At 64.8% G+C, this 54201-nt stretch carries 59 protein-coding genes and 1 tRNA gene (2 of these 60 only partly in view); 10 read left to right on the top strand and 50 right to left on the bottom strand.

All coding sequences use genetic code 11. From position 1 onward, the window contains the following. A protein-coding gene (locus tag AC4BAR_RS07965; RefSeq protein ID WP_490627318.1) for an ABC transporter substrate-binding protein crosses the window boundary here: on the bottom strand, positions 1-362 show its beginning. 844 nt of this gene lie to the left of the window's left edge; the window shows 362 of its 1206 coding nt (coding positions 1-362); the start codon lies at positions 360-362; its stop codon lies beyond the left edge, outside the window. 502 nt (positions 363-864) lie between these two features. On the opposite strand from AC4BAR_RS07965, the gene pilB reads away from it, so the two are divergent. Genes pilB through AC4BAR_RS07935 form a run of 6 tightly spaced genes read left to right on the top strand, consistent with a single transcriptional unit; the run spans position 865 to position 6348 of the window. Next, positions 865-2595, top strand: a complete 1731-nt coding sequence (pilB, locus tag AC4BAR_RS07960) for a type IV-A pilus assembly ATPase PilB (protein ID WP_490627317.1) — start codon at positions 865-867, stop codon at positions 2593-2595. A gap of 45 nt (positions 2596-2640) precedes the next feature. Beyond that, complete coding sequence (locus AC4BAR_RS07955) at positions 2641-3858, top strand: type II secretion system F family protein (RefSeq protein WP_490627316.1); 1218 nt, start codon at positions 2641-2643, stop codon at positions 3856-3858. Next, positions 3858-4703: a prepilin peptidase gene (locus AC4BAR_RS07950; protein ID WP_490627315.1), complete on the top strand. Its 846-nt coding sequence runs from the start codon at positions 3858-3860 to the stop codon at positions 4701-4703. The genes AC4BAR_RS07955 and AC4BAR_RS07950 overlap by 1 nt, the downstream gene beginning before the upstream one ends. Positions 4704-4731: 28 nt before the next feature. Continuing rightward, positions 4732-5319 (top strand): dephospho-CoA kinase, encoded by a 588-nt coding sequence (coaE, locus tag AC4BAR_RS07945; RefSeq protein ID WP_490627314.1) that lies wholly within the window; start codon positions 4732-4734, stop codon positions 5317-5319. A gap of 20 nt (positions 5320-5339) precedes the next feature. After that, positions 5340-6095 (top strand): cell division protein ZapD, encoded by a 756-nt coding sequence (gene zapD / locus AC4BAR_RS07940; RefSeq protein WP_490627915.1) that lies wholly within the window; start codon positions 5340-5342, stop codon positions 6093-6095. A gap of 34 nt (positions 6096-6129) precedes the next feature. Next, the gene (locus tag AC4BAR_RS07935; RefSeq protein ID WP_490627313.1) at positions 6130-6348 is read left to right on the top strand and encodes a DNA gyrase inhibitor YacG; all 219 of its coding nucleotides are present in this window, start codon (positions 6130-6132) and stop codon (positions 6346-6348) included. A gap of 13 nt (positions 6349-6361) precedes the next feature. Here the strand turns inward: AC4BAR_RS07935 and AC4BAR_RS07930 are convergent, their stop codons facing one another. The 5 genes from AC4BAR_RS07930 to AC4BAR_RS07910 form a co-directional block, all read right to left on the bottom strand. Next, the gene (locus AC4BAR_RS07930) at positions 6362-6853 is read right to left on the bottom strand and encodes an NUDIX domain-containing protein (protein ID WP_490627312.1); all 492 of its coding nucleotides are present in this window, start codon (positions 6851-6853) and stop codon (positions 6362-6364) included. Between the two features lie 180 nt (positions 6854-7033). Continuing rightward, positions 7034-7900 (bottom strand): ATP-binding protein, encoded by an 867-nt coding sequence (locus AC4BAR_RS07925; RefSeq protein ID WP_490627311.1) that lies wholly within the window; start codon positions 7898-7900, stop codon positions 7034-7036. 13 nt (positions 7901-7913) lie between these two features. Next, complete coding sequence (gene argJ, locus AC4BAR_RS07920) at positions 7914-9143, bottom strand: bifunctional glutamate N-acetyltransferase/amino-acid acetyltransferase ArgJ (protein ID WP_490627310.1); 1230 nt, start codon at positions 9141-9143, stop codon at positions 7914-7916. Between the two features lie 103 nt (positions 9144-9246). Then, positions 9247-11991 (bottom strand): preprotein translocase subunit SecA, encoded by a 2745-nt coding sequence (secA, locus tag AC4BAR_RS07915; protein WP_490627309.1) that lies wholly within the window; start codon positions 11989-11991, stop codon positions 9247-9249. A 132-nt stretch (positions 11992-12123) separates the two neighbouring features. Then, a complete protein-coding gene (locus AC4BAR_RS07910) occupies positions 12124-13107 on the bottom strand; it encodes a M23 family metallopeptidase (protein ID WP_490627308.1) in 984 nt (327 codons plus the stop codon). 27 nt (positions 13108-13134) lie between these two features. On the opposite strand from AC4BAR_RS07910, the gene AC4BAR_RS07905 reads away from it, so the two are divergent. Continuing rightward, positions 13135-13443, top strand: a complete 309-nt coding sequence (locus AC4BAR_RS07905) for a hypothetical protein (RefSeq protein WP_490627307.1) — start codon at positions 13135-13137, stop codon at positions 13441-13443. Positions 13444-13446: 3 nt separating this feature from the next. On the opposite strand, the gene AC4BAR_RS07900 is transcribed toward AC4BAR_RS07905, so the two are convergent. The 6 genes from AC4BAR_RS07900 to petA form a co-directional block, all read right to left on the bottom strand. Next, positions 13447-13522, bottom strand: a tRNA-Thr gene (locus tag AC4BAR_RS07900). Positions 13523-13578: 56 nt separating this feature from the next. Continuing rightward, the gene (locus AC4BAR_RS07895; protein WP_490627306.1) at positions 13579-14091 is read right to left on the bottom strand and encodes a ClpXP protease specificity-enhancing factor; all 513 of its coding nucleotides are present in this window, start codon (positions 14089-14091) and stop codon (positions 13579-13581) included. Between the two features lie 19 nt (positions 14092-14110). Further along, entirely contained in the window at positions 14111-14722 is a 612-nt protein-coding gene (locus AC4BAR_RS07890; protein WP_490627305.1) for a glutathione S-transferase N-terminal domain-containing protein, read from the bottom strand. A gap of 96 nt (positions 14723-14818) precedes the next feature. Next, positions 14819-15580, bottom strand: a complete 762-nt coding sequence (locus AC4BAR_RS07885) for a cytochrome c1 (RefSeq protein WP_490627304.1) — start codon at positions 15578-15580, stop codon at positions 14819-14821. A gap of 20 nt (positions 15581-15600) precedes the next feature. After that, positions 15601-17010 carry a cytochrome b gene (locus tag AC4BAR_RS07880; RefSeq protein ID WP_490627303.1) on the bottom strand — a complete coding sequence of 470 codons (1410 nt, stop codon included), beginning with the start codon at positions 17008-17010 and terminating at the stop codon, positions 15601-15603. A gap of 23 nt (positions 17011-17033) precedes the next feature. Beyond that, positions 17034-17633, bottom strand: a complete 600-nt coding sequence (petA, locus tag AC4BAR_RS07875) for a ubiquinol-cytochrome c reductase iron-sulfur subunit (protein ID WP_490627302.1) — start codon at positions 17631-17633, stop codon at positions 17034-17036. Between the two features lie 144 nt (positions 17634-17777). Here petA and mscL point away from each other — a divergent pair, with 144 nt between their 5' ends. Next, positions 17778-18206, top strand: a complete 429-nt coding sequence (mscL, locus tag AC4BAR_RS07870; protein ID WP_490627301.1) for a large conductance mechanosensitive channel protein MscL — start codon at positions 17778-17780, stop codon at positions 18204-18206. Positions 18207-18356: 150 nt separating this feature from the next. On the opposite strand, the gene pdxA is transcribed toward mscL, so the two are convergent. Further along, complete coding sequence (gene pdxA, locus AC4BAR_RS07865) at positions 18357-19385, bottom strand: 4-hydroxythreonine-4-phosphate dehydrogenase PdxA (RefSeq protein WP_490627300.1); 1029 nt, start codon at positions 19383-19385, stop codon at positions 18357-18359. A gap of 5 nt (positions 19386-19390) precedes the next feature. Beyond that, on the bottom strand, positions 19391-20146 hold the full coding sequence (locus tag AC4BAR_RS07860) for a Nif3-like dinuclear metal center hexameric protein (RefSeq protein ID WP_490627299.1): 756 nt from the start codon (positions 20144-20146) through the stop codon (positions 19391-19393). A gap of 122 nt (positions 20147-20268) precedes the next feature. Here AC4BAR_RS07860 and AC4BAR_RS07855 point away from each other — a divergent pair, with 122 nt between their 5' ends. Then, complete coding sequence (locus AC4BAR_RS07855) at positions 20269-21408, top strand: trypsin-like peptidase domain-containing protein (protein WP_490627298.1); 1140 nt, start codon at positions 20269-20271, stop codon at positions 21406-21408. Between the two features lie 56 nt (positions 21409-21464). On the opposite strand, the gene tatC is transcribed toward AC4BAR_RS07855, so the two are convergent. The 27 genes from tatC to AC4BAR_RS07720 all read right to left on the bottom strand — a co-directional run bounded on the left by tatC (position 21465) and on the right by AC4BAR_RS07720 (position 45225). Next, a complete protein-coding gene (gene tatC, locus AC4BAR_RS07850) occupies positions 21465-22247 on the bottom strand; it encodes a twin-arginine translocase subunit TatC (protein ID WP_490627297.1) in 783 nt (260 codons plus the stop codon). A 61-nt stretch (positions 22248-22308) separates the two neighbouring features. Further along, on the bottom strand, positions 22309-22794 hold the full coding sequence (tatB, locus tag AC4BAR_RS07845; RefSeq protein ID WP_490627296.1) for a Sec-independent protein translocase protein TatB: 486 nt from the start codon (positions 22792-22794) through the stop codon (positions 22309-22311). 16 nt (positions 22795-22810) lie between these two features. Further along, a complete protein-coding gene (gene tatA, locus AC4BAR_RS07840; RefSeq protein ID WP_490627295.1) occupies positions 22811-23053 on the bottom strand; it encodes a Sec-independent protein translocase subunit TatA in 243 nt (80 codons plus the stop codon). A gap of 100 nt (positions 23054-23153) precedes the next feature. Continuing rightward, positions 23154-23513, bottom strand: coding sequence for a histidine triad nucleotide-binding protein (locus tag AC4BAR_RS07835; RefSeq protein WP_490627294.1), 360 nt, complete (start codon positions 23511-23513; stop codon positions 23154-23156). Between the two features lie 12 nt (positions 23514-23525). After that, positions 23526-23876, bottom strand: coding sequence for a DUF4870 family protein (locus tag AC4BAR_RS07830; protein ID WP_490627293.1), 351 nt, complete (start codon positions 23874-23876; stop codon positions 23526-23528). Further along, positions 23873-24256 (bottom strand): phosphoribosyl-ATP diphosphatase, encoded by a 384-nt coding sequence (locus tag AC4BAR_RS07825; protein WP_490627292.1) that lies wholly within the window; start codon positions 24254-24256, stop codon positions 23873-23875. The genes AC4BAR_RS07830 and AC4BAR_RS07825 overlap by 4 nt, the downstream gene beginning before the upstream one ends. Next, positions 24253-24642: a phosphoribosyl-AMP cyclohydrolase gene (gene hisI / locus AC4BAR_RS07820; protein ID WP_490627291.1), complete on the bottom strand. Its 390-nt coding sequence runs from the start codon at positions 24640-24642 to the stop codon at positions 24253-24255. Before hisI ends, AC4BAR_RS07825 begins: the two co-directional genes overlap by 4 nt. A gap of 28 nt (positions 24643-24670) precedes the next feature. Continuing rightward, positions 24671-25450 (bottom strand): imidazole glycerol phosphate synthase subunit HisF, encoded by a 780-nt coding sequence (hisF, locus tag AC4BAR_RS07815; protein WP_490627290.1) that lies wholly within the window; start codon positions 25448-25450, stop codon positions 24671-24673. A gap of 33 nt (positions 25451-25483) precedes the next feature. Beyond that, positions 25484-26227, bottom strand: a complete 744-nt coding sequence (hisA, locus tag AC4BAR_RS07810; protein WP_490627289.1) for a 1-(5-phosphoribosyl)-5-[(5-phosphoribosylamino)methylideneamino]imidazole-4-carboxamide isomerase — start codon at positions 26225-26227, stop codon at positions 25484-25486. A gap of 139 nt (positions 26228-26366) precedes the next feature. Further along, the gene (gene hisH, locus AC4BAR_RS07805; protein WP_490627288.1) at positions 26367-27035 is read right to left on the bottom strand and encodes an imidazole glycerol phosphate synthase subunit HisH; all 669 of its coding nucleotides are present in this window, start codon (positions 27033-27035) and stop codon (positions 26367-26369) included. A gap of 51 nt (positions 27036-27086) precedes the next feature. Then, complete coding sequence (gene hisB, locus AC4BAR_RS07800; protein ID WP_490627287.1) at positions 27087-27704, bottom strand: imidazoleglycerol-phosphate dehydratase HisB; 618 nt, start codon at positions 27702-27704, stop codon at positions 27087-27089. Beyond that, the gene (hisC, locus tag AC4BAR_RS07795; protein WP_490627286.1) at positions 27701-28792 is read right to left on the bottom strand and encodes a histidinol-phosphate transaminase; all 1092 of its coding nucleotides are present in this window, start codon (positions 28790-28792) and stop codon (positions 27701-27703) included. Before hisC ends, hisB begins: the two co-directional genes overlap by 4 nt. Further along, positions 28789-30132, bottom strand: a complete 1344-nt coding sequence (gene hisD / locus AC4BAR_RS07790) for a histidinol dehydrogenase (protein WP_490627285.1) — start codon at positions 30130-30132, stop codon at positions 28789-28791. Before hisD ends, hisC begins: the two co-directional genes overlap by 4 nt. Positions 30133-30138: 6 nt before the next feature. After that, on the bottom strand, positions 30139-30810 hold the full coding sequence (hisG, locus tag AC4BAR_RS07785; protein WP_490627284.1) for an ATP phosphoribosyltransferase: 672 nt from the start codon (positions 30808-30810) through the stop codon (positions 30139-30141). Beyond that, a complete protein-coding gene (gene murA, locus AC4BAR_RS07780; protein ID WP_490627283.1) occupies positions 30807-32072 on the bottom strand; it encodes a UDP-N-acetylglucosamine 1-carboxyvinyltransferase in 1266 nt (421 codons plus the stop codon). Before murA ends, hisG begins: the two co-directional genes overlap by 4 nt. Positions 32073-32147: 75 nt before the next feature. Next, on the bottom strand, positions 32148-32390 hold the full coding sequence (locus tag AC4BAR_RS07775) for a BolA family protein (protein ID WP_490627282.1): 243 nt from the start codon (positions 32388-32390) through the stop codon (positions 32148-32150). 6 nt (positions 32391-32396) lie between these two features. Further along, the gene (locus AC4BAR_RS07770; protein WP_490627281.1) at positions 32397-33152 is read right to left on the bottom strand and encodes an ABC transporter permease; all 756 of its coding nucleotides are present in this window, start codon (positions 33150-33152) and stop codon (positions 32397-32399) included. Then, complete coding sequence (locus AC4BAR_RS07765; RefSeq protein WP_490627280.1) at positions 33149-34093, bottom strand: ABC transporter ATP-binding protein; 945 nt, start codon at positions 34091-34093, stop codon at positions 33149-33151. Before AC4BAR_RS07765 ends, AC4BAR_RS07770 begins: the two co-directional genes overlap by 4 nt. 110 nt (positions 34094-34203) lie before the next feature. Further along, positions 34204-34476, bottom strand: a complete 273-nt coding sequence (locus AC4BAR_RS07760) for an STAS domain-containing protein (protein ID WP_490627279.1) — start codon at positions 34474-34476, stop codon at positions 34204-34206. 2 nt (positions 34477-34478) lie between these two features. Beyond that, on the bottom strand, positions 34479-35108 hold the full coding sequence (locus AC4BAR_RS07755) for an MlaC/ttg2D family ABC transporter substrate-binding protein (protein WP_490627278.1): 630 nt from the start codon (positions 35106-35108) through the stop codon (positions 34479-34481). A 97-nt stretch (positions 35109-35205) separates the two neighbouring features. After that, complete coding sequence (locus tag AC4BAR_RS07750; RefSeq protein ID WP_490627277.1) at positions 35206-35967, bottom strand: MlaA family lipoprotein; 762 nt, start codon at positions 35965-35967, stop codon at positions 35206-35208. Then, a complete protein-coding gene (gene mlaD / locus AC4BAR_RS07745; RefSeq protein WP_490627276.1) occupies positions 35964-36464 on the bottom strand; it encodes an outer membrane lipid asymmetry maintenance protein MlaD in 501 nt (166 codons plus the stop codon). Before mlaD ends, AC4BAR_RS07750 begins: the two co-directional genes overlap by 4 nt. Positions 36465-36474: 10 nt before the next feature. Beyond that, positions 36475-37257 carry a lipid asymmetry maintenance ABC transporter permease subunit MlaE gene (mlaE, locus tag AC4BAR_RS07740; protein WP_490627275.1) on the bottom strand — a complete coding sequence of 261 codons (783 nt, stop codon included), beginning with the start codon at positions 37255-37257 and terminating at the stop codon, positions 36475-36477. Then, positions 37257-38075 (bottom strand): ABC transporter ATP-binding protein, encoded by an 819-nt coding sequence (locus AC4BAR_RS07735; protein ID WP_490627274.1) that lies wholly within the window; start codon positions 38073-38075, stop codon positions 37257-37259. Before AC4BAR_RS07735 ends, mlaE begins: the two co-directional genes overlap by 1 nt. Before the next feature lie 58 nt (positions 38076-38133). After that, positions 38134-39600: a glutamate synthase subunit beta gene (locus AC4BAR_RS07730; RefSeq protein WP_490627273.1), complete on the bottom strand. Its 1467-nt coding sequence runs from the start codon at positions 39598-39600 to the stop codon at positions 38134-38136. Between the two features lie 23 nt (positions 39601-39623). Then, entirely contained in the window at positions 39624-44354 is a 4731-nt protein-coding gene (locus tag AC4BAR_RS07725) for a glutamate synthase-related protein (RefSeq protein WP_490627272.1), read from the bottom strand. Positions 44355-44517: 163 nt separating this feature from the next. Further along, positions 44518-45225: a transposase gene (locus AC4BAR_RS07720; RefSeq protein ID WP_490627271.1), complete on the bottom strand. Its 708-nt coding sequence runs from the start codon at positions 45223-45225 to the stop codon at positions 44518-44520. Positions 45226-45377: 152 nt separating this feature from the next. Here AC4BAR_RS07720 and AC4BAR_RS07715 point away from each other — a divergent pair, with 152 nt between their 5' ends. After that, positions 45378-45974 (top strand): OmpW/AlkL family protein, encoded by a 597-nt coding sequence (locus tag AC4BAR_RS07715; protein WP_490627270.1) that lies wholly within the window; start codon positions 45378-45380, stop codon positions 45972-45974. Between the two features lie 34 nt (positions 45975-46008). On the opposite strand, the gene AC4BAR_RS07710 is transcribed toward AC4BAR_RS07715, so the two are convergent. The 9 genes from AC4BAR_RS07710 to AC4BAR_RS07670 form a co-directional block, all read right to left on the bottom strand. Beyond that, a complete protein-coding gene (locus tag AC4BAR_RS07710; RefSeq protein WP_490627269.1) occupies positions 46009-46599 on the bottom strand; it encodes a DUF1415 domain-containing protein in 591 nt (196 codons plus the stop codon). Next, positions 46596-47738 carry a deoxyguanosinetriphosphate triphosphohydrolase gene (locus tag AC4BAR_RS07705; RefSeq protein ID WP_490627268.1) on the bottom strand — a complete coding sequence of 381 codons (1143 nt, stop codon included), beginning with the start codon at positions 47736-47738 and terminating at the stop codon, positions 46596-46598. Before AC4BAR_RS07705 ends, AC4BAR_RS07710 begins: the two co-directional genes overlap by 4 nt. Positions 47739-47777: 39 nt before the next feature. Further along, positions 47778-48911 carry a 3-dehydroquinate synthase gene (gene aroB / locus AC4BAR_RS07700; RefSeq protein ID WP_490627267.1) on the bottom strand — a complete coding sequence of 378 codons (1134 nt, stop codon included), beginning with the start codon at positions 48909-48911 and terminating at the stop codon, positions 47778-47780. Positions 48912-48976: 65 nt separating this feature from the next. After that, complete coding sequence (locus AC4BAR_RS07695) at positions 48977-49513, bottom strand: shikimate kinase (RefSeq protein ID WP_490627266.1); 537 nt, start codon at positions 49511-49513, stop codon at positions 48977-48979. 114 nt (positions 49514-49627) lie between these two features. After that, entirely contained in the window at positions 49628-51766 is a 2139-nt protein-coding gene (locus AC4BAR_RS07690; RefSeq protein WP_490627265.1) for a type IV pilus secretin PilQ, read from the bottom strand. Then, entirely contained in the window at positions 51763-52311 is a 549-nt protein-coding gene (locus AC4BAR_RS07685; protein ID WP_490627264.1) for a pilus assembly protein PilP, read from the bottom strand. Before AC4BAR_RS07685 ends, AC4BAR_RS07690 begins: the two co-directional genes overlap by 4 nt. Then, complete coding sequence (locus tag AC4BAR_RS07680; RefSeq protein WP_490627263.1) at positions 52308-52985, bottom strand: type IV pilus inner membrane component PilO; 678 nt, start codon at positions 52983-52985, stop codon at positions 52308-52310. The genes AC4BAR_RS07685 and AC4BAR_RS07680 overlap by 4 nt, the downstream gene beginning before the upstream one ends. Positions 52986-52988: 3 nt before the next feature. Continuing rightward, on the bottom strand, positions 52989-53636 hold the full coding sequence (locus AC4BAR_RS07675) for a PilN domain-containing protein (RefSeq protein WP_490627262.1): 648 nt from the start codon (positions 53634-53636) through the stop codon (positions 52989-52991). Next, on the bottom strand, positions 53633-54201 hold the 3' portion of the coding sequence (locus AC4BAR_RS07670; RefSeq protein WP_490627261.1) for a pilus assembly protein PilM. It continues 493 nt past the right edge of the window; the window shows 569 of its 1062 coding nt (coding positions 494-1062); its start codon lies off the right edge, out of view — the gene reads right to left on this strand; it ends in the stop codon at positions 53633-53635. Before AC4BAR_RS07670 ends, AC4BAR_RS07675 begins: the two co-directional genes overlap by 4 nt.

Genomic DNA, 54201 nt, shown 5'->3' with positions numbered 1-54201 from the left:
ATGAGCTTGACGGTGTTGGCCTGGCACAGCGCCGGCTCGTAGGTGTCATTCAGGGACACCAACTCGATCGGCCGACCGTTGATACCGCCATTCTTGTTGGCCGCAGCAAAAGCCACGCGCATGCCGAGCGCCATCTCCTGCCCGAGCCGAGCAGCGCAGACGGCCCACTCTGCACAGCCGACTGGCCGATCAGGATGGTCGATCCGCCATAGGCCTGCTTGCCCCTGGCCCCCGAAAGTACCGATGCTTTTGCAAGCGGCAGCCCGCTCACTCCAAGTGCCCCCGCAGCCAAGAAATTTCGCCGCTGCATCACATCCCCTTGCCGTTGAAGTCGGCCGAGCCCACAGGGTGGGCCAGCACATGCCAAAGGGCTGGGACTATATATGAAAGGATGCAGCGTTAATGCAAAAGTTCAATCATGTGCCGATGGGCTTGTGCCTTCTAGTTCAGCGCCCCACATGGTGTCTTGCAGGACTGCGGACCCCTGAGCGGGTCGAGGGCGGGGGCATACCAGGAGGTTGGTGGCCACCATCTTCGCCCTCTGGCCCAACGTTCATTTGCCCGAAAGTTCGGTGACCCTGCCAACGGAATGGCACTGGCAAACCGGTTCGGCTAAGCACACCGAAAAAGTGGGAATCCAGGCCCGGGCGCGGAAAAATCGCGGTTCCAAGTGACACGGTGTGCCGTGGCTGAAATTGCACCACGGCGATCGCTGGACGCTCGCCCATCGGCAACGAACGCTTCAGGCCGGCCGTCCCAAGGCCTGGCAGTACCGCTTGGGGCCACTGACCTTTCTGCTTTCGACGGACCGCAGACCTGTTAACCTCAATGGAGGAATCCATTCTCAGGTGGTAAATTACAGGCATGGCCGTCATCGACCCCACGAACAGCTCCCCGCAGACCTTGGCCTTGCCAGGCCTGGGCCGTGCACTGATCGAGGCTGGCAAGCTGGTGGCGGCCGACGCGGAAGCCGTTTACAAGAAGTCGCTCGCTGACCGCACCAATTTCGTGGCGGACCTGATCGCCTCGGGGGCGGTCTCGGCGTCCGACCTGGCCCACACCATGTCGACCGCGTTCGCAGCGCCGCTGATCGACCTCGACGCGCTGGACCCGGCACGCCTGCCCAAAGACCTGCTGGACAGCAAGCTCTGCCATGCCTACCGCATCGTGGTGCTGAGCAAGCGCAACAACCGCCTGATCGTCGCCACCGCCGACCCCGCCGACGCGGAAGCCGCCGAAAAAATCAAGTTCTCGACCCAGTTGGGCGTGGACTGGGTGATCGCCGAACACGACAAGCTGGTCAAGCTGGTGGAAACCAACAAGGTGGCCGCCGAAGAGGCCATGCAGGAACTGATCGGCGACTTCGAGTTCACCGACATCACCGCCGAGGCCGACGGCGCGGTGGACGTGGCCGACACCTCGGAGGTGGACGACGCGCCCATCGTGCGCTTTCTGCACAAGGTGTTGACCGACGCGGTCAACATGGGCGCTTCCGACCTGCATTTCGAACCCTACGAGCACCAGTACCGCATCCGCTTCCGGGTCGACGGCGAGTTGCGCGAAATCACCTCGCCCCCGCTGGCCATCAAGGACAAGCTGGCCTCGCGCATCAAGGTCATCTCGCGGCTGGACATCTCCGAAAAGCGGATTCCCCAAGACGGCCGGATGAAGCTCAAGTTCGGTGCCACCCGCGTCATCGATTTCCGCGTCAGCACCCTGCCCACGCTGTTTGGCGAAAAAATCGTCATCCGTATCCTTGACCCGAGCAGTGCCAAGGTGGGCATTGATGCGCTGGGTTACGAGCCCGAGGAAAAAAAGCGCCTGCTGGACGCCATCGGCCGGCCTTACGGCATGGTGCTGGTGACCGGCCCCACCGGCTCTGGCAAGACGGTGTCGCTGTACACCTGCCTGAATCTGCTGAACAAGCCCGGCGTCAACATCTCCACCGCCGAAGACCCGTCGGAAATCAACATGCCTGGCGTCAACCAGGTCAATGTGAACGAAAAGGCCGGCCTGACCTTTGCCGCCGCGCTGCGCTCTTTCCTGCGGCAGGACCCGGACATCATCATGGTCGGTGAAATCCGCGACCTGGAAACCGCCGACATCGCCATCAAGGCCGCCCAGACCGGCCACCTGGTGCTGTCCACGCTGCACACCAACGACGCCCCAACCACCCTCAGCCGGCTGCGCAACATGGGCATCGCGCCCTTCAACATCGCCTCCAGCGTGATCCTGATCGCGGCCCAGCGGCTGGCCCGCCGGCTGTGCCTGACCTGCCGACAACCCACAGAGATTCCGGACAACGCCTTGCTGGAGGCCGGCTTCACCGAAGACCAGCTGGATGGCCACTGGCGCCCCTACCGGCCGGTGGGTTGCAATCTCTGCAACAACGGCTACAAAGGCCGGGTGGGCATCTACCAGGTGATGCCGATCAGCGACACTATCCAGCAAATCATCCTGCGCGATGGCAACGTGACCGAAATCGAACAACAATCCCTGCGGGAAGGGGTGCGCACCCTGCGCCAGGCCGGCCTGCACAAGGTGAGGCTGGGCGTCACCTCGCTGGAAGAGGTGCTGAGTTGCACCAACGAATGATTTCGCCCACTGGCTTGACCCGTTAAAAAACACACCGAGGACCCGATGGCCACTGCAGTACCCAAAGGCATCAAGGACCATGTCTTCGAATGGGAAGGCAAGGACCGCAATGGCAAGGTTGTCCGCGGCGAGTTGCGGGCCTCCGGTGAAAACCAGGTGCAGGCCACGCTGCGGCGCCAGGGCGTGCTGGCCAACAAGATCAAAAAGCGCCGAACCCAGAGCGGCAAGCGCATCAAGGCCAAGGAACTGGCCATCTTCACCCGCCAGCTGGCGACCATGATGAAAGCCGGCGTGCCGCTGTTACAGGCTTTTGACATCGTTGGCCGCGGCAACCCCAATCCCAGCGTGGCCCGGTTGCTGAACGACATCCGCACCGATGTGGAAACCGGCACCTCGCTGAGTGCGGCCTTCCGCAAGTACCCACTGTATTTCGACAGCCTGTACTGCAATCTGGTGGAGGCCGGTGAAGCCGCCGGTATCCTGGACGCGTTGCTGGACCGCCTGGCCGTCTACATGGAAAAGACCGAGGCGCTGAAGTCCAAGATCAAATCGGCGCTGATGTACCCGATCTCGGTGCTGGTGGTGGCTTTTGTGGTGGTTGCGGTGATCATGATTTTTGTGATCCCGGCCTTCAAGGAGGTCTTCACCTCCTTTGGCGCCGATCTGCCGGCCCCCACGCTGGTGGTGATCGCCATCAGCGAGGTCTTCGTCAAGTGGTGGTGGTTGATCTTCGGCCTGCTGGGCGGCGGCACTTATTTCTTCTTTCAGGCCTGGAAGCGCAACGCCAAGATGCAGAACTTCATGGACCGGCTGATGCTGAAGGTGCCCATCTTCGGCGTTCTGGTGGAGAAATCCTGCATCGCCCGCTGGACCCGCACGCTGGCCACCATGTTCGCCGCCGGTGTGCCCTTGGTGGAAGCGCTGGACTCGGTGGGCGGTGCGTCCGGCAACGCGGTTTATGCCAACGCCACTGAGAAGATCCAGCAGGAAGTGTCCACCGGCAGCAGCCTCACCGCGGCCATGACCAACGTCAACCTGTTCCCGTCCATGGTGTTGCAGATGTCGGCCATCGGTGAAGAATCGGGTTCGCTGGACCACATGCTGGGCAAGGCGGCCGACTTCTACGAGGCCGAGGTGGACGACATGGTGGCGGGTCTGTCCAGCCTGATGGAGCCCATCATCATCGTGATCCTGGGCACCATCATCGGTGGCATCGTGATCTCCATGTACCTGCCCATCTTCAAACTGGGCCAGGTTGTTTGATGGAATGGCTGGTGTGGACTGAGCCCTTGTTTGGCGGGGTTCTGGGGCTGTTGATCGGCAGTTTTCTCAACGTGGTGATTCACCGCCTGCCGCAGATGCTGGAGCGGCAATGGGCGGTTGAGTGCGCGGAAATGTCGGGCCAGGCGCCCACGGAGACAGCGCCGCCACTGAGCCTGACCACGCCGCGTTCGCGTTGCCCGCACTGCGGCCACCAGTTGCGCTGGTTCGAAAACATCCCGGTGCTGAGCTACCTGGTGCTGAGAGGCCGCTGCTCGGCCTGCAAAGCGCCGATCTCAGCGCGCTACCCCCTGGTGGAATTGCTCACCGGCGCCCTGTTCGCCTTTTGTGTGCAGCGCTGGGGCTTCACGGCCAGTGGCGCCGTCTGGAGCGGTTTTGCCGCCGCCATCGTGGCCCTGGCCTTCATCGACTGGGACACCACGCTGTTGCCCGACGACATCACGCTGCCTTTGCTGTGGGCCGGGCTGATCGCCGCCGCGCTGGCCTGGACGCCGGTGTCCCTGCCCAATGCGTTGTGGGGCGCGGTGGCCGGCTATTTGTCCTTGTGGGGCGTGTACTGGGCCTTCAAGCTGGCCACAGGCAAGGAAGGCATGGGCTATGGCGACTTCAAGCTGTTTGCCGCACTGGGCGCCTGGTTCGGCTGGCAGGCCCTGGTGCCCATCATCCTGATGGCCTCGGTGATTGGCGCGGTGGTGGGCATCGCGATGAAATTCACCACCGGCCTGCGCGAAGGCGGTTATGTGCCTTTCGGCCCCTTTCTGGCCGGCGCCGGCCTGACCGCGCTGGTCTTCGGGTCGGACGCCATGCTGCGGGCCGTGGGCCTGTGACGTTGGCCGCGGGCGGAGCAAGGCAGCCGTGCACATCGGACTGACCGGCGGCATCGGCAGCGGCAAAAGCACAGTGGCCCAGCTGCTGGCCGCGCGCGGCGCGGTGGTGGTCGATGCCGATGCCATTTCGCGCCAGCTCACTACTGCGGGCGGGTCCGCCATGCCAGCCATCGCAGCCCAATTCGGCGCGGCCTTTGTCGCAGCCGACGGCGCACTCGACCGTGACCGCATGCGCAGCCACGCGTTTGCCCACCCCGAGGCACGCGCCCAGCTCGAGGCCATCATTCACCCGCTGGTGCAGCTGGAGGCCACAAGGCAGGCCGCTGCGGCTGGCGAGCACACGGTGGTGTTCGACATCCCGCTGCTGACCGAGTCCAGCCACTGGCGCCAGCGAGCCCAGCGCATCCTGGTGGTGGACTGCACACCGGAGACCCAGATCACCCGGGTGATGGCCCGCAACGACCTGGACCGGGCGGCGGTGATGCGCATCATGGCCGCGCAGGTAAGCCGACCGCAGCGGCTGTGCCTGGCCGATGCGGTGGTGTTCAACGATGGCCTCACGCTGGCCCAACTCACCGACATCGTGGACGGGATGGCGCCCGGCTTCGGGCTATGATTGCCTCCGGAAACCGCAGCGTGATTCTGTACGAATACCCCTTCAACGAACGCATCCGCACCTACCTGCGGCTGGAGCACCTGTTCCGCCGCCTGGCCCTGCTGGTGCCACGCGACCACCCGCTCGACCACCACCACGCACTGGTCACCATTTTCGAGGTGATGGACGTCGCCGCCCGGGCCGACCTGAAGAGCGATGTGCTGCTCGACCTCGACAAACAACGCCAGCTGCTCAACGGCTACCGCGGTAACCCGGCGATTGCCGAATCGGTGCTGGACGACGTGATCGGTCAGCTCGATGGCTGCTACAACGCCCTCACCGGCCAGGCGGGCAAGGCCGGCCTGGCGCTGACCGAAAACGACTGGCTGATGAGCATCCGCAGCCGGGTGGGTATTCCCGGCGGCACCTGCGAATTCGACCTGCCCGCCTACTACGCCTGGCAGCACAAAGACCCGGCCATCCGCCGCGCCGCCATCGAAGGCTGGGCCTCCACGCTGGCGCCGCTGGCCGAGTCGGTGATCATGCTGCTGAAGCTGTTGCGCGACTCCGGTGCGCCCCAAAAAGTGGTGGCCACCCATGGCCAGTTCACCCAGACGCTGCCGCAGGGCCGCAGCTTCCAGCTGCTGCGCATGCGGCTCGACCCCACGCTGGACCTGGTGCCTGAAATCAGCGGCAACCGGTTGATGGTGTCGGTGCGTTTGATGCGCCAGGAAGCCGATGACCGGCTGCACGCCAACACCGACGACACCACTTTCGAGCTGACCCTCTGCTCCTGAGCAGGGGCCATTCGGTATCCGCCATCGTCCAGCGATGAACCCCAGCGACACCGCCCCCCTGCCCGCCCCGCGCACCGTGCGCTGCCCAGCCTGCAGCGGCCCCAGCCTCTACGCGGCCAGCAACGCCTACCGGCCCTTTTGCAGCGAGCGCTGCAAAAACATGGACTTCGGCGCCTGGGCCAGCGAAGGCTTTCGCGTGCCGGCCGACACCCCACCGGACGATCAGGCGTTCGGCGACCCCAAGCTGCAGTAGCGGCTTTCTGCGCTCAACCTGGTGACGCCAGGGCCTCCGAATGGGTAGCCCCTGAAAACCCCCGCTCCTCAGCCAGCCAGCGCAGCACCGGCACCGTGCCCGGCAACACCGGCACCCGGTCCACCGGCAACCGCTGCCAAGCCGCCTGCTGGCCTTCGCGCATCTGCAACTCGCCCTGCCAGGCGTACACCTTGCAGAAGTTCAGCCGCACCAGCGCGTGCGGGTAATCCACCACCTCGGTGCGCCAGGGCTGGGCCGCGGCGATGGTGATGCCCAGTTCCTCATGCAGTTCGCGCCGCAGCGCGTCCGTCACCGATTCACCGGCTTCGAGCTTGCCACCCGGAAACTCCCAGTAATCCGCGTACACCTTGCCGGGGGGCCGCGAGGTCAGCAGAAAGTCACCATTGGCCAGCACCAGCACGCCCACCGCCACCTCGACCATGGCGCGGTCGACGCCACCCTCGCGTGGGCGGTCGGCGTCGGCGATCAGTGGTGCACCACTCATATGGCAATGCTCACAGGAAGCCCGTGGCCGCAGCGCCGAACAGCCCCAAGCAAGGCCGGCCCCCTCGGGGCTGAGGGCTGCGGCTCCAAGCCTGCCTGCGCAGGCTTGGACAGACCGAAGGGCCGTTGCGTCTTGCAACGGCGCGTCCAGCGCAGTACACGCAGTGACAAGCGTGGGGGCTCACATCTTTCCAGCATGGTCGCGGGCAAACTGGTAGGCCACCCGGCCGCTGCGCGAACCGCGCTCCAGCGCCCACACCAGCGACGCGGGGTGGGCTGCGGCCAGCGCATCCGGTGCCACGCCGAAGGCGCGCAGCCACTGGTCGACGATGGCCAGGTACTCGTCCTGGCTGAAGGGGTAGAAGCTGACCCACAGGCCAAAGCGCTCGGACAGCGAAATCTTTTCCTCGATCACCTCGCCCGGATGGACCTCACCGTCCTCGGTGTGCTGGTAGCTGAGGTTGTCCTTCATGTACTCGGGCAGCAGGTGGCGGCGGTTGCTGGTGGCATAAACCAGCAAATTGGGCGTGGCGGCGGCCACCGAGCCGTCGAGGATGGACTTCAGCGCCTTGTAGCCGGGCTCGCCCTCGTCAAAGCTCAGGTCGTCGCAGAACACGATGAATTTCTCGGGCCGGTCGGCCACCAGGTCCACAATGTCGGGCAGATCCACCAGGTCGGCCTTGTCGACCTCAATCAGGCGCAGGCCCTGGCCCGCGAACGCGTGCAAACAGGCGCGGATGAGCGAGGACTTGCCGGTGCCCCGGGCACCGGTCAGCAACACGTTGTTGGCCGGTTTGCCCTCGACGAACTGCTGGGTGTTGGCGCGGATCTTTTCCTTCTGTGGCTCGATTTCCTGCAGATCGGCCAGCTGCATCGCGCCGATGTGGCGCACCGGCTCCAACGTGCCATGGCCGCTGGCGCGCTTGCGGTAGCGGTAGGCGATGGCGGCCGACCAGTCGGGCGCCGACAGCGGCTGCGGCAGCACCGCCTCGATGCGGGCCAGCAGCGACTCGGCGCGCTGCATCAGGTGCAGGAATTGCTCGTTCATGGAGGGCTCGGGCTCAGGACCGGTAGTCCGCGTTGATGGTCACGTAGTCGTGGCTGAAGTCGCAAGTCCAGACCGTGTCAGCCGCGGTGCCGCGGCCCAGCCCCACCCGCACGGTGATCTCGCTTTGCTTCATCACCCGTTGGCCGTCTTCCTCGCGGTAGGCCGGATTGCGGCCGCCCTTCAGCGCCACATGCACGTCGTCCAGATGCAAATCAATGCCGGTTTGGTCGAGGTCGGTGATGCCGGCGTAGCCCACTGCCGCCAGGATGCGGCCCAGGTTGGGGTCGCTGGCAAAAAACGCGGTTTTCACCAGCGGCGAATGGGCGATGGCATAAGCCACCTGGCGGCATTCGGCGGCCGTGCGTCCCCCCTCCACCCGCACGGTGATGAATTTGGTCGCGCCCTCGCCGTCGCGCACGATGGCCTGGGCCAGCAGGCGGGCCACCTCCAGCATCACCGCTTTCAGCGCCTGACCGTCGGCGCTGTCCAGCGTGGTGATGGGCGCATGGCCGGCCTTGTTGGTGGCGATCACCACAAAGCTGTCGTTGGTCGAGGTGTCGCCATCCACCGTGACGCGGTTGAACGAGCCCTCGGCCAGTTCGGTGGCCAGCTGCTGCATCAGCGGCTGGGCCACACAGGCGTCGGTGGCCAGAAAACCCAGCATGGTGGCCATGTTGGGGCGGATCATGCCGGCGCCCTTGCTGATGCCGGTCACGGTGATGGTTTGGCCCCCCACCCGTGCCTGGCGGCTGAAGGCCTTGGGCTGGGTGTCGGTGGTCATGATGCCTTCGGCGGCGCGCAGCCAGTGGGCGTCAGATGCGTCGTCCAACGCGGCCGGCAGGCCGGCAATGATGCGCTCATGGGGCAGCGGCTCCATGATGACGCCAGTGGAAAAAGGCAGCACCTGCTCGGGCGACAGGTCCAGCAGCCGGGCCACCGCGATGCAGGTGGCGCGGGTCCGCACCAGGCCGTCCTCGCCGGTGCCGGCGTTGGCGTTGCCGGTGTTGATGACCATGGCGCGCACCGCATGGCCCTGGGCCAGGTGCTCACGGCAGACCTGCACCGGTGCGGCGCAGAAACGGTTCTGGGTGAACACGCCGTGCACCGACGCGCCTTCGTCGATCAGCACCAGCGTCAGGTCTTTCTTGTTGGCCTTGCGCACACCGGCCTCGGCCACGCCGATGCGCAGGCCGGGCACGGGGTGCAGTTCGGAGGCCAGGGGCAGGGGAAGGTTCACGGGCATGGCGGGCTTTCAGGTCAGGAGGAATGATAAGAAAAGGTCGGACGTCAATGACAAAACGGGCCGCAGCCCGTTTGTCGAATCGCCCTGAAGCGCCTGCTGGGCGTCAGGCCAGCTTGCCGTGGCACAGCTTGTACTTCTTGCCACTGCCGCAGGGGCAGGGGTCGTTGCGGCCCACGCGTTGCACAGCCAGGGCCAGCGTGCTTTCGTCGACCACCGTCTCGACCTCGCCGGTTTCGGTGGGGGCGGTGTAGGTCACGTTGGCGATGGCTTCGGCGCGGCTTTCCATGTCTTCGGCGGCCTGCTCCAGCTGCTCGCTGGACTGCACCTTGACCGTCATCAGGATGCGGGTGACCTCGTTCTTCACCGAGTCCAGCAACTGGCCGAACAGCTCGAAGGCCTCGCGCTTGTATTCCTGCTTGGGCTGCTTCTGCGCATAGCCACGCAAATGGATGCCCTGGCGCAGGTAGTCAAGCGAACTCAGGTGCTCGCGCCAGTGGGTGTCTATGCTTTGCAGCAACACCATGCGTTCGAACTGGGTGAAGTTCTCCGCCCCCACCTGGGCCACCTTGGCATTGAACGCGGCATGGGCGGCGGCCACCACTTTCTCGACGATGTCGTCCACCGTCATCGCGTCGGCAGCCGCCACTTCCTGGCGCAGCGGCAAGGTCAGCTGCCATTCGTCGGCCAGCACCTTTTCCAGACCGGCCAGGTCCCACTGCTCTTCCACCGATTCCGGCGGCGCGAACTGGTGCACCAGGTCGGTGAAGCAGCTCTCGCGCAGGCCCTCGATCTGCGCCGACAGGTCGGCCGCGTCCAGGATGTCGTTGCGCTGCTGGTAGATCACCTTGCGCTGGTCATTCGACACGTCGTCGTACTCCAGCAACTGCTTGCGGACATCGAAGTTGCGGGCCTCGACCTTGCGCTGCGCGCTCTCGATGCTGCGGGTGACGATGCCGGCCTCGATGGCCTCGCCATCGGGCATCTTCAGCCGGTCCATGATGGCCTTGACCCGGTCACCGGCGAAGATGCGCATCAGCGAATCGTCCAGGCTCAGGTAAAAACGCGACGAGCCTGGGTCGCCCTGGCGGCCGGAGCGACCACGCAGCTGGTTGTCGATGCGGCGCGACTCGTGGCGCTCGGTGGCGATGATGCGCAGGCCGCCCAGCGACTTCACCAGCTCGTGGTCCTTGGCCCATTGGGCGCGGATCTCGGCGATGCGGGCCTGCTGGGTGGCTTCGTCCAGCGAGGCGTCGTCGCGCACTGCCTCGATCTGCTTCTCCACATTGCCGCCCAGCACGATGTCGGTGCCGCGGCCCGCCATGTTGGTGGCAATCGTGATGGTCTTGGGCCGGCCGGCCTGGGCCACGATGTCGGCCTCGCGCATGTGCTGCTTGGCGTTCAGCACCTGGTGCGGCAGCTTCTCGCGCTCCAGCAGCTGGGCGATGATTTCCGAGTTCTCGATGGACGTGGTGCCCACCAGCACCGGCTGGCCACGCTCATGGCATTCGCGGATGTCCTGGATGGCGGCTTCGTATTTCTCGCGGGTGGTCTTGTAGACCCGGTCCAACTGGTCCTCGCGGCGGCTGGGCCGGTTGGGCGGCATGACGATGGTTTCCAGGCCGTAGATTTCCTGGAATTCGTAGGCTTCGGTGTCGGCGGTGCCGGTCATGCCCGCCAGCTTGGTGTAGAGGCGGAAGTAGTTCTGGAAGGTGATCGAGGCCAGGGTCTGGTTCTCGGCCTGGATATGCACACCTTCCTTGGCCTCCACCGCCTGGTGCAGGCCGTCGCTCCAGCGGCGACCCGACATCAAACGGCCGGTGAATTCGTCGACGATCACCACCTCGCCTTCCTGCACCACGTAGTGCTGGTCGCGGTGGTACAGGTTGTGGGCCCGCAGCGCCGCGTACAGGTGGTGCATCAGCGTGATGTTGGCCGGGTCGTACAGCGTCGTGCCTTCAGGAATCAGCCCCAGGCCGGCCAGGATGCGCTCGGCGGTTTCGTGGCCCTGCTCGGTCAAAAAGACCTGGTGGCTCTTCTCGTCCATCGTGAAGTCGCCGGGCGTGATGATGCCTTCACCGGTGCGTGGGTCGGCCTCGCCGACCTGCTTGGTCAGCTGGGGCGCGATCTGGTTGATGGCCAGGTAGAGCTCGGTGTGGTCTTCGGCCTGGCCGCTGATGATCAGTGGCGTGCGGGCCTCGTCGATCAGGATGGAGTCCACCTCGTCGACGATGGCGTAGTTCAGCCCACGCTGCACCCGGTCGGCCACCTCGTAGACCATGTTGTCACGCAGGTAGTCGAAACCGTATTCGTTGTTGGTGCCATAGGTGATGTCAGCTTGGTAGGCGGCCTGCTTCTCGGCGCGCGGCATGTTGGGCAGGTTGATGCCCACCGACAGGCCGAGGAAGTTGTACAGCTTGCCCATCCAGGTGGCATCGCGGCTGGCCAGGTAATCGTTGACCGTGACCACGTGCACACCCTTGCCACTGAGCGCGTTCAGGTAGACCGGCAGCGTGGCGGTCAGGGTCTTGCCCTCGCCGGTGCCCATCTCGGAAATCTTGCCGTTGTGCAGCGACATGCCGCCCAGCATCTGGACGTCAAAGTGGCGCATCTTCATGACGCGCTTGGAACCCTCGCGCACCACCGCATAGGCTTCGGGCAACAGTGAATCCAGCGATTCGCCGGCGGCCACACGGGCCTTGAAGACCTCGGTCTTGCCACGCAGCTCGTCGTCGCTCAGGCCTTCCAGCGTGGGCTCCAGGGCATTGATGCGCTCCACCGTTTTGCGGTACTGCTTGAGCAGGCGGTCGTTGCGGCTGCCGAAGATTTTGGTCAGGAAATTGGTTGCCATGCGTGCGAAGCCACCGGTGGACCTTGGTGGTCAACCCGGTGGCCAAATGCCCTGTTAGTTATTGGTTCAAGCGCGGTTGGAGTGAGACGGCATCAAACCGTTCACTGCCACCGCGCCCTTAGCCTTGGAATTTTACCTGCGCGCGGTCTTGCCCGATGGCGATCGGGCAGCAGACCGGGAATCGGCTTGGGCCAGTTGCGTGGCCGGCAGGTTCTGGCCAGCGGCGAGGAATTTCTGCGGGTCTTGTGGCACGTCCTGCACCAGCACCTCGAAGTGCAGGTGCGGGCCGGTGGAACGGCCACTGTTGCCCACCTCGGCGATCTTCTGGCCACGCCGGATCAGGTCACCCTTTTTGACCTGCACCTTGGAGGCATGGGCATAGCGGGTGATGAGCTGGTTGCCATGGTCGATTTCGACCATGTTGCCGTAGGCCGGGTTGTACTCCTGGGTCACCACCACCCCGCCGGCGGCCGACAGGATGGATGTGCCCACATCGGCCGGGAAATCCAGGCCGGTATGCAGCGCCGAGCGACCGGTGAAGGGGTCGATGCGCCAGCCAAAGCCCGAGCCCAGAAACCCACCAGCCAGTGGCGGCTGGGTGGGCACCATCATCTTGCGGATTTTCTGGTCGAACAGCCGGGACTCCACCACGGTGAGCAAGTCCACCCGCTGATCGGTCAATGCGTCCAGGTCGGCCAGCGTCTGCTGCAACTCCTCCACCGACAGCGGACGGCCCGACACCAGCGCGCCCCCGCGGCCGGGCGCGGCCTTGAGCTCGTTGGGGTTGATGCCGGCGAGGCCGGAGACCCGCTCACCCAGGGCTTCCAATTGCACCATCTTGGCCTGCATCTCGCCCAGCCGGCGGGCCATGGCGTCGAGGTTTTCGCGCATGAAGCGCTCGCGCTGGGTCGACTCGTCCTGCGTCACCAGTCGCACGAAGTCCCCCACCAGCGGCCAGCCTTCGCGGGCACCCTTGAGAAAAATCAGGTGGTAGAGGCTGGCCACGGCCACCGTCAACACCAACGCAATGGCCAGCCCAGCCGCCAGCAGGCGGCCGCCACTGAGGTGAATGGCCCGGCTCTTGGCCAGCCAGGCGTCCGTGATAATCAACTGCATCGGCAACGTCCCATTTCATTGAGGCCCATGACCCGCAAACAACATGCCATGACGCTGGATGAGGCAGCACGCGGATCGGACACGTTTGCACGTTTGGCCGAGGCCGCCGCGGATTCCAACCGGCGCCTTCAGGCCATTCAGACCCTGATTCCCGAGGGCCTGCGGGCGGCCGTGAAGGCCGGGCCGGCAGAGGATAACGCCTGGTGCTTGGTCGTGGCAAACGGCACTGTCGCTGCCAAGGTCAAACAACTGCTGCCGCTGTTCCAGGCCCGACTGCGCAGCCAGGGCTGGGCGGTGGACCTGATCCGGCTGAAAGTGGATACCAGCCGGCGCTGAGGGTGGTGCCGATTATCGGAATCGAACTGATGACCTACCGCTTACAAGGCGGTTGCTCTACCAACTGAGCTAAATCGGCACTGGGTGTATTTTACAGAACGACACCGCCGTTCTGCGGGGGGCTGGTGAACCGGCTTACTTGACCCGCTTCAGGGCTGGCCGCGGGCCGGCCGGGGGTTTGGGGGGCTCGTTGTCGTCGTGCGGCGGGGCGGCCACCGGCGTCAGTGGCACCACCTTGCCCGCATCGCCACCGGGGGCGCGGGACACCGGCTCGGCCACCACCGGGGGCGACACGCGCCGCGGCTCCGGGCCACCCGAGGTGGTAGGCGCCGGGTGGGGGAAGGCCATGCCCTGGCCGTTTTCACGGGCGTAGATGGCAATCACCCGGTCGATGGGCACCATGATGTCGCGCGCAGTGCCGCCGAAGCGGGCCCGAAACTCGATGAAGTCATTGCCCAGCTTCAGCGAACTGGTCGCGTCGAAGCTGATGTTGAGCACGATCTCGTCGTTCTTCACATGCTCCCGGGGCACCTGCACCGTGTGGTCCACATGCACCGCCACATAGGGCGTGAAGCCGTTGTCGGTGCACCAGTCGTACAGCGCCCGAATCAGGTAGGGGCGGGTGGACGGCAGATCGGGCGTGTTCATCAGCGACACCGCAGAGGCCTTACTTGCGCATGACCTTTTCCGAGGGGGTCAGCGCCTCGATGTAGGCCGGGCGCGAGAAGATGCGTTCGGCGTACTTCAGCAGCGGCGCGGCGTTCTTGCTCAGCTCGATGCCGTAGTAGTCCAGGCGCCACAGCAGCGGGGCGATGGCCACGTCCAGCATGGAGAAGTTGTCGCCCAGCATGAACTTGTTCTTCAGGAACACCGGGGCCAGTTGGGTCAGGCGGTCGCGCACATGGGCACGGGCTTTTTCCAGGGCTTTTTCGTTGCTCTTGGCGGCGCGCGATTCGAGCAGCGCCACGTGAACAAACAGCTCCTTCTCGAAATTCAGCAGGAACAGGCGCACACGGGCCCGGTCCACCGGGTCGCCGGGCATCAGCTGCGGATGCGGGAAGCGCTCGTCGATGTACTCGTTGATGATGTTGGACTCGTACAGGATCAGGTCGCGCTCAACCAGGATGGGCACCTGGCCGTAGGGGTTCATCACGCTGATGTCTTCGGGCTTGTTGTACAGGTCCACATCGCGGATTTCGAAATCCATGCCTTTTTCGAACAGCACAAAGCGGCAACGATGTGAGAAGGGACAGGTTGTGCCCGAATACAAGACCATCATGGCGGAGGCTCCTAAAAATCAAAAAGAGTGGGGTGCGGCTTGCACGCCCACTCTGCACACGCAGACCCGCGGCTCGCGCCCGGGCCCGACGGTCGTTTACTTGATGTCTTTCCAGTACGAGGCGTTGAGGCGCCACGCGATGGTGATGAAAACCAGCAAGAACATGATCACCCAGACGCCAACGCGGCCGCGAACCAGTTGCGAGGGCTCACCCATCCACTGCAGGTAGTTCACCAGGTCGCCCATGGCCTGGTCGTATTGCAACGGCGTCATGCTCCCAGGGGTCAGCTGTTCCCAGCCCTTGAACACCTTGGCCTCGTGGCCATGCTCCACCACAGTGTCGTACACCGGCTTGCGTGCGCCTTGCAGTTCCCACAACACATGGGGCATGCCCACATTGGGGAAAGCCAGGTTGTTCCAGCCGGTGGCCTTGGTGTCGTCCTTGTAGTAGGTGCGCAGGTAGGTGTAGAGGTAGTCTGCACCGCTGCCCTTGCCGAACTCGGCACGCGAGCGGGCGATCACCGTCAGGTCGGGCGGGTTGGCGCCGAACCATTCCTTGGCATCCTTGGGGCTGATGGACGCCTTCATGGTGTCACCCACCTTGTCGGTGGTGAACAGCAGGTTTTCCTTGATCTGCGCTTCGGTCAAACCAATGTCGCGCAGGCGGTTGTAACGCATGTACGCAGCCGAGTGGCAGTTCAGGCAGTGGTTGACGAACAGCTTGGCGCCGTTTTGCAGCGCGGCCAGGTCGTTGACCTTGTTCGGTGCCTTGTCCCAGGCAATCGTGTCACCGCTGGACGCCATGGCCGAGGTGGCCACCGACATCACGAGCGCGAGAGAAAAGAGGAATTTTTTCATGTGTGTTGACCTCTGCCCGCTCAGTGGGCCGCGAAGGTGACGCGGTCAGGAACGGTCTTGAACTGGCCGAGGCGACTCCACCACGGCATCAGCAGGAAGAACCCGAAGTAATACAGCGTGCCGATCTGGGCGATCAGCGTGCCGGTGTCGGTGGGCGGCTGAATGCCCAGGTAACCCAGCACGAAGAAGAACACCACGAAGATCGCGTACAGCGTCTTGTGCCAGCTCGGACGGTAGCGGATCGACTTGGCCAGGCTGTGGTCCAGCCAGGGCAGGAAGAACAGGATCACGACCGCGCCGCCCATCACCACCACGCCCCAGAACTTGGCGTCGAAGGTCTTCAGCAACACGATGGCCACCACCGCCACCACCGCCAGAATGGCCTTGCCAATGCCACCGAAGCGGCCCTTGACGATGGCCAGCAACGCACCGATGCCCACCAGACCCGACAGCACATTGACCATGGTGTCGGTCGTGGCGCGCAGCATCGAGTAGTAAGGCGTGAAGTACCAGACCGGGGCGATGTGCGCCGGGGTCTTCAGCGGGTCAGCCGGGATGAAGTTGTTGTACTCGAGGAAGTAGCCGCCGAGTTCGGGTGCGAAGAAGATGATCGAGGTGAAGATCAGCAAGAAGACGCTGACGCCCAGGATGTCGTGCACCGTGTAGTAGGGGTGGAAAGGGATGCCGTCAAGCGGGTGGCCAGCCTTGTCTTTCGGCGCACCGGGGCCCTTGATTTCCACACCGTCGGGGTTGTTGGAACCGACTTCGTGCAGCGCAATGATGTGCGCGGCCACCAGGCCCAGCAGCACCAGCGGCACGGCGATGACGTGGAAACTGAAGAAGCGGTTCAGCGTCGCATCGCCCACCACGTAGTCGCCGCGGATCAGCAGCGCCAGGTCGGGACCAACGAAGGGAATCGCGGCAAACAGGTTCACGATCACCTGGGCGCCCCAGTAGGACATCTGGCCCCAGGGCAGCAGGTAACCCATGAAGGCTTCGGCCATCAGGCACAGGAAAATCGCGCAGCCGAAGATCCAGACCAGCTCACGCGGCTTGCGGTAGCTGCCGTAGATCAGACCACGGAACATGTGCATGTAGACCACCACGAAGAAGGCCGAGGCGCCGGTGGAGTGCATGTAGCGCACCAGCCAGCCCCAGGGCACGTCGCGCATGATGTACTCGACCGATGCAAAGGCCAGGGCCGCGTCGGGCTTGTAGTGCATCACCAGGAAAATGCCGGTGACGATCTGGATCACCAGCACCAGCAGGGCCAGCGAGCCAAAGAAATACCAGAAGTTGAAGTTCTTCGGTGCGTAGTACTCGGACAGGTGTTCCTTGTACAGCTTGCTGGCAGGGAAACGGTTGTCGACCCAGTTCAGCAGCTTTTCGCCGGCGCTGGCGTTGGGGGAAATGGTTTTGAATTCAGCCATGGGGTGCTCCGTGTGTCTCGGCTTCAGGCCTTCTTGTCTTCACCGATCAGCAACCGGTTGTCAGACAAATACATGTGCGGGGGCACTTCAAGGTTGTCCGGCGCGGGCTTGTTCTTGAACACGCGACCGGCCATGTCGAAGGTCGAGCCATGGCAGGGGCACAGGAAACCACCCTTCCAGTCGTCGGGCAGCGAGGGCTGTGCACCGGTCTGGAACTTGTCCGACGGCGAGCAACCCAGGTGCGAGCAAATGCCCACGGCCACCAGGATTTCCGGCTTGATCGAACGGGACTCGTTGCGGGCGTATTCAGGGGTCAGCTCGGAAGGCTTGCGCTCCGACTTGGGGTCGGCCAGCTGGGCATCCTGGCCTGCCAGTGCGGCCAGCTGGTCAGGGGTGCGTTTGATGATCCAGACAGGCTTGCCGCGCCATTCCACGGTCATCTTTTCGCCGGATTTCAGGGCGGAAATGTCCACCTCCACCGCAGCGCCAGCCGCTTTGGCTCGCTCCGATGGCTGAAACGAGCTCACGAACGGGACGGCGGTGGCCAGGCCTCCGACGGCACCAGCGCAACCGGAGGCAATCAACCAAGTCCTCTTGCTGCTGTCGACTGGGGTGTCACTCATGGGGGTCCTCAATGCTCTGTCTTGGGTTAGGGTCAACCCGAGATTCTATCCGAGCGCAGCAGGGCCATTCAATCGCCATGAAAGCCTTGACACGGTAAATTGGTAGGGAATACTCAAGCGCACTTTCAACCGGAGGAGTGCAACATGGGCATGGTGTCAGAGTTCAAGGAATTTGCGGTCAAGGGCAACGTGGTCGATCTGGCCGTGGGCGTGATCATCGGCGCGGCCTTCGGCAAGATCGTCGACTCGGTGGTAGGCGACCTGATTCTGCCGGTGGTGGGTGCGGTGGTGGGCAAGATCGATTTTTCCAACATGTTCGTGGTGCTGGGCGCTGTGCCGCCAGGCACCGCCACCACGCTGGACGCGCTGAAGAAAGCCGGTGTGCCGGTGTTTGCCTACGGCAGCTTCATCACCGTGGCGGTGAATTTCCTGATTCTGGCTTTCATCATTTTCATGATGGTCAAGCAGATCAACCGCTTGAAGAAGGAGGCGCCGGCGGCACCCGCAGCCCCGGCACCCACGCCGGAAGACATTCTGCTGCTGCGTGAGATCAGGGACAACCTGAAGCGGTAGGGAAAGGCCCCCACGCTTCCCACTGCGTGTGGTGCGCTGCCCCCCGAGGGGGTCGCGTTTTTCCTTGGGGCGGTCCGGCGGAAAAACAGCCCGCCCCACGCTCCCCACGGCGCGTGATTCGCTGCGCCTAAGAGGCTGGACCTTGGCCTGTCAGACCGTTGCGCTGAGCGTTCTGGCCATGCGCAGCGCGGCCAGCAGGCTGCGGGGGTCGGCCCGGCCGGTGCCGGCCACGTCGAAAGCCGTGCCATGGTCGGGACTGGTGCGCACCAGCGGCAGTCCCAGCGTCACGTTGACGCCCTGCTCCACCCCCAGGTACTTGACCGGAATCAGGCCCTGGTCGTGGTACATCGCCACCACCGCATCGAACTCGCCGCGCCGGGCACGCATGAACACCGTGTCGGGTGCCAGCGGCCCGACGGCGTGGATGCCGCTCTGCACCGCGGCCGCCACGGCCGGGGCAATCTCGCGTTGCTCTTCCCAGCCGAACAGACCGCCCTCGCCCGCGTGCGGGTTCAGGCCAGCCACCGCCAGCCGCGGCCGACGCCCCAGGCTGCGCGACAGCGCGGCGTCGGCAATCTGCAGGGTCAACAACACATTGGCCTGCGTCACCGCGTCGATGGCCTGGCGCAGCGACACATGGATGCTGACCAGCACCGTGCGCAGTTCCTCGTTGGCCAGCATCATGCGCACCGGCACGGCGGACACCGGTTGGCCGAGGTGGGCCGCAGCCTCGGCCTGCAACAGCTCGGTGTGACCGGGGAAATCCACGCCCGCGGCGTGCAAAGCCTCTTTGTGCAACGGGGCCGTCACCAGCGCCGCCACCTCGCCACGCAGCGCCGCCCGGGCAGCCCACAGCACACAGTCGGCCGCCACCCGGCCCGCCACGGCCGACACCTGGCCCCAGGCCGGCCAGGCCGCGTCGGGCAATTCGGTCACTGGCAACACCGGCAGGCAGCGGGGCGGCAGGCCCACCAAATCCGCCACAGACGAGATGGCCACCACCGGCAACGGCGGCTGACCCGGCCCGGTGATGCAGGCCGCTGCCCGGCGCACCAGGCCCACATGACCAGCCACAAAACAGCCTTGGGTGGCCTCGGCGTCGTCACGAAAAGCCTTGGCAATGGTTTCCGGCCCAATGCCGGCCGGGTCACCCAGGGTGATGGCGATGGGAAGGGACATGGACCTCAGGCGGGGTTGTCGATGTCGATGAATTCATGCGCCAAGCCCAGCTCGGCCGCCACATGGGCCGCGACCGCCGGCGCACCGTAGCGTTCGGTGGCGTGGTGGCCGCAGGCCAGAAAGGCCACGCCGCATTCGCGGGCGTAATGGGCCTGGGGCTCGGAGATTTCACCGGTGATGAACACATCGGCCCCGGCGGCGATGGCCGCCTCGAAATGGCCCTGGGCCCCACCGGTGCACCAGGCGATGTGCTTCACCGGCCGGTCCATCGGACCCACGCGGACCACTGCATGCCGCAGCGTCTTTTCCACATGGTCGGCCAATGCCCCAGCATGGGCAAAACCATCGCCCAGCGCCTGGCCAAGACAACCCAGGCTCTGCTCGCCAAAACGCGACTGCGCTTGCAGGCCCAGCACCCGGCCCAGCTGGGCGTTGTTGCCCAGGGTGGGGTGGGCGTCCAGTGGCAGGTGGTAGGCCAGCAGGTTGATGTCGTGCGCCAGCAGCAGCGCCAGGCGCTGCTTCATCCAGCCGGTGACCCGGCCGTCCTGGCCCCGCCAGAACAGCCCGTGGTGCACCAGCACCGCGTCGGCCCTGGCCTCAATCGCCGCTTCAATGAAGGCGCGGCTGGCGGTCACGCCAGACACCAGCTTGCCCACCTCGGCCTTGCCCTCGACCTGCAGGCCGTTGGGTCCATAGTCCTTGAAGGCCCCCGGTTGCAACAGGGTGTCGAGGGTGGTGAGCAGGTGCTGGCGCGCAATCATCGGGGTGGGCAGGAGTTGGATCGATTGTCTGTGAATTCTCTCGTCCCGGCGGGGTCACAGCGCGCGCCTACAATTTGTCGACGGAGGCGCCCTCGCCTTGCCGCTGGAATGAGAAGCCCGCCATGAAACGACTCTGGTTGTTGTTCGCCCAAACCGCCACGGTGTTGCTGGCCGCCTACTTCGTGCTTGCCACGCTGCAGCCCGAATGGCTGAGCCAGCGGCCCAGCGCCTCGGTGGATCTGGTGGAGGCACCGGCGGTGACGGCGGGCACGCCCGCGCCGGGCAGCCTGGCCATGGCGGCCCGCAAAGCCTCGCCGGCGGTGGTGAGCATCAGCACCAGCAAGGCGGCCGAGCGCAGCCCACAGGCCAATGACCCCTGGTTCCGCTTCTTTTTTGGTGAGCGTGGTAACGAGCCGCAGGGGGGCCTGGGCAGCGGCGTGATCGTCAGCGCCAGCGGCTACATCCTGACCAACAACCACGTGGTCGAGGGGGCCGACGCGATCGAGGTCATCCTCAACGACGCCCGACGCACCCGGGCCAAGGTGATTGGCACCGACCCGGACACCGACCTGGCCATCCTGAAGGTCGAACTCGACCGGCTGCCGGTGATCACGCTGGGCAATTCCGACAACCTGCAGGTGGGCGACCTGGTGCTGGCCATCGGCAACCCCTTTGGTGTGGGCCAGACCGTCACCAGCGGCATCGTCAGCGCGCTGGGACGCAACCAGCTGGGCATCAACACCTTCGAGAACTTCATCCAGACCGACGCGGCCATCAACCCTGGCAACTCGGGCGGCGCGCTGGTGGACACCGCCGGCAACCTGCTGGGCATCAACACCGCCATCTACTCCCGCTCGGGCGGCAGCATGGGCATTGGCTTCGCCATCCCGGTGTCGACGGCCAAGGCAGTGCTGGAAGGCATTGTGAAAGACGGCCAGATCACCCGGGGCTGGATTGGTGTGGAACCCCAAGACCTGACCGCCGAACTGGCCGAGACCTTTGGCGTCAAGGCCAAGGACGGCGTGATGATCACCGGCGTGCTGCAGCGGGGCCCGGCCGCCCAGGCGGGCATCCGCCCAGGCGATGTGGTGACGCAGGTGGCGGGCGCTGTGGTGCACGACGTGACCGGCCTGTTGAGCGCGGTGGCCGCCCTGCCACCGGGGAAGCCGGCGAAGTTTCTCGTGCAGCGCAAGGAAGAGCAGCTGGCGGTGGAAGTCACGCCGGGCGTGCGGCCCAAACCGCCCAAGGCCCAACGCCCCTGAACCAGGACCACCCCTTCAGACCCGGCACGCGGCCGGTTTGAAAGACCGCTGACCGATCAGCGCTTGGTCACTTCGACACCTTCAGCGGGCGGCTGGGTGTGCTTAATGAACACCTGTGCTGCCCAGATGCCAACCTCGTAGAGCAGGATCATGGGAATGGCCAGGGCCAGCTGGGACACCACGTCCGGCGGCGTGATGACGGCGGCGATGATGAAGGCCAGCACCACAAAATAGCCGCGAAACTCCTTCAGCTTTTCGATGCTGACCATGCCCATGCGGGCCAGCACAATGACCACAATGGGCACCTCGAAGGCCATGCCGAAGGCCAGGAACATGGTCAACACAAAACTCAGGTAGGCCTCGATGTCAGGCGCCGCGGTGATGCTCTTCGGGGCAAAACCCTGGATGAACTTGAACACCTGGCCAAACACGAAGTAGTAGCAAAACGCCACCCCGATGAAGAACAGCACCGTGCTGGACACCACCAGGGGCAGCACCAGCCGCTTCTCATGGGCGTACAGGCCGGGGGCCACAAAAGCCCACATCTGGTACAGCACCACCGGCAGGGCCAGCAGAAAAGCCGTCATCAGCAGAATCTTCAGCGGCACCACAAACGGCGAAATCACCGAGGTGGCGATCAGCGTCGCCCCCTTGGGCAGGGTGTCGATCAGAGGGTGGGCCAGGATGTCGTACAGGGCGGCGGGGCCGGGAAACAGCGCCAGCACGGCACCGGCCACGGCCACCGCGATCATGGCGCGCACCAGGCGGTCGCGCAGCTCCATCAGGTGCTGGACAAAGGGCTGTTCAGAGCCTGCGAGTTCGTCTTGAGGGTCGGACATGGAAGAGGGACTCGTTCAAAGGGGGTCAGGCCCCAGCGCCGTGTGGGAAATTCCCCACCCATCAACCCGGTTTGACAGGACGGTAGCGGGCCACACGGGCCGCACCGGACAAGGCCCGGGTGCGTACGCCGGTGCGGGCTTTGTACCAGCTGGGCACGGCGCCGCGCTTGCTGCGCCATTTCTTGTTCGGGTTGCGGTATTCCGGGACCACCGCTTCCTTGATGTAAATCGAACCGGGCTCCGGCTCCTGGGGGTTGTGATAAACCTCGTCGGCCACCTGGGCCATCTGCTTCTCGAACGCGTTGGCACCGGTCTGCACCGAGTTCTGCACGTCGCGCGCCGCGGCCTCCATGCTGTCCTTCATGGTCTTCAGGTCTTCCAGCTCGATCGAGCGGTTGACCTCGGCCTTGACATCGGACACGTAGCGCTGGGCCTTGCCCAGCAAGGTGCCCACGGTGCGCGCCACGCGCGGCAGTTTTTCAGGACCGATGACGATGAGAGCGACGGCACCGATCAGCGCCATCTTGGACAGGCCAAGGTCAATCACTGGTGCTTACCCGTGCTCAAGACTTGCTCTTGGCCTCGACGTCGATCGTGGTCTTGTCGGCGGTGGTGGCGTTGGTCGTCACCTTGGCGGTCTCGGCCGGCTTGTCCTCGGCCGTGGCCGAACCGTCCTTCATGCCGTCCTTGAAGCCCTTGACCGCGCCACCGAGGTCAGAGCCCATGTTCTTGAGCTTCTTGGTGCCGAACACCATCACCACGATCAACAGCACGATCAGCCAGTGCCAGATAGAAAAAGAACCCATGAATGCCTCCTAGAAATTGCTGTGATTTTAGGGCGCGGAAACCGCACCCTGTGAAATTCCGCAAGGATTAACCCTAAGCCGGTCACCGGCCGTCACATCTTCAGCCGCGCAACCAGGGCCGCGGGCCACCCATCACATGGAGGTGCAGGTGGTGAATTTCCTGGCCGCCCTCGGCACCGGTGTTGGTGACGATGCGAAAGCCCCCTTCGGGGTAAGGGCGGCAGCCCTCTTGCAGCGCCAGCTTGGGCGCCAGGGCCATCATCCGGCCCAACAAGCCGGCATGGTCGTCGGTGACACCGGCCATCGAGTGCAGGTGCAGCTTGGGAATCATCAGAAAGTGCACCGGCGCCCAGGGGTGCAGGTCGTGGAAGGCGAAGATTTCGTCGTCTTCATAGACTTTGCGCGACGGGATCTTGCCGGCGGCGATTTTGCAAAAGATGCAGTTCGGATCGGTGCTCATGGACGTTGGGCCTCAGGCCATTCGGGATTGGTGGAAACGCAGCCAGCCGCGCAGGCAGCGGTACAGGTACCACAGCCCCACCACGGTGTAGGCCACCGCGCCGGGCAGCACCAGCAGCCACAGCGGCGACAACAGCACCAACCAGCCCACGGTCCACCAGAAGGTGCGGACCATGTAGTTGTGGTGGCTCAGGTAAACCGGGTCGACCTCGTCGGCGCGCAGCACACAGTTGACGATCAGCGCCACCACCGCCAGTGTGCCCGCTGTGGCCCAGGCCAGCGTGTGGGCGGCATACAGCGCATGCATGGCCAGCCGCTGGTTGTCGGTCTTGCCGTCGGGAATGACCACCGTGACCTCGCTCATGGTCGGGGCTGGCCCTCGCTGTGCTCGCGGTCCACCGCCTTGCGCAGCGCTTTTTCCTCGATGCCGCTGGTGCCTTCGCGACGCTCCAGCTCGGCAATCACATCGGCCGGGCTGAGCCCGTAATGGGCCAGCGCAATCATCGAGTGAAACCACAAATCGGCCACCTCGTAGACCAGCTTGGCCTTGTCGGCGCCATGGTCCACGTCCTTGGCCGCCATCACCGTCTCGGTGGCCTCTTCGCCGATTTTCTTCAGAAAAGCGTCCGGGCCCTTGTGCAGCAGCCGGGCCACGTAGCTGGTGGCCGGATCGCCACCGTGGGCGACCTTGCGGCTTTCGATGATGGCGGCCAGGCGCGCCAGGGAGTCCTGAGAGGTGGTCATTTGTAAATCGATTCAGGGTCTTTCAGCACCGGCTCGGTGGCCACCCAGGCGCCGTCCTTGTACAGGCTGAAAAAGCAGCTGTGGCGACCGGTGTGGCAGGCGATGCCGGGCTCGTGGCCCAGTTGGGTAACTTTGAGCAGCACCACGTCGTTGTCGCAGTCCAGCCGGATCTCATGCACGGTCTGCACATGGCCCGACTCCTCGCCCTTGAACCACAGTTTGCGGCGCGAGCGGCTGAAATACACCGCCCGGCCCAGCTCGGCGGTTTTTTGCAGCGCCTCGCGGTTCATCCAAGCAAACATCAACACGTCGTTGCTGCCTTGTTCCTGCGCGATCACGGGCACCAGGCCCTGATCGTCCCATTTCACGCTGTTGAGCCAATCCATGGCTGGATTGTGCTTGAAACCGCGCGGCTTACAGCCGGACGGGGATGCCGCGCAGGGCCATCTGGGCCTTGGCCTGGCCCACGGTGAACTCGCCGTAGTGGAAGATGCTGGCGGCCAGCACCGCGTCGGCGCCGCCCTGCTGCACGCCGTCGGCCAGGTGGTCCAGCGTGCCCACGCCGCCAGAGGCGATCACCGGCACGCTGACCGCGTCGCTGACCGCCCGGGTCAGCGCCAGGTCGAAGCCCGACTTGGTGCCGTCGCGGTCCATGCTGGTCAGCAGGATCTCACCGGCGCCCAGCCGGGCCATTTCGGTGGCCCAGGCCACCGCGTCCAGCCCGGTGTTCTTGCGCCCGCCATGGCTGTAAACGTCCCAGCCGGCACCGCGGGTGGCCGCGTCCTCGGCGCTGCGGCGCTTGGCATCGATGGCCACCACGATGCACTGGGCCCCGTACTTGGCCGAGGCCTCGGCAATCACCTGCGGGTTGGCAATGGCCGCGGAGTTGAAGCTGGTTTTGTCGGCGCCGGCGTTGAGCAAACGGCGCACATCGTCCACCGTGCGCACGCCGCCACCCACCGTCAGCGGGATGAAGACCTGGGACGCCACCGCCTCGATGATGGGCAGAATCAGGTCGCGGCCATCGCTGGTGGCGGTGATGTCGAGGAAGGTCAGCTCGTCGGCGCCCTGCTCGTTGTAGCGGGCGGCAATCTCCACCGGATCGCCGGCGTCGCGCAGCTCCACGAAGTTGACACCCTTGACCACGCGACCACCGGTCACGTCGAGGCAGGGGATGATTCTTTTGGCCAGCATCTCAGCGCCCATCCCGGCGGCAACGCCGGGTGCTCACTTGATGCCCAGTTCGTCGGCGCGGGCCTGCCCGGCGGCGAAATCCAGGTCGCCGGTGTAGATGGCCCGGCCGCAAATCACGCCCTCGATGCCCTCCGATTCCACGGCACACAGCTGCTCGATGTCGGCCATGTTGGACAGGCCGCCAGAAGCGATCACCGGGATGGTCAGCGCCTGCGCCAGCTTGACGGTGGCGTCGATGTTGATGCCGCTGAGCATGCCGTCGCGGCCAATGTCGGTGTAAATGATGGATTCGACGCCGTAGTCCTCGAACTTCTTGGCCAGGTCGATCACCTCGTGGCCGGTGAGCTTGCTCCAGCCGTCGGTGGCCACTTTGCCGTCCTTGGCGTCCAGGCCAACAATGATGTGGCCGCCAAAAGCGGTGCAAGCGTCCTGCAGGAAACCGGGGTTCTTCACGGCGGCGGTGCCGATGATCACGTAGCGCAGGCCGGCGTCGAGGTAGCGCTCGATGGTGTCGAGGTCACGAATGCCGCCACCCAGCTGCACGTCGATCTCGCCACCCACTTCCTTCAGGATCTTCTTGATGGCCAGTTCGTTCTTGGGCTTGCCGGCGAAGGCGCCGTTCAGGTCCACGAGGTGCAGGCGTCGGGCGCCCTTGTTGACCCAGCTGCGCGACATCAGCGCCGGGTCTTCCCCGAAGGTGGTGGATTGGTCCATGTCGCCCTGTTTCAGGCGCACACAGTGACCGTCTTTCAAATCAATCGCGGGAATGAGAAGCATGGTGCCGGAAGGAGCGAAGGGAGAACTCGGGTTAGAAAAATGAAGCCGGCAAAGCCGCCGCGCTGGCCCGCCCGTGGCAAGCCGAGCCTCCCTCGGGAGGCAGCGCAGCGCACGCGGTGAAAAGCGCGGGGGTCACGATTCAGGGATTCCAGTGGAGAAAGTTGCGGTACAGGGCCAACCCCTGGTTGGCGCTTTTCTCGGGATGGAACTGGGTTGCAAAAATATTATCGCGTGCCACGGCCGCCGTAAAGAGGCCGCCGTAGTCGGCCTCGCCCGCATTGTGGCGCGCATCCGACGTTCGGGCATAGAAGCTGTGCACAAAATAGAAATGGCTGCCGTCGGGCACGCCGGCCCACACCGGGTGGCGTTCCGCGCCATGGCCACACTGGAAAACCTGGTTCCAGCCCATCTGCGGCACCTTGTAGCGGCTGCCGTCGGGCTGGGTCCGGCCGGCCAGATCGAACTTGACCACCTCGCCAGGGATCAGGCCCAGGCCGTCGGTGGGGCCTTCTTCGCTGCGGTCCAGCAGCATCTGCATGCCCACACAGACGCCGAACAGCGGCTTGCGGGCCGCCGCGTCCAGCACCGCATCGAGCAGGCCGGATTCGCGCAGCTCACGCATGCAGTCGGGCATGGCGCCCTGGCCGGGCAACACCACCCGGTCGGCGGCCAGCACCTGCTGCGGGTCGCTGGTGACAACCACCCGCACGCCGCTGCCATCGGCCGCGGCCTGCACCGCCTGCGACACCGAGCGCAGATTGCCCATGCCGTAGTCCACCACCGCCACGGTGTTTGCTGCGTTGTTCATGACCACCAGTTCAGAAGGGGCGCTGGGCAGAAGGCGACTGAAGACACGCCATCACAAGGAGCCCTTGGTCGACGGGATCACGCCGGCCGAACGCGGGTCGCGCTCCAGCGCCGCGCGCAGCGCGCGGGCAAAGGCCTTGAACACCGTCTCGGCCTGGTGGTGGGCGTTGTCGCCGCGCAGGTTGTCGATGTGCAGCGTGACAAAGGCGTGGTTGACGAAGCCCTGGAAAAACTCGTAGGCCAGCTGGGTGTCGAACGCGCCGATCATGCCGCTCTTGAAGGGCACATGCATTTCCAGGCCGGGGCGGCCGGAGAAGTCCACCACCACCCGGCTCAGCGCCTCGTCCAGCGGCACATAGGCGTGGCCGTAGCGGCGGATGCCTTTTTTGTCGCCCACCGCCTTGGCCACTGCCTGGCCCAGCGTGATGCCCACGTCTTCCACCGTGTGGTGGCCGTCGATGTGCAGGTCGCCAACGGCCTGGATGTCCAGGTCGATCAGCCCATGGCGGGCGATCTGGTCCAGCATGTGGTCGAAGAAGCCGATGCCGGTGTGCAGCTTGGCCTGGCCCGTGCCGTCGAGGTTGAGCTTGACGGTGATCTGGGTCTCGGCCGTGTGGCGCGTGACCTCGGCGGTGCGGGGGGCGTGTTGGAGCGGGTCGGCGGTGGTCATAGGGCTTGTTGGAAGGCGGCCAGCATGCGGGCGTTTTCAAGGGCGGTGCCCACGGTCAGCCGCAGGCATTGGGCCAGCAATGGGTGCATTTTAGAAACGTTCTTCACCAGCACCCCTTGGGCCTTCATGCCGTCGAAGGTTTTTTGTGCGTCGGGCACCCGCACCAGCACCATGTTGGCGTCGCTGGGCCAGGCCTTGACCTGGGGCATGGCGGCCAGCGCCGCCATCAGCTGGCCACGCTGGGCCACGATGTCGGCGGCCTGGGCGGCGAACACCGCCGCGTGTTCCAGCGCGAACAGCGCGCATTCGGCGTTGAGCACACTGACGTTGTAGGGCGGACGCACCTTGTCCACCTCGTGGATCAGCGTCGCCGGGCCCACCATGTAGCCCAGCCGCACGCCGGCCAGGCCGAACTTGCTGAGGGTGCGCATCAGCAGCACATGGCGGTGGCGTTCGGGCTGCTGGCGAATCACATCCAGGTGGCTGCGGCTGGCAAAGGGCTGGTAGGCCTCGTCGATGGCGACCAAACCGCCCTGCTGCCCCACCGCGTCGATGATGCGGGCCATGGCGCTGGCGTCCCACAGGTTGGCCGTCGGGTTGTTGGGGTAGGCCAGGTGGACGATGGCCGGGTGGTGCTCGGCAATGGCGGCCAGCATGGCCTGCTCGTCCAGCTCGAAGTCGGCGGTCAGCGGCACGCCGACAAAGCGCAGGCCTTGCAGCTGGGCGCTCATGGCGTACATCACAAAGCCCGGCACTGGCGCCAGCACCACCGCGCCGGGCTGGTCGCAGGCCAGGGTCAGCAGCGAGATCAGTTCGTCCGAGCCATTGCCCAGCATCAGCGCCTGACCCTCGGCCAAGCCGGTGTGGACGGCCAGCGCGCGTTTCAGGTCGTCGATGCGCTCGCCAGGGTAGCGGTTCAGCGGCACCGTGCCCAGCCGCTGGCCCAGCGCCGCCTGCAATTCAGCGGGCAGCAGGTGGGGGTTTTCCATCGCGTCGAGCTTGACCATGCCGGCGGCGTCCTGCACCACATAGGCGTGCATGGCCCGCACGTCGGGGCGGATGCGGTCCATGGGCTGGGGCGCGTTCATGCCGCACCCCGCATCGGTGGCACCACGGTCAGCCGCAGCTCGGCTGCACGGGCATGGGCCTGCAGGCCTTCGCCATAGGCCAGTTCGGCCGCCACCTGACCCAGGGTCTGGGCGCCCTGGGCGCTGACCTCGATCAGGCTGCTGCGCTTCTGAAAGTCGTACACGCCCAGCGGCGAGGAAAAGCGCGCGGTGCCGCTGGTGGGCAGCACATGGTTGGGGCCGGCGCAGTAGTCGCCCAGGCTTTCGCTGGTGTAGGCGCCCAGGAAGATGGCCCCGGCGTGCACCAGCAAGGGCTCCCATCGGTGCGGCTCCTGGCTGGAGACCTCCAGGTGCTCCGGCGCAATGCGGTTGGAAATGGCGCAGGCCTCGGCCATGTCGCGGGTCAGGATCAGCGCGCCGCGGCCGCTGAGGCTTTTGGCGATGATCTCGGCGCGCGGCATGCTGGGCAGCAGGCGGTCGATGGCGGCCTGCACCGCGTCGATGTAGGCCGCGTCGGGGCACAGCAGAATGCTTTGCGCCAGCTCGTCGTGTTCGGCCTGGCTGAACAAGTCCATGGCCACCCAGTCGGCCGGCGTGCTGCCATCGGCCAGCACCAGGATCTCACTGGGGCCGGCAATCATGTCGATGCCCACCGTGCCAAAGACCCGGCGTTTGGCGGCGGCCACATAGGCATTGCCCGGGCCGGTGATCTTGTCGACCTTGGGCACGCTGGCCGTGCCGTAGGCCAGCGCCGCCACCGCCTGGGCGCCGCCGATGGTGAAGGCGCGGCTGACGCCGGCCACATGGGCGGCGGCCAGCACCAGCGCATTTTTTTCGCCCTTGGGCGTGGGCACCACCATGATGATCTCGCCCACCCCGGCCACATGGGCGGGAATGGCGTTCATCAGCACGCTGGACGGGTAGGCGGCCTTGCCGCCGGGCACGTAAATGCCCACCCGGTCGAGTGGCGTGACCTTCTGGCCCAGCAGCGTGCCGTCTTCGTCGTGGTAACTCCAGCTCTCGCCCGAGGCTTTTTTCTGCGCTTCGTGGTAGCTGCGCACGCGGCGGGCAGCCGACTCCAGCGCGCTGCGCTGGGCGGCAGGCAGGCCGTCGAAAGCGGCTTTCAGCTCGGCCTGGGTCAGCTCCAGCGCCTGCATGGAGGTGGCGGCCAGGCCGTCGAAGCGCTGGGTGTACTCCAGCACCGCGGCGTCACCGCGCTGCAACACATCGGCCAGGATGTCGGCCACCCGCTGTTCGATGGCGGCGTCGGTGTCGGCCGACCAATGCAGCCTGGCCTTGAAATCGGCCTCGAAGCTGGTCGAGGCGGTGGACAGTCGGGCGGGGGTGGCGGCCAAGTTCATGGTGGGTCAGGCGGCTTTCTGCGGCACGGCCGACGCGAACGCATCGATGATGCGGCGGATCGGGGCCTGCTTGAGTTTGAGCGCGGCCTGGTTGACCACCAGGCGGGCGCTGATGTCCATGATGCGCTCCACTTCCACCAAGTGGTTGGCCTTGAGCGTGCTGCCGGTGGACACCAGGTCGACGATGGCGTCGGCCAGGCCGGTCAGTGGCGCCAGCTCCATGCTGCCGTAGAGCTTGATCAGGTCCACGTGCACGCCTTTGGTGGCGAAGAAGTCGCGCGCAATGCCCACGTACTTGGTGGCCACCTTCAGGCGCGAGCCCTGGGTCACGGCGTTGGCGTAGTCAAAATCGGCCCGCACCGCCACGCTCATGCGGCATTTGGCGATCTGCAGGTCCAGCGGCTGGTAGAGGCCGGCGCTGCCGGCCGCACCGCCCCACTCCAGGCCGTGCTCGATCAGGGTGTCCTTGCCGGTCACACCCAGGTCGGCACCGCCGTACTGCACATAGGTGGGCACGTCGCTGGCGCGCACCAGCACCACCCGCACGTCGTCTCGGTTGGTCGGCAGGATCAGCTTGCGCGACTTCTCCGGGTCTTCCAGCACCTCGATGCCAGCGGCCCGCAGCAGCGGCAGGGTTTCGTCGAAGATGCGTCCTTTGGACAGGGCCAGTGTGATCATTTCACTCTTTCAATGTCGGCGCCCAGGCCGCGCAGTTTGGCTTCCATCTGGTCGTAACCGCGGTCCAGATGGTAAATCCGGTCGACCAGGGTCTCGCCGTCGGCCACCAGGCCAGCGATCACCAGGCTGGCCGAGGCCCGCAGGTCGGTGGCCATGACGGTGGCGCCCGACAGCTGGGGCACGCCCTCCACCAGCGCCACCTTGCCGTCGATCTGAATGGCCGCACCCAGGCGCACCAGCTCGTTGACGTGCATGAAGCGGTTCTCGAAGATGGTCTCGGTGACCTTGCTGGCGCCCTGGGCGATGGCGTTCAGCGCCATGAACTGGGCCTGCATGTCGGTGGGAAAGCCGGGGTATTCGGTGGTGCGAAAGCTCTGCGCCTTCAGCCGGCCCGTGGCACGGACACGGATGCCGCCGTCCACCGCCTCGACCTGGGCACCGGCGTCGCGCAGCTTGTCGATCACCGCGTCCAGGTGGTCGGCCCGGCCGTCGCGCAGCAGCACGTCGCCACCGGTGGCGGCCACGGCGCACAAAAAGGTGCCGGCCTCAATGCGGTCGGCCACCACCTGGTGGGTGGCGCCATGCAAGGCGTTGACGCCCTGGATATGGATGCGGCGGCTGCCATGGCCCTCGATGCGGGCGCCCATGGCGATCAGCATCTCGGCCAGGTCGGTGATTTCCGGCTCCTGGGCGGCGTTTTCCAGCACCGTCTCGCCCTCGGCCAGCGTGGCGGCCATCATCAGGTTCTCGGTGCCGGTGACGGTGACCATGTCGGTGGTGATGTGGGCGCCCTTCAGTCGGCTGCGGCCGGCCGGCAACTTGGCCAGCATGTAGCCGTGCTCGACCACGATCTCGGCACCCATGGCCTGCAGGCCCTTGATGTGCTGGTCCACCGGCCGCGAGCCGATGGCACAGCCGCCGGGCAGCGACACCTTGGCATGACCGAAGCGGGCCAAGAGCGGGCCCAGCGCCAGCACCGAGGCTCGCATGGTCTTCACCAGCTCGTAGGGCGCTTCGGGGTTGTTCAGGCCACCGGCGTCCAGCCGCACACTGTGCTCGTCGGTTTGCTCAATCGACACGCCCATGTTGCGGATCAGCTTGAGCATGGTGGCCACGTCTTGCAGGCGTGGGGTGTTCAGCAGCGTGACCGGCTCGGCCGTCAGCAGGGCTGCGCACAGCTCGGGCAGGGCTGCGTTCTTGGCGCCTGAAATTCGCACCTCGCCGTGGAGCGCACGGCCACCGCGAATCAACAGCTTGTCCATAGGGTTCTCGTCAAAATCGTCTCAGCGCCGCCACCGGGCGGTCGTGCTGGCCAACGCGCCAACGCCGGCAGGGGGTCAATGGGCCTTGGCGGCCCACTCGGCGGGGGTGTAGGTCTTCATCGACAAGGCATGCACCTCGTCGGTCTGTATTTTCGCACCGAGCGTGGCATAAACCCGCTGGTGGCGTTTGATCAGGCGCTGGCCCTCGAATTCGGCCGACACCACGGTCGCATACCAGTGCCGGCCGTCGCCGCTCAATTCCAGGTGCTCGCAGGCCAGGCCGTTGGCGATGATGGTGCGCAGTTCGTCGGCGGTCATGGGTCTTTATCCTCGAATCTTGTAACCGGTGCGCAGCAGCTGCATGGCCACCGCACTGGCGGCCAGCAGGGCCAGCACCACGATGGCCAGGCTGGCCCAGGGGGAGACGTCGCTGACACCAAAAAACCCGTAGCGGAAGCCGTCGATCATGTAGAAAAACGGGTTCAGGTGGCTGACCTTCTGCCACACCGGTGGCAGCGAATGGATGGAATAGAACACGCCGCTCAAAAAGGTCATGGGCATGATCAAAAAATTCTGGAAGGCCGCCATCTGGTCGAACTTTTCGGCCCACAGGCCGGCAATCAGGCCCAGCGTGCCCATCAGCGCGGCCGCCGACAAAGCGAAAACCACGATCCACAGCGGTGCAGCCACCGGCAACACCGTCATCCACGAGGTGACGGCCAACACCCCCAGGCCCACCGCCAGCCCACGCACCACCGAAGAGCCCACGTAGGCGGCAAACCAGTGCCAGTGGCTCAACGGGGTGAGCAGCACAAACACCAGGTTGCCCATGATCTTGCTCTGGATCAGCGAGGACGAGCTGTTGGCAAAGGCGTTCTGTAGCACGCTCATCATCACCAGGCCAGGCACCAGGAAGGCGGTGTAGCTGACCTGGCCATAGACCTTGACATGGTCTTCCAGCACGTGGCCGAAGATCAGCAGGTAGAGGGCGGCGGTCAGCACCGGCGCGCCCACGGTCTGGTAACGCACTTTCCAGAAGCGCATCACCTCTTTGTAGAGCAGGGCTTTCCAGCCGGTCATGCGGAAGCTCCCACCGGTGTTGCCGGGCGTGGCGCATTCCCGCCAGCGGCCATCACGTCCAGGAACACGTCTTCCAGGTCGGCCTTGCGGATCTCCACATCCTCCACCGCCACGTTGGCCGCGCGCAGCAGCGCCAGGTGCTGCTCGATCTCGTGGGCGTCGTGGGCCGGCAGCTGCACGATGCGGCCGGTCACCCGGGCCCGATCGGCCAGCGCGGCCGGCAATTCGGCATCGGTCTTGAAGCACAACACGTTGTTGACCGAGGACTTCAGCAAGGCGCTGGTGCTGTCCAGCGCCACCACCTGGCCGCGCTTGAGCATGGCGATGCGGCCACACAAGGCTTCGGCCTCTTCGAGGTAATGGGTGGTCAGCAGCACGGTGTGGCCTTGTTTGTTGAGTTTGGCAATGAACTGCCACAGCGTTTGCCGCAACTCCACGTCCACGCCGGCGGTGGGCTCGTCGAGCACGATGACCGGCGGCTTGTGCACCAGGGCCTGGGCCACCAGCACCCGGCGCTTCATGCCGCCCGACAGCTGGCGCATGTTGGCCTGGGCCTTGTCGGCCAAACCCAGGCTGTCCAGCAGCTCGTCAATCCAGGCGTCGTTGCCGGTCACACCGAAATAGCCCGACTGCATCTTCAGGGTCTCGCGAACGTTGAAGAAAGGATCGAACACCAGTTCCTGCGGCACCACCCCCAGCCGACGGCGGGCCTGGGCATAGTCGGTGCGCACGTCGGCACCCTGCACCAGCACCCGGCCGCTGCTGGCCCGCGCCAGGCCGGCCAGGATGCTGATCAAGGTGGTTTTGCCGGCGCCATTGGGGCCCAGCAGGCCGAAAAACTCACCCTCTTCGATGTCGAAAGACACGCTGTCCAGCGCTGGCACCGTGCCACGCGCCGACAGGTAAGTTTTGGACACCGACTGGAATGAAATGGCGGGCATGGGGACTGGGATTTTAGAGGGCCGGGCGCCGACAGGAAGGCGCAGGGGCTTGGGGCCACCGTCGCAGCCCCAAGCCCCTGACCGGGTTCAAACGGAATGAGACCGGCTTTTCAGGCCGCTTCCGGCAGCAATTCGGCCACACCGTACAGCGTGGCCAGGGTGCGCAGGCGCTCGGGCATGGCCCGCACCACCAGGGATTTTCCCGCCGCCGTGGCCTCACGCCGGCAGGCCAGCAGCACCGCCAGCGCGGCCGAGTCAAAGTTCTGCAGCGCCGCTGCATCGACCTCGACCACCCCACCCGCCTGGGACCGCAGCTCCGGCCGCAGGCCACCCAAACAGGACTCGGCCTGGGCCTGGGTCAACTCGACGGGCAAGGCCAGCATGCTCAGGCCTTTTTCTGGTTGGACTTGTTGCGCGAGGCCAGCGATTCGATCAGGCCATCGACGCCCTTGGCGTTGATTTCCTGGCTGAACTGGCCACGGTAGGTTTCCACCAGCCAGACGCCCAGCACATTGATGTCGTAAATCTTCCAGCCTGCACCGGCGCCAGGGGTTTTTTCCAGGCGGTAGTCGAGCTGGATGGGGTTGCCCTTGCCACGCACTTCGGTGCGGACCACGACTTCCTTGTCATCGGGGCTGCCGCGGAAGGGCTTGAGGCTGATGGTCTGGTCGCTCACCTGGGCCAACGCGCCCGAGTAGGTGCGCACCAGCAGGGTCTTGAACTCTTCCTGCAGGCGCTTTTGCTGCTCGGGCGACGCTTCGCGCCAGGCCCGGCCCACGGCCGAGGCCGTCATGCGCTGGAAGTTCATGTTGGGCAGCACCTTGCTGTCGACCAGCTCGATCACCCGGGCGGTGTCGCCACTCTTGATGGACTTGTCAGCCTTGACCGCGTCCAGCACCTCGTTGGCCATGCGCTGGATCAGCGCTTCGGGCGCCTCGTCGGCGGCCAGGGCCATGCCAGACACACTCAGGGCCACCAGGCCGGAACACAGGGCGGTAAACAATCGTCGTTTCATGTCAATTCCTCTTTCGCGCAACGGCGCACACAGTCAACGCCTCAGACCTTACCACCGACGACAGGCTCACGCTTGGTAACAACAGGCCACCCGGGCTTCACTTGTCTGCGCCACCCTCGGAAGAGCCGGCGCTGTCCGGCGCCAACAGGTTGCGGCGGCGCTGCAGGTAGGCGTCGCGGGTGAAAGCGTATTTGTCGAGTGCCGCCTGGTCCAGCAAGGTACCGGCGTCCAGAAAGGCCGAGCGCTTGTCGACGATGTTGAGTGCGTAGACCGTGTTGCGGGTGCTGATGTCGCCGATGCCACTGATGGGGCTGCCATTGGTTTCAATGCCGGTGGCCAGGCTGTCGCGCAGCGTAGACGGGCCCAGCAGCGGCAGCACGATGTAGGGCCCGGAGCCCACGCCCCAGCGGCCCAGCGTCAGGCCAAAGTCTTCGTTGTATTTCTCGATGCCGGCTTCGCTGGCGATGTCCAGCAACCCGCCCAGGCCCAAGGTGGAGTTCAGGGCAAACCGGATGAAGGTCTCCCCCGCGGCCTGGCCTTTGAGCTGCAGCACGCTGTTGACAAAGGTCCAGACATCGCCGAGGTTGCTGAAGAAGTTGCTGACGCCGGTGCGCACCAGTTCGGGCACCACGGCGACATAGCCGGTGGCCACCGGCTTCAGCACCAGGCGGTCGGCCTCGTCGTTGAAACGGGTCACGCCGCGGTTGAAGCCCTCGAAGGGGTCGCGCTCGTCGCCACCGGGGCGGGTGGCACAGCCGGAGGCCATGGCCAGCAGCGCCACCATCAGCAGGCCGGTGAGCCAGCGGGTCAGCGACAGGCCGACAGGCGCGGCAGGGGAGGCGATGGAACTGGGCGTCATTTTTTGCCCTCACTCTCTTTGGCAGGGGATTTGGTGTCGGCGCCGTCGGCGGCCTTGCTGTACAAAAACTGGCTGATCAGGTTTTCCAGCACCACCGCGGACTGGGTCTGGGTGATCAGGTCACCGGCACCGAGGTTTTTCTCGTCGGCACCGGCCTCGATGCCGATGTACTGCTCACCCAGCAGGCCGGCGGTGAGGATTTTCAGCGAGCTGTCTTTGGGGAACACGTAGCGGCTTTGCATCGCCAGTGTGATGCGAGCCTGGAAGGATTTGGGGTCAAAGCCGATGGATTCGACTCGGCCCACCACCACACCGGCGCTCTTGACCGCGGCGCGGGGCTTGAGCCCACCGATGTTGTCGAACTTGGCGTCCACCTTGTAGGTGGATTCGAAATTCAGGCTCAGCAGGTTGGCCGACTGCAGGGCCAGAAACAGCAGGGCGGCCGCGCCAATCAGCACAAACAAACCCACCCAGATGTCGTTTTTCGAGCGTTCCATAGCCAATTCCTTAAATGCTGAACATCAGCGCGGTGAGCACAAAGTCCAGACCCAGCACCGCCAACGAAGCCACCACCACCGTGCGGGTGGTGGCGTGCGACACCCCCTCCGGCGTGGGTTGGGCCCGGTAACCCTGCAGCAACGCCACAAAGGTCACCGTCACGCCGAACACAAAACTCTTGAGCACGCCATTGCCGACATCACGCCAGACGTCCACCCCGCCCTGCATCTGGCTCCAGAAGGCGCCAGCGTCCACACCGATCATCAGCACACCCACCGCCCAGCCGCCCAGCACACCCACCGCACTGAACACCGCCGCCAGCAGCGGCATGGTGATCACGCCAGCCCAGAAGCGCGGCGCCAGGATGCGGCGCACCGGGTCAATGGCCATCATCTCCATCGCGCTGAGTTGCTCACCGGCCTTCATCAGGCCGATCTCGGCGGTCAGCGAGGTGCCGGCCCGGCCAGCGAACAGCAGGGCGGTGATGACCGGCCCCAGCTCACGCACCAGACTCAGCGCCACCAGCAGGCCCAGGGCCTCGGTGGAGCCGTAGCGCTGCAGGGTGTAGTAGCCCTGCAGACCCAGCACAAAGCCGACGAAAAGGCCGGACACGGTGATGATGGCCAGCGAGAAATTGCCAAGGAAGTGGACCTGGTCGCGCACCAGGCCGAAACGGCCCAGGCAGGCCGGCCCGGCCGTCACCAATCGGAAAAACAAACGCGTGGCATAACCCAGGCCGGCCAACAGGCCGCGGGTGGAGAAGCCGACCTGGGCGGGACGCAGCCAACCCATCATCGCGCCGCCCCTTGGCCAAAATCGTCGCCGATCGGGCTGGCCGGGTAATGGAAGGCCACCGGGCCATCGGGCAGCGCATGGACAAACTGGTGCACCAGCGGGTTGCTGCTGTGGCGCACCTCTTCGGGCGTGCCCTCGGCGGCGATGCGGCCGTTGGCCAGGATGATGACCTTGTCGGCGATGTGGAAGGTTTCTTCCAGGTCGTGTGACACCACCACGCTGGTGATGCCCAGGGAGTCGTTGAGCTGGCGGATCAGCCGGGCCGCCGTGCCCAGCGAGATCGGGTCGAGGCCGGCGAAGGGCTCGTCGTACATCACCAGGTCGGGGTCCAGCGCAATGGCCCGGGCCAGGGCCACCCGACGCGCCATGCCGCCCGACACCTGGCTGGGCATCAGGTCACGGGCGCCGCGCAGGCCCACCGCGTTGAGTTTCATCAGCACGATGTCGCGCACCAGGGCTTCCGACAAACCGGTGTGTTCGCGCAGCGGAAAAGCCACGTTGTCGAACACGCTGAGGTCGGTGAACAGCGCGCCGAACTGGAACAGCATGCCCATGCGCCGGCGCATCGCGTACAGGCCCTGGGCGTCCAGCTGGGCCACGTCACGCCCATCCACCAGCGCCTGGCCCGACTGGGCCCGGTACTGGCCGCCGATCAGCCGCAGCACCGTGGTTTTGCCGCCACCGGACGCGCCCATCAAGGCCGTGACCTTGCCACGCGGGATGGTCAGCGTCACCCGGTCGAGGATGACCCGCTCCCCGTACCCGAAGGTCAGGTCGCGAAACTCCACAAGGTTGTTGCTGGGGGCTGAGGTCATGAATGAAAAAGGCCGGTCGAGGCCGGCCCTGTTGATGATACGGGAATCCCCCTGCCCTTTACCGGGGCAGGTCCGAGTAACCCATCAGGAACTCGTCCACCGCGCGGGCGGCCTGGCGGCCTTCGCGTATGGCCCACACCACCAGGCTCTGACCGCGGCGGATGTCGCCGGCGGCAAACACCTTGGCAACGTTGGTGGCATAGCCCCCGTCGAATTCGGTCGTGGCCTTGGCATTGCCCCGGTTGTCCTTCTCCAGGCCAAAAGCCTCGAGGATGGACGCCACCGGCGACACAAAACCCATGGCCAGCAGCACCAGGTCGGCCTTCAGCACCTGCTCGGAGCCGGCCACCTCGACCATCTTGCCGTCTTTCCACTCGACACGAACCGTTTGCAGGCCGGTGACCTTGCCTTTTTCACCGATCAGCGCCTTGGTGGAGATGGCGAACTCGCGCTCGCAACCTTCTTCGTGGCTGGAGCTGGTGCGCAGCTTGACCGGCCAGTAAGGCCAGGTCATGGGCCGGTTTTCTTCCACCGGCGGCTGGGGCAGCAGCTCGAACTGGGTCACGCTGGCCGCGCCATGGCGGTTGCTGGTGCCCACGCAGTCGCTGCCGGTGTCGCCACCGCCGATGACGATGACATGCTTGCCGTCGGCCCGCAGCTGGCCCTTGAGCTTGTCGCCGGCGTTGACCTTGTTCTGCTGCGGCAGGAATTCCATCGCGAAATGCACGCCGTCCAGGTCGCGGCCGGGCACCGGCAGGTCGCGCGACTGCTCGGCCCCACCGGCCAGCACCACCGCGTCGAAGTCTTTTTGCAGCTGCTCCGGGCTGATGGTTTCCTTGGCCCAGTTGGTGACCTTGGAGTCCTTGGGCAGGTGGCCCACCATCACGCCGGTGCGGAAAGTCACGCCTTCTTTTTGCATCTGCTCGACCCGGCGGTCGATGTGCGACTTCTCCATCTTGAAGTCGGGGATGCCGTAGCGCAGCAGGCCGCCGACACGGTCGTTCTTCTCGAACACCGTCACGTCGTGGCCGGCGCGGGCCAGCTGCTGGGCCGCCGCCATGCCGGCAGGGCCGGAGCCAACCACGGCAACCTTCTTGCCGGTCTTGTGCTTGGGCAGCTGGGGCGCAACCCAACCTTCGGCCCAGGCGCGGTCGATGATGGCGTGCTCGATGGACTTGATGCCCACCGCGTCGTCGTTCACGTTCAGCGTGCAGGCGGCCTCGCAGGGTGCGGGGCAGATGCGGCCGGTGAACTCGGGGAAGTTGTTGGTGCTGTGCAGCACCGTGATGGCGTTCTGCCAGTCGCCCGAATACACCAGGTCATTGAAGTCCGGAATGATGTTGTTGACTGGGCAGCCGTTGTTGCAGAACGGCGTGCCGCAGTCCATGCAGCGCGCGGCCTGCACCTTGGCCTGTTTGTCGTCCAGGCCGATGACGAATTCTTTGTAGTTCTTGAGACGCTCGCCCACGGGCTTGTAGCCCTCTTCGACGCGCTCAAACTCCATGAAACCGGTGACTTTTCCCATGATCTGAGTCCTGTGGTGTCTGTTTACTTCGAAGCCGCGGCTTCTTTGGCAACCGGCTTGGCCGGCTTGACGGCGGCTTGCGCCTTGTTGCGGGCATGGATTTCACCCAGGGCACGCTTGTACTCGGTGGGGAAAACCTTGACGAACTTCAGCCGTGCCTCGGCCCAGTTGTCCAGCAACTCGCGGGCCCGCTTGCTGCCGGTCCAGCGGTTGTGGTCTTCCAGGAGCTTCTTCAGCTGGGCCTCGTCGGTCTGACCACGGTGCCAGATGGCGGGGTCGATGCCGGCTTCCTGCTCCTTGATGGTCAACACCTTCTCCAGCGTGACCATGGCGGTGTTGCAGCGTTTGGCGAACTGGCCGTCTTCATCAAAGACGTAGGCGATGCCACCGCTCATGCCGGCGGCAAAGTTGCGGCCGGTCTTGCCCAGTACCGCCACGGTGCCGCCGGTCATGTATTCACAACCGTGGTCGCCCGTGCCTTCCACCACCGCGGTGGCGCCGGACAGGCGCACCGCAAAGCGCTCGCCACCGACGCCGCTGAAGAAGGCTTCGCCGGTGGTGGCACCGTACAGCGCGGTGTTGCCGATGATGGTGTTGCTGGTGGCCACACCACGGAAGTCGATGCTGGGGCGCACCACCACGCGGCCGCCGCTCAAGCCCTTGCCGGTGTAGTCGTTGGCGTCACCGATCAGGTACAGCGTGATGCCGCGGGCCAGGAAGGCGCCGAAGGACTGGCCACCCGTGCCCTCGAGCTGGATGCGGATGGTGTCGTCGGGCAGGCCTTCGGGGTGGACCTTGGTCAGTGCACCGGACAGCATGGCGCCGACCGAGCGGTTGACGTTGCGGGCCACTTCGATGAACTGGACCTTCTCGCCCTTGTCGATGGCGGCGCGCGACTTGGCGATCAGCACGTTGTCCAGGCTCTTTTCGAGGCCGTGTTCCTGGTTCTCGACGTGGTAGCGCGGCACATCGGCCGGCACGTTGGGCTGGGCGAACAAACGGCTGAAGTCCAGGCCCTGGGCCTTCCAGTGCTCAATGCCCTTCTTGGTGTCGAGCAGGTCGGCACGACCAATCATGTCGTCGAACTTGCGGATGCCCAGCTGGGCCATGATCTGGCGCACTTCTTCGGCGATGAAGAAGAAGTAGTTCACCACATGCTCGGGCTTGCCGGAGAACTTCTTGCGCAGCGTCGGGTCTTGCGTGGCCACGCCCACAGGGCAGGTGTTGAGGTGGCACTTGCGCATCATGATGCAGCCCTCAACCACCAGCGGTGCGGTGGCGAAGCCGAACTCGTCGGCGCCCAGCAGCGCGGCAATCGCCACGTCGCGGCCGGTCTTCATCTGGCCGTCGGCCTGGACCCGGATGCGGGCGCGCAGGCGGTTCAGCACCAGGGTCTGCTGGGTTTCGGCCAGGCCGATTTCCCAGGGGCTGCCGGCATGCTTGATGGACGACCAGGGCGAGGCACCGGTGCCACCGTCATGGCCGGCGATCACCACATGGTCGCTCTTGCACTTGGCCACGCCCGCGGCGATGGTGCCCACACCCACTTCGGACACCAGCTTGACGCTGATGCTGGAGTGCGGCGCCACGTTTTTCAGGTCGTGGATCAGCTGGGCCAGGTCTTCGATGGAGTAGATGTCGTGGTGCGGCGGTGGCGAAATCAGGCCCACCCCGGGCACCGAGTAACGCAGCTTGCCGATGTAGTCGGACACCTTGCTGCCGGGCAGCTGGCCGCCCTCGCCGGGCTTGGCACCCTGGGCCATCTTGATCTGGATCTGGTCGGCGCTGCTCAGGTACTCGGCGGTCACACCGAAGCGGCCCGAGGCCACCTGCTTGATCTTGGAGCGCAGCGAGTCGCCGGCCTGCAGCGGGTAGTCGGCCTCGATCACGTCCTTGCCGATGATGCCGGCCAGCGTGGCACCCTGCTTGATCGGGATGCCCTTCAACTCGTTGCGGTAACGCACCGGATCTTCACCGCCTTCGCCGGTGTTGCTCTTGCCGCCGATGCGGTTCATGGCCACAGCCAGCGTGGCATGGGCCTCGGTGGAGATGGAGCCCAGCGACATGGCGCCGGTGGCGAAACGCTTGACGATCTCGGCCGCCGCTTCCACCTCGTCGACCGGGATGGCCTTGGCCGGATCGAGCTTGAACTCGAACAGGCCACGCAACGTCAGGTGGCGCTTGTTCTGGTCGTTGATGATCTGGGCGTATTCCTTGTAGGTGCTCCAGTTGTTGGCGCGGGTGCTGTGCTGCAGCTTGGCGATCGCGTCGGGCGTCCACATGTGGTCTTCACCACGCACCCGCCAGGCGTATTCGCCACCGGTGTCCAGCATCGAGGCCAGCAACGGGTCGTCGCTGAAAGCGGCCTTGTGGGTGCGAATGGCTTCCTCGGCGATGTCGAACACGCCGATGCCCTCCACGCGGCTGGCGGTGCCGGTGAAGTACTTGGCGATGGTCTCGCTGCTCAGGCCGATGGCCTCGAACAGCTGGGCACCACAATAGCTCATGTAGGTGCTCACGCCCATCTTGGACATGATCTTGGACAAGCCCTTGCCGATGGCCTTGACGTAGTTGTAGATGGCCTTGTCGGCGCTCAGATCGCCCGGCAGGTTGGCGTGGATGGACGCCAGCGTCTCCATCGCCAAATAAGGATGCACGGCTTCGGCGCCATAGCCAGCCAGCACGCCGAAGTGGTGCACCTCGCGGGCCGAGCCGGTTTCCACCACCAGGCCGGCGGTGGTGCGCAGGCCTGCCACCACCAGGTGCTGGTGAATGGCCGACAGCGCCAGCACCGCGGGAATGGCCACCTGGGTGGGCGAGACCGCACGGTCGCTGATGATCAGGATGTTCTTGCCACCCTTGATGGCATCCACCGCCTCGGCGCACAGCGAGGCCAGCTTGGCTTCCACGCCCTCATGGCCCCAGGCCAGCGGGTAGGTGATGTCCAGCGTGGCGCTGCGGAACTTGCCCTGGGTGTGGGTATCGATGTCGCGCAGCTTGGCCATGTCGGCAAAGCTCAGGATGGGCTGGCTGACTTCCAGCCGCATCGGCGGGTTGACCTGGTTGATGTCCAGCAGGTTGGGCTTGGGGCCGATGAAGCTCACCAGCGACATCACGATGGCCTCGCGGATCGGGTCGATCGGCGGGTTGGTCACCTGGGCGAACAACTGCTTGAAGTAGTTGTACAGCGGCTTGTTCTTGTTGGACAGCACGGCCAGCGGGCTGTCGTTGCCCATGGAGCCGATGGCTTCTTCGCCGGCTGCGGCCATGGGCGACATCAGGAACTTGATGTCTTCCTGGGTGTAGCCAAAGGCCTGCTGGCGGTCCAGCAGCGTGACGTTGCTTTCGTTGGCGGTGGCAGGCTCACCGCCGCCGGCCACGTCGTCGAGCTTGATGCGCAGGTTCTCGATCCACTGCTTGTAGGGTTTGCTGTTGGCGAGGTTGGACTTGAGTTCCTCGTCGTCGATCATCCGGCCCTGTTCCAGGTCGATCAGGAACATCTTGCCGGGCTGCAGACGCCATTTGCGGACGATCTTGTTCTCCGGCACCGGCAGCACGCCGGACTCGGAGCCCATGATGACCAGGTCGTCGTCGGTCACGCAGTAGCGCGAGGGGCGCAGGCCGTTGCGGTCCAACGTGGCGCCGATCTGGCGGCCGTCGGTGAAAACGATGGAGGCCGGGCCATCCCAGGGCTCCAACATCGCGGCGTGGTACTCGTAGAAGGCCTTGCGGCGCTCGTCCATGGTGGTGTGCTGTTCCCAGGGTTCGGGAATCATCATCATCACCGCCTGGCTGATGGGGTAGCCGGCCATGGTCAACAGCTCAAGGCAGTTGTCGAAGGTCGCGGTGTCGGACTGGTCGGCAAAGCTGATGGGGTAGAGCTTTTGCAGGTCGGCCGCCAGCACCGGCGAGGACATCACGCCTTCGCGTGCCTTCATCCAGTTGTAGTTGCCCTTGACGGTGTTGATTTCACCGTTGTGCGCCACATAGCGGTAGGGGTGGGCCAGCGGCCACTCGGGGAAGGTGTTGGTGGAGAAGCGCTGGTGCACCAGGCCCAGGGCCGACACGCAGCGCGGGTCTTGCAGGTCCAGGTAATAGGTGCCGACCTGGTCGGCCAACAGCAGGCCCTTGTACACCACCGTCCGGCTGGACATGCTGGGCACGTAGTATTCCTTGCTGTGCTTCAGGTGCAGGTTCTGGATGGCGGCGCTGGCGGTCTTGCGGATCACGTACAGCTTGCGCTCCAGCGCGTCCTGCACGATCACGTCGTTGCCGCGGCCGATGAAGACCTGGCGCAGCACCGGCTCCTTTTCGCGCACGGTGGGCGACATCGGCATCTGCAGGTTGACCGGCACGTCGCGCCAGCCCAGGAGCACCTGGCCTTCGGCCTTGATGGCACGTTCCATCTCCTGCTCACAGGCCAGCCGGCTGGCGTGTTCTTTGGGCAGGAAGATCATGCCCACGCCGTATTCGCCGGGGGGTGGCAGCGCCACACCTTGCTTGGCCATTTCTTCGCGGTACAGCGCGTCGGGCAGCTGGATCAGGATGCCGGCGCCGTCGCCCATCAGCTTGTCGGCACCCACCGCACCCCGGTGGTCCAGGTTTTCCAGAATCTTCAAGCCCTGCTGAACGATGGCGTGGGATTTCTCGCCACGGATGTGGGCCACAAAGCCCACGCCACAGGCGTCATGCTCGTTGGCACCCGAGTACAGGCCGTGTTGTTGAAGGTGCTTGATTTCAGCTGCCGTGGTCATGGCGCTCTCCTAAGATTCGCAGGGGTTGGAAGCATAGTGCACTGCAACAACAATGCCAAGCAGAATAAATAGGGTCAGATTCCAATTAAATCGGACAGGAAAATTTTTAGATTAATTGGGGACATATTATATCCATCGACCAACACCCCTCGAAGGCGGACACTCAGTCGGCCGTCGGGGTAGTGCGCGGCACCGCCGGCCGCCCGGCCTTGGCTTTGGCCACCCGCCGGGGGGTCTGTTTCTGCAACTGGGCCAGGAACGCCGGCTCGCCCAGGGCCCAACCGGAAAGCACCGAATCGGTCAGCGCGGTGCGCGTCTCTGGTGCAAGCCCCGCGGCCACCTGCTGGGCATAAGCCGCCTCGCGGGCGAACGGCGTGTTGCCCAGGGTCCAGTAAACGGCGTGGGGGGTCACCAAGGGGTCATGACGCAGGCCGGTGTAATGGCCATGGCTGCTCCAGGGGTGGTCGGCCGGCTCGGCGCACAGGCTGGCACGCACCGGGTGCAGGTCCAAATGGGCCATACAGGCCAGCAAGTAGCGTTCGGGCTGGATCACGGTGGCGCGGTACCGCCCCTCCCACAGGGTGCCGCTGCGGCCATGGCGGTCATTGAAGTGGCGCACATAGCGCCGGCCCACCGCCTGCATCATCCGCGGCAGACCTTCTTGGGTCTGCGGCGTGGCCAGCAGGTGGAAATGGTTGTCCATCAGCACATAGGCGTGAACCGCCACTTCGCAGGCCTTGGCGTGTTCGGCCAGCAGGGCCAGCATGGCCTGACGGTCGACCAGGTCCACAAAAATGGGCTGGCGGTTGTTGCCCCGCTGCAGCACATGGTGGGGCAGACCGGGCACGGTGAGGCGGGGGAGGCGGGCCATGGCACAAGGGAGCGAACGTGAGCCATCTTAAAGCCGGTGCACATTGCGCCGGCGTCGAGGCCGTGGCTTGATGCATCGCAAAGACCATTCCGTCGAGAAGGTTTTCAATCGGCGCTGGGAATCCTCCCGGCTCAACAACAAACGTTCACCCGATGCACAAACTTCTTCTCCCCTTGGCCCTGGCCCTCACCACCCTGTCTGGTACCACCCATGCACAGACCTCACCGGAAGGCCCATGGATGGTGCGCGCCCGCGTGGTGCACATGAACAGCAGCAACAGCGATGCCACCGGTCTGGGTCTGGCCATCAATGACAAGACCATTCCCGATGTCGACGTCAGCTATTTCTTCAGCCCCCACCTGGCGGCTGAGTTGCTGCTGACGGTGCCGCAAAAACACACCGTCAGCGCCAACGGCAGCGCGATCGGCTCGCTCAAGCACCTGCCGCCCACGCTGTTGCTGCAGTACCACTTCAACCTGGCCGGTGTTCGGCCTTATGTGGGCGCCGGCGTGAACTACACGCGCTTTTCCAGTGTCGACGTGCTCGGTGGCGCGGCGACCACAGAAAAGCACAGCTGGGGCCCTGCGCTCCAGGTGGGTGTGGACATCCCGCTGCAGGACCACCTGTACTTCAACCTGGACCTGAAGAAGATCCACATCCGCACCGATGTGTTTGCCGGTGGCAACAACCTGGGCAACTTCAAAGCCGACCCGCTGTTGCTGGGTGCGGGCCTGGGCTGGCGCTTCTGAGTCGTTGGCGCTAAGGGGCGAAACCCCCAAACCGTCAGGTCGAGCCAGGCGGGTCTTGCGGCACCGGCCCCACGTCGAGTGCCACCCAACCCGACAGGCCCAGGCGCTCCAGCGTCACGATGTTGTTCTCGTAGATGGCGTCGGTGTCGGGGAACGCGTCCACCGCCCGGCCCACGCTGGCTTCGCGCAGCAGGTGCAAGATGGGGTAAGGCGAGCGGTTGCTGAAGTTGCCGATGTCGTCGGGCGCGGTGCCGGCAAACTGGTACTGCGGGTGGAAGCTGGCGATCTGGATGGCATCGCCCAGGCCCAGTTCATCAAGCACCGCGTCGGCTGCGCCCAGAAAGTCGTTGAAGTCCAGAAAATCGGCCAGCATGGCCGGCACGATCAGCAAGCTGGTGTCACGCACGGCCGGGTCGGTGGCCACCAGCTCGCGCAAGGCCTGGGCCAGCGCGTCACTCAAAGCCTCATCGTCCTGCGCCAGCGTCACCTCGAAATGCACCTGGCCCTTGACATGGACCGCCTTGGCAAAAGGGCACAGGTTGAGGCCAATCACCGCCCGGGTCAGCCAAGCCTCGGTGCGGGCCAGCACCTGGGTCACATCCACCACGGGTGGGACCAAGCTCACACCAGCACCCGGCGGCCGGTCAGGCGCTCGTGTTCTCGCGAGGCAAAGCGGTCGGTCATGCCGGCAATGTAGTCGGCCACCGCACGGGGCCGATTGGACTGGGCAGCAAAAGCCGGCTTCATCTCTTGCGGCGCAGCCAGATAGGCGGCAAACAGCTCACTCACCACACTCTGGGCCTGCACCGTGGTGGCTGTGACCTGCGGGTGGCGGTAGAGGTTGCGCAGCAGGAACTGCTTGAGCACCACCGATTGGGCCCGCATCTCTTCACTGAAGCGCACCAGCGCCGGCGAATGGCGCACCTCCTCGACCTGGCGCGGGCCCGAGGCCAGCAGCGCAGCCCGGGTGGTGTCGATGACGTCGTACACCTGGGCGCTGAGCATGCGGCGTATGGTCTCGAACAGCACCCGACGGCCCTGCAGCTCAGGGTGATCGGCCAGCGTCTGGCGGCGATGCATGTCGAACAGCGGCACGGCCTCCAGCTGCGCCAGCGTGATCAGCCCCGAGCGCACACCGTCGTCGATGTCGTGGGCGTTGTAGGCAATCTCGTCGGCCAGATTGGCCAGTTGCGCTTCCAGACTGGGCTGCAAGGGCGCGCCCTCCCCGCCCAGGAAACGCTGGGCCAGGCCATGGGGCTCACGCGTCTCCAGCCGCTGGGCGTTGCGCCGCGAGCAGTGTTTGAGGATGCCTTCGCGCGTTTCAAAGCTGAGGTTCAGGCCATCGAACTGCGGGTAGCGCTCTTCCAGCGAATCCACCACGCGCAGGCTCTGCAGGTTGTGCTCAAAGCCACCGTGCTCGGCCATGCAGGCGTTCAACACGTCCTGCCCGGCGTGGCCGAACGGGGTGTGGCCCAGGTCATGGGCCAGCGCAATCGCTTCCACCAGGTCTTCGTTGAGCGCCAGCGCGCGGGCAATAGAGCGGCCGAGCTGGGCCACTTCCAGCGAATGGGTGAGCCGGGTGCGGAACAAATCCCCTTCGTGGTTCAGAAACACCTGGGTCTTGTAGACCAGGCGGCGAAAGGCGGTGGAATGGACAATACGATCGCGGTCGCGCTGGAAGGCAGTGCGGGTGGGTGCGGCCGGCTCGGCATGGCGCCGGCCGCGGGACTGGCCCGGATCGCAGGCGTAGGGGGCCAGGGACATGCCGTCAGCCCTGGCGTCCGCACCGACCGGCGACGCTGCTCATAGCGCACCAGCCGTTTCAGGCGCGTCAAGGGTGCAGGCGTTGATCACCTCGGTCACCAAGGCATCGGGTGCACCACGCACCACCGCCTTGCCAGGCCCATCGATCACCACAAAGCGGATTTCCCCCGCCTCGGCCTTCTTGTCGACCCGCATCAACTCAAGGTAGCGCTGGGCGTTGTTGGCCGCCAGCCGGGGCGCCCGTACCGGCAGGCCGGCACGGGCCACCAGGGTGGTCAGGCGCTGCACAAAGGCCGCCTCCACCAAACCCAGGCGCTGCGACAGCGTGGCCGCCATCACCATGCCGCAGCCCACCGCCTCGCCATGCAACCAGGCACCGTAGCCCATGCCGGCTTCGATGGCATGACCGAAGGTGTGGCCGAAATTCAGGATGGCGCGCAGGCCGGCTTCGCGTTCGTCCTGGCTGACCACCCAGGCCTTGATCTCGCAGCTGCGCCGCACCGCGTGGGTCAGCGCCGCCATGTCGCGCGCCACCAGGGCATCCATGTGGGCCTCGATCCAATCGAGAAAGGCCATGTCGGCAATGGGCCCGTACTTGATGACCTCGGCCAGCCCGGCCGCCATCTCGCGCGGCGGCAGGGTGTGCAACGTGGACAGGTCGCACACCACCCGTTGCGGCTGGTAGAACGCACCGATCATGTTCTTGCCCAGCGGGTGGTTGATGCCGGTCTTGCCGCCCACCGACGAGTCCACCTGCGACAGCAGGGTGGTGGGCACCTGCACAAAGGGCACGCCCCGCATGTAGCTGGCCGCAGCAAAGCCGGTCATGTCGCCCACCACACCACCGCCCAGGGCGAACAGCACCGTCTTGCGATCGGCCTCGTGCGACAACAGTCCGTCAAAAATGAGGTTCAGTGTTTCCCAGGTCTTGTGGGCCTCGCCATCGGGCAGCACCACGGTGTGCACCTTGGCGTAGCGCGGTGCCAGCGCGGCACGCAAACGCGCGCCGTACAACGGGTCCACCGTGGTGTTGCTGACGATCAGGGCCGTGGAGGCCTTGGGCAGACCAGCCCAGGTGGCGCTGTCGTCCAGCAACGCGGGGCCGATGAGGATGGGGTAGCTGCGGTCGCCCAGGTCGATCTGGAGCTGCTCGGCGGCAATCGGTACTTGCATGGCCCAAGTTTAGGCGATGGGCATGGCCACAGTCGCACACGGACTCTGGCGCAGGCCCCATCCGGTCAGGACTTGGGCAGAGACGGCGCCGCCCCCCCGGAGAGGTCCAGCTGCATCGCGATCATGTTGACCAGGGTGGCCACCGAGGGCCGGCCGGTGTCGATGGAAAAGTGGGCGGTTTCGCGGTACAGCGGATCGCGCACTTCAAACAGGTCACGCAGTTTGGTCATCGGATCCTGGACTTGCAGCAACGGCCGGGTGGTGTCGCGGCGCAAGCGACGGTACAACTCTTCGGGCGAGGATCGCAGGTAGATCACGCGACAGCGGCTGCGCAGATATTCGCGGTTGATCGGCCGCAACACGCTGCCGCCACCGGTGGACAACACGACATCGGTGCGTTGCGTCAACTCATCCAGCACGTCGGCCTCGATGTCGCGGAAGGCTAACTCACCTTCGCGCTCGAAGAGAGTGGCAATCGAACACCCCAGGCGCTGCTCAATCACATGGTCCGAATCAATGAACGGCAAGTCCAGGCGCTTGGCCAGGTGCCGACCCACCGTGGACTTGCCAGACCCCGGCAAACCAATGAGTGCAACGTTCAAGAATTCCCCAGTCATCCCGAGGCTTCATGCCATCACCGTGTAGCCAAAGAAGCGCGACGTGCGAGGCGTGCAGCCTGTTGGGGAGCGGCCTTCATTCAGCCGCCCCACAGGGATTTATCGAATGGTGGCCCGATCGGAAATCATCTTGGGGGTGATGAACACCAGCAGTTCCTGCTTGTTGGCGATGCGGGAACGCGACTTGAACAAGTTGCCCACCCCAGGAATATCGCCCAGCAACGGCACCTTGGTTTCGCTGTCGGCTTCGTTCAATTCGAAGATACCGCCAATCACCACCGTACCGCCGTTTTCCACCAACACCTGGGTCTTGATGTGCTTGGTGTTGATGGCAAAACCGGCTGCTGTGGCCTGACCCACTGTGTCTTTGTTCACATCGAGGTCCAGGATGATGTTGCCCTCGGGCGTGATCTGCGGCGTAACCTCCAACTTCAGATTGGCTTTGCGGAAGGCAATCGCCGTCGCACCACTGGAGGTGGCCAACTGGTAGGGCAGCTCCGTGCCCTGCTCGATCAAGGCCTTGGTCTGGTCGGCCGTCACCACACGCGGGCTGGACACCACCTTGCCTTTGCCATCGGCTTCCAGCGCCGACAACTCCAGGTTCAAAAACCGGTTGGCAGCCGAGCTGAACAAGGAGACGGCAAACAAAGCGGGGTTGTAGCCGTTCTGGCCCACCGCCGGCAAGTTCACAAACTGGGTGTTGGTGGTTGTAAGGCTGCCGCCTGTCGCCTGGTTTGTGGTGGACGAAACGGCGTCATAACTGCCCCCAAAGCCAATGCGGTTCTGGTCATAAGTGCCATTGTTGCGCGTGCTGTAGCCACCCAGACGCACACCCAGCGACTTACCAAAAGTGTCGGACGCCTCCACAATGCGGGCCTCAATCATCACCTGCCGCACGGCAATGTCCAATTTGGCCAACAACTGCTGAACACGTTCCAACGTGGCCGGGATGTCGGTGACAAAAATCTGGTTGGTGCGAGGTTCGCTGATGACACTGCCACGGGGGGAAATGATGCGCGCGCCCACAGCAGCGCCACCCGTTGCACCACCGGTGGCGGTGAGCTGGGTCGCGATGTCTGCCGCTTTGGTGTAGTTGAGTTGGAAACTCTGGGTTCGCAGCGGTTCGAGGTTGGCAATGGCCGCCTTAGCTTCCAGGTCCAGCTTTTCCTTGGCGGCCAGTTCGTCCTTCGGTGCGATCAACAGCACATTGCCGGTTTTACGCATGCCCAGGTTTTTGGCCTGCAGAATGATGTCCAGCGCCTGGTCCCAGGGAACATCCTTCAGCCGCAATGTCACCGAGCCCGACACAGAGTCCGAAGTGATGATGTTGAAATTGGTGAAGTCGGCAATCACCTGCAGCAGGGACCTGACCTCGATGTTTTGGAAGTTCAGCGACAGTTTTTCACCGCTGAAGGTCGGTCCTTGAGTCAGCTTAGAGGGGTCGACCCGCTGTGGGCGAACCTCCACCACAAACTGGCTGTCGCTTTGGTAGGCGCTGTGCTCCCACAAGCCAGTGGGCTCCACCACCATGCGCACCCGATCGCCCACCTGGGTGGTGGTGACGGTCTGCACCGGTGTGCCGAAGTCCGCCACATCCAGGCGACGACGAAGCCCCTCGGGCAGGGAGGTCTTCATGAAATCCACCACCAAGGTGGGGCCTTGCTGTTTGATGTCCACGCCCACCTGGTTGTTGGCCAGGTCCACCACGATGCGACCGCTGCTGCCGGTTCCACGCCGGAAGTCAATGTCACGCAAGGGCAATGTGTCGTTGTTTCTGTTTTCGGCAAAGATGGCTGGCGCTTGTTTGGACGCCGCCACCGGGGCTGCCACGGGGTTGGTGGGGTCCAACAGGACAAGCAAGGTTTTGCCATCCATCTGGGTTCTGTAGCCCGCCGACTGCTTCAGGTTGAGCACCACCCGCGTTCGTTCACCCGCCTGCACCACGTTGATGGTCTTCAAATTGCCCTGGTTGATGTCCACCGACGAGCGACCCGAGTTGTTGACCACGCCAGGAAAATCCAGTGCAATCCGGGCCGGCGACTGGATTGCAAACCCCGTCGGAGGGACAGTCAAGGCCTCGGACAACTCGATGCGAATCACCTCTGAGCCGCCCTGAATGGCGCCACTGACCGACTCGATTCGGGTTTGGGCGACAGCGGAGAAAGCCACGCCCAGCAGCAAGCCGGCCAAACCTGTGCGCAGGACGCCACGTCCTTGGGTCCAGATATCGATCATCATTTTGTTTTCTCCTGCAACTGCAGCGTGGCTGCCCGCTCAATCCATTCGCCGGCTGCGTCTTGCACGATCTCACGCAGCACCATCTGGGTTTCGGTGATCTGGGTGATTCGGCCGTAGTTTTGCCCAACGTAATTCCCCACCCGGGACTGGTAAATCAGGTTATCCACCCTGAGCAAGGCCATGGGCTGTTTGTCACGCACCAGGCTGCCCACCATGGCAATGGCATCCAAGGGAAACGCCTCCAGGGCCTCTTTGCGGCGCCGCAACTCAGGTGCCACCAAGGCCGCGCTGGCCGTCTGGGCCGCCGACTCCCGCTTCAATGCCTGCGTCAGCTTCTGAACACTGAAGGGCTCGACCGCACGCTCCTGTGTGTAATTTTGCGGCGTGAATTTCTTCGGCTCCGAGACTGGCTCGATCTTGGGACGGGTCTGGTTACGTTGCTCCGTCATCCATTGCTGCAATTCCTCGGTACCGGAATTGCCGCAGCCCGCCAATGCCAGCATGGCGCCCATCAGGCCCAATGCGCCCACACAACGCGCGATCATTTCTTGCCTCCCGGTGGCACCGCTTTGCGCTGTGCGGCGATCTCGTCGGTGTCCAGGTAACGGAAGGTGCGCGCCGTCGCGTCCATGGCCAGCATGCCGTCACGGCCAGAAGTCACCGTGAGGTTGCTCAGCGTCACGATGCGGGACAGGCCGGCAATGTCGGCCGCAAACGACCCGATGTCGTGGTACTTGCCGACCACACGCACCGAGATGGGCAGTTCAGCGTAATACTCCTTGACACTGACCTGCCCTGGTCTGAACAGCTCAAACTGCAGGCTGCGGCCCAATCCGGCCTGGTTGATGTCGGACAACAAAGCATCCATTTCGGCCTTGCTCGGCAATTGCTTTTCCAACTGTGTCACATATTGCAGGACCTGCTCTCTTTGCTTCAGCAGGGCCTCAAAATTCACCACCTGAGCAACCTTTTTCTTGTAGTCCTCACGCAGCGCCAACTCCTTTTTTTGCTCGTTCTCCAGCGTCACGTCGTAGTCGCTCAGCCAGGCATACCAGAGCGCACCGACCACGAACACCACCACCAGGGCCTGGAGCAGGCAACGGGGCAGCAATGGCCACCCCGAAGGATTTTTCATGTCCAGCCCGCGGAACTGGGCTTGCAACGCCAGCCATTGACCGGCGAGCGGGTTTTTCTTGGGTTGTCGACGACGGGTGGCCATGGTTCACCGAACGCCCGAAGGGGCAGAAGAGGGGATGGACGCCGCCGAAGCTGCGGATGCGGCAGCCGCAGCGGCGGCTGCTGCGGCCTCGGTTGGCCGCCGCAGTTTCACGCGCATCGTGAAGTTGGCAACCCGCCGGGAATCGCGGGGGGTCAGGGCAATCGAAGAGGCCACAATCTCGACCAGTTCCGGTTTGCTCAACCAGGGGCTGTTGTTCGACAGGTTGCGCAGCAACTCGGACACCCGTTCGTTGGACTGGGCTGTGCCAACCAAGGACACGGTGACGCCGTCCTGCTTCATGGAGGTCACGAACACCCCTTCAGGCAGCTGGCGTGCCAGTTCGTTCAGCAGGTGAACCGTCTGGTTGCGGTCGCCTTGCAGGTCTTCCACCGCCTGCTGCCGGGCACGCAGCGCGGCAATTTCCGCCTGTAAATTGGCGATGTCCTTGATTTTTTCGTCCAGCCGGCGGTTTTCTGCCTGCAGGAAATTGTTGCGCCCCTGCTGATGCGAAATCTGGAGGTCGTACCACAGGTACACCACGCCACACACCAGAACCCCCACCACAGCGGCCAATGCCAGAGACACATTGAATGCGTCCTGGCGCTTCTTGCGCGCAATCTCACGGTGCGGCAGCAGGTTGATCAAGATCACGAGAAAAATCTCCGCATCGCCAGGCCGCAGGAGGTGAGGTAGGAGGGCGCCTCCCGACGCAGCTTCTTCTCACGCACACCCGAGCCCATTTTCATGTCTTCAAAAGGGTCCACCACCCTGCAAGGGAAAGAAGTGTGCCGGGTGACCGCTTCCGTCAGGCCGGGCAGAGCGGATGATCCACCCCCGAGCAAAATGTGGTCGACCTTGCTGTTCGGGGTGCTGGTGAAGAAGAACTGCAGCGCACGGCCAATTTCTTGGGCCAGGCTGTTGACGAACGGCTGGATCACCGTCCGATTGCAGTCGTCTGGCAGGTCACCGCTGCGCTTTTTGCTTTCCGCGTCTTCGGCAGAAAAACCGTACTGTCGAACGATCAGTTGGGTCAGGTGGGAACCCCCAAACGCCTGGTCGCGCTCGTATTGCAACTCATCATTTTTCACCACCTGCATGCTGGTGTTGTAGGCGCCCACTTCAAACAAGGCCACCAGGGCATCCTTGCCACCATTGGGCAACTTCTCAACCAGTCGGCCAGCGGCCAACCGGGAGGCGTAAGGCTGCACGTCGACGA

The organism is Rhodoferax sp. SPJ4, assembly GCF_058216275.1.
Note: the sequence above shows the minus strand (reverse complement) of the source record. Positions and strands in the feature narration are given on the sequence as shown.

What these genes read in the sequence shown, in the direction of transcription:
- AC4BAR_RS07735 (WP_490627274.1), bottom strand. Translation starts at nt 38,075, where the DNA reads ATGACCTCAGCCCCCAGCAACAACCTTGTGGAGTTTCGCGACCTGACC.
- AC4BAR_RS07725 (WP_490627272.1), bottom strand. Translation starts at nt 44,354, where the DNA reads ATGACCACGGCAGCTGAAATCAAGCACCTTCAACAACACGGCCTGTAC.
- hisH (WP_490627288.1), bottom strand. Translation starts at nt 27,035, where the DNA reads ATGAACAACGCAGCAAACACCGTGGCGGTGGTGGACTACGGCATGGGC.
- mlaE (WP_490627275.1), bottom strand. Translation starts at nt 37,257, where the DNA reads ATGGGTTGGCTGCGTCCCGCCCAGGTCGGCTTCTCCACCCGCGGCCTG.
- hisG (WP_490627284.1), bottom strand. Translation starts at nt 30,810, where the DNA reads ATGATCACACTGGCCCTGTCCAAAGGACGCATCTTCGACGAAACCCTG.
- AC4BAR_RS07930 (WP_490627312.1), bottom strand. Translation starts at nt 6,853, where the DNA reads ATGAGTGGTGCACCACTGATCGCCGACGCCGACCGCCCACGCGAGGGT.
- mscL (WP_490627301.1), top strand. Translation starts at nt 17,778, where the DNA reads ATGGGCATGGTGTCAGAGTTCAAGGAATTTGCGGTCAAGGGCAACGTG.
- AC4BAR_RS07910 (WP_490627308.1), bottom strand. Translation starts at nt 13,107, where the DNA reads ATGCAGTTGATTATCACGGACGCCTGGCTGGCCAAGAGCCGGGCCATT.
- AC4BAR_RS07950 (WP_490627315.1), top strand. Translation starts at nt 3,858, where the DNA reads ATGGAATGGCTGGTGTGGACTGAGCCCTTGTTTGGCGGGGTTCTGGGG.
- AC4BAR_RS07905 (WP_490627307.1), top strand. Translation starts at nt 13,135, where the DNA reads ATGACCCGCAAACAACATGCCATGACGCTGGATGAGGCAGCACGCGGA.
- AC4BAR_RS07720 (WP_490627271.1), bottom strand. Translation starts at nt 45,225, where the DNA reads ATGGCCCGCCTCCCCCGCCTCACCGTGCCCGGTCTGCCCCACCATGTG.
- AC4BAR_RS07890 (WP_490627305.1), bottom strand. Translation starts at nt 14,722, where the DNA reads ATGATGGTCTTGTATTCGGGCACAACCTGTCCCTTCTCACATCGTTGC.
- AC4BAR_RS07770 (WP_490627281.1), bottom strand. Translation starts at nt 33,152, where the DNA reads ATGACCGGCTGGAAAGCCCTGCTCTACAAAGAGGTGATGCGCTTCTGG.
- aroB (WP_490627267.1), bottom strand. Translation starts at nt 48,911, where the DNA reads ATGCAAGTACCGATTGCCGCCGAGCAGCTCCAGATCGACCTGGGCGAC.
- pdxA (WP_490627300.1), bottom strand. Translation starts at nt 19,385, where the DNA reads ATGTCCCTTCCCATCGCCATCACCCTGGGTGACCCGGCCGGCATTGGG.
- AC4BAR_RS07935 (WP_490627313.1), top strand. Translation starts at nt 6,130, where the DNA reads ATGAACCCCAGCGACACCGCCCCCCTGCCCGCCCCGCGCACCGTGCGC.
- AC4BAR_RS07880 (WP_490627303.1), bottom strand. Translation starts at nt 17,010, where the DNA reads ATGGCTGAATTCAAAACCATTTCCCCCAACGCCAGCGCCGGCGAAAAG.
- AC4BAR_RS07705 (WP_490627268.1), bottom strand. Translation starts at nt 47,738, where the DNA reads ATGTCCCTGGCCCCCTACGCCTGCGATCCGGGCCAGTCCCGCGGCCGG.
- AC4BAR_RS07825 (WP_490627292.1), bottom strand. Translation starts at nt 24,256, where the DNA reads ATGACCACCTCTCAGGACTCCCTGGCGCGCCTGGCCGCCATCATCGAA.
- hisI (WP_490627291.1), bottom strand. Translation starts at nt 24,642, where the DNA reads ATGGATTGGCTCAACAGCGTGAAATGGGACGATCAGGGCCTGGTGCCC.
- hisC (WP_490627286.1), bottom strand. Translation starts at nt 28,792, where the DNA reads ATGAACGCGCCCCAGCCCATGGACCGCATCCGCCCCGACGTGCGGGCC.
- pilB (WP_490627317.1), top strand. Translation starts at nt 865, where the DNA reads ATGGCCGTCATCGACCCCACGAACAGCTCCCCGCAGACCTTGGCCTTG.
- hisD (WP_490627285.1), bottom strand. Translation starts at nt 30,132, where the DNA reads ATGAACTTGGCCGCCACCCCCGCCCGACTGTCCACCGCCTCGACCAGC.
- AC4BAR_RS07955 (WP_490627316.1), top strand. Translation starts at nt 2,641, where the DNA reads ATGGCCACTGCAGTACCCAAAGGCATCAAGGACCATGTCTTCGAATGG.
- hisB (WP_490627287.1), bottom strand. Translation starts at nt 27,704, where the DNA reads ATGACCACCGCCGACCCGCTCCAACACGCCCCCCGCACCGCCGAGGTC.
- tatA (WP_490627295.1), bottom strand. Translation starts at nt 23,053, where the DNA reads ATGGGTTCTTTTTCTATCTGGCACTGGCTGATCGTGCTGTTGATCGTG.
- hisF (WP_490627290.1), bottom strand. Translation starts at nt 25,450, where the DNA reads ATGCTGGCCAAAAGAATCATCCCCTGCCTCGACGTGACCGGTGGTCGC.
- argJ (WP_490627310.1), bottom strand. Translation starts at nt 9,143, where the DNA reads ATGCCCGTGAACCTTCCCCTGCCCCTGGCCTCCGAACTGCACCCCGTG.
- AC4BAR_RS07855 (WP_490627298.1), top strand. Translation starts at nt 20,269, where the DNA reads ATGAAACGACTCTGGTTGTTGTTCGCCCAAACCGCCACGGTGTTGCTG.
- mlaD (WP_490627276.1), bottom strand. Translation starts at nt 36,464, where the DNA reads ATGGAACGCTCGAAAAACGACATCTGGGTGGGTTTGTTTGTGCTGATT.
- hisA (WP_490627289.1), bottom strand. Translation starts at nt 26,227, where the DNA reads ATGCTTCTCATTCCCGCGATTGATTTGAAAGACGGTCACTGTGTGCGC.
- AC4BAR_RS07775 (WP_490627282.1), bottom strand. Translation starts at nt 32,390, where the DNA reads ATGACCGCCGACGAACTGCGCACCATCATCGCCAACGGCCTGGCCTGC.
- petA (WP_490627302.1), bottom strand. Translation starts at nt 17,633, where the DNA reads ATGAGTGACACCCCAGTCGACAGCAGCAAGAGGACTTGGTTGATTGCC.
- AC4BAR_RS07680 (WP_490627263.1), bottom strand. Translation starts at nt 52,985, where the DNA reads ATGGCCACCCGTCGTCGACAACCCAAGAAAAACCCGCTCGCCGGTCAA.
- AC4BAR_RS07690 (WP_490627265.1), bottom strand. Translation starts at nt 51,766, where the DNA reads ATGATGATCGATATCTGGACCCAAGGACGTGGCGTCCTGCGCACAGGT.
- AC4BAR_RS07765 (WP_490627280.1), bottom strand. Translation starts at nt 34,093, where the DNA reads ATGCCCGCCATTTCATTCCAGTCGGTGTCCAAAACTTACCTGTCGGCG.
- AC4BAR_RS07835 (WP_490627294.1), bottom strand. Translation starts at nt 23,513, where the DNA reads ATGAGCACCGATCCGAACTGCATCTTTTGCAAAATCGCCGCCGGCAAG.
- murA (WP_490627283.1), bottom strand. Translation starts at nt 32,072, where the DNA reads ATGGACAAGCTGTTGATTCGCGGTGGCCGTGCGCTCCACGGCGAGGTG.
- AC4BAR_RS07830 (WP_490627293.1), bottom strand. Translation starts at nt 23,876, where the DNA reads ATGAGCGAGGTCACGGTGGTCATTCCCGACGGCAAGACCGACAACCAG.
- AC4BAR_RS07860 (WP_490627299.1), bottom strand. Translation starts at nt 20,146, where the DNA reads ATGATTGCGCGCCAGCACCTGCTCACCACCCTCGACACCCTGTTGCAA.
- AC4BAR_RS07685 (WP_490627264.1), bottom strand. Translation starts at nt 52,311, where the DNA reads ATGATCGCGCGTTGTGTGGGCGCATTGGGCCTGATGGGCGCCATGCTG.
- AC4BAR_RS07885 (WP_490627304.1), bottom strand. Translation starts at nt 15,580, where the DNA reads ATGAAAAAATTCCTCTTTTCTCTCGCGCTCGTGATGTCGGTGGCCACC.
- AC4BAR_RS07715 (WP_490627270.1), top strand. Translation starts at nt 45,378, where the DNA reads ATGCACAAACTTCTTCTCCCCTTGGCCCTGGCCCTCACCACCCTGTCT.
- tatC (WP_490627297.1), bottom strand. Translation starts at nt 22,247, where the DNA reads ATGTCCGACCCTCAAGACGAACTCGCAGGCTCTGAACAGCCCTTTGTC.
- AC4BAR_RS07730 (WP_490627273.1), bottom strand. Translation starts at nt 39,600, where the DNA reads ATGGGAAAAGTCACCGGTTTCATGGAGTTTGAGCGCGTCGAAGAGGGC.
- AC4BAR_RS07925 (WP_490627311.1), bottom strand. Translation starts at nt 7,900, where the DNA reads ATGAACGAGCAATTCCTGCACCTGATGCAGCGCGCCGAGTCGCTGCTG.
- secA (WP_490627309.1), bottom strand. Translation starts at nt 11,991, where the DNA reads ATGGCAACCAATTTCCTGACCAAAATCTTCGGCAGCCGCAACGACCGC.
- AC4BAR_RS07895 (WP_490627306.1), bottom strand. Translation starts at nt 14,091, where the DNA reads ATGAACACGCCCGATCTGCCGTCCACCCGCCCCTACCTGATTCGGGCG.
- AC4BAR_RS07755 (WP_490627278.1), bottom strand. Translation starts at nt 35,108, where the DNA reads ATGAAACGACGATTGTTTACCGCCCTGTGTTCCGGCCTGGTGGCCCTG.
- AC4BAR_RS07760 (WP_490627279.1), bottom strand. Translation starts at nt 34,476, where the DNA reads ATGCTGGCCTTGCCCGTCGAGTTGACCCAGGCCCAGGCCGAGTCCTGT.
- AC4BAR_RS07750 (WP_490627277.1), bottom strand. Translation starts at nt 35,967, where the DNA reads ATGACGCCCAGTTCCATCGCCTCCCCTGCCGCGCCTGTCGGCCTGTCG.